The sequence below is a fragment of the Aetokthonos hydrillicola CCALA 1050 genome, assembly GCF_017591665.1.
GTDB lineage: Bacteria > Cyanobacteriota > Cyanobacteriia > Cyanobacteriales > Nostocaceae > Aetokthonos > Aetokthonos hydrillicola.
This window is the reverse complement of record NZ_JAAKGC010000050.1, coordinates 1-55,527: the sequence shown is the minus strand read 5'-3', so window position 1 is coordinate 55,527 and position 55,527 is coordinate 1. Positions and strand designations below refer to the sequence as shown.

Genomic DNA, 55,527 nt, shown 5'->3' with positions numbered 1-55,527 from the left:
TTCAACTGAAGATAAGCCTCAAACCGCTCCCGTAGCTGTTCGATTGTCAAATTCTGAGTCCAGAACTCTATCAAAGCATGACCAAATGCCCAAGCGTTGCGATCAGGTGTAGAGGAGTTTTCCAGTAACAACGGCCACAGAGATTGCAGATCAAAGTTAAGCTTATTTATATTCTCTGCACTTAATAATGAGAATATCTCGTACGCCATCTGGAGTTTGCCAATAACAACAGGCAATTGTTCTACAGGAATTTTCTCTGCTAGTAAATATGCTAGGTTTGGCGAACCTGTTGATAAAGTTGAAATGAACTGGAGGATGGGATTTTTAAGCAGTGCCGCTAGTCCCTGCGTTGTCGTCATCTGGAAAGTATAATGATCAATGATCTTTGCCGCAGCAGTTGAACGTGCTTCCAAGTTACGTAAAAAGCGGGCAAGACGTAGCTGTTTTGAAGGTGCGATCGCTTCCATCAATCTCAAAGATAAAGCTTCCACTCCCCAAGCGGCTCGATTAGTTTTAACGTCAGCAGTGACAATAGGTACCACAAAATCACAAAAGTCGCCTAGCTGCTCAATTCGGTATTCAGTAGCTTCACGGATAGAAACTTCCTTTGGGCGATCGCCCCATTGCCAATCGTAAGGAGGTGCCCACTCGCGTATAGGACGTAGACGATCAACCTGTGTAACCACAGCAATCACAGGCAAATCTGTAACTGCTTCTTTCATAGCTTTGAGAAATTCTACATCCATTAAAAGAGCAGGATCAAGAGCAGGGGTGACTAGTAGTAGCAGATCCGCCTTTGTTGCATAGTCAAGTACCGTCTCCCGTAAATCAGCACGGTTAACTTGCTCATAGCCTGGAGTGTCGCAAAGTGAAAGAGTTTCGTGGGTTTCGGCTTGCCATAAGTAATTCTGAATTTGATCTGTACTAGGCAAAACATCGACGGCGGCTTTTTCTGCCTGAAACAGTGTGTTAATTAAGCTACTTTTTCCTGAACCAGTACGACCTACAAGCATAATGTTGACAGATTTTTGCTCAACTGCTTCAACGGGTTGTGCTTGAGCTAAGATTTCTTGCAGGGTTTGGGTTTTTGCTTTGGCTAGGGTTGGTGTGGAAACCGAGGAATCTAAAACTGGTGGTGTACTACCACTGTAGAGTGCGATCGCCTGCCTACATAAGTTTGTTAAAGCAGCCTCTCGGATCTGCTGGCTCAAATTCACTAGCAACTGCTGATTTGCTTGCTCTTTGTAGCGCTGACTAGCAACTTTAGCCACTGCAACAACAGGGTTTAATAGCCACTGTGCCCAGTTCCATGCTCGCCAGAGTTTACGCGCGGATGGTTCTAGCTTACGGTAAACTTCGTATGCTTGGTAAACCTGCCCCACAGTAACCTGATTCAAAACAGGTGATAGCTTTTGCATCCACCGATCCAAATCGTCTACCGTTCCTCTAATTAGCATATAAGCTTGAGGAACATAAATGTTTAACAGAGGATACTTTACTTCTGGATGGTAGATGTGCGCGATCGCAACAACCAGATTTTGACATTGCTGCCAAAAACTTTGCCAGTCTTCCCAAATAGGTGGAGAGTTTTGTGTTTCTTGCAAGCTTTGTTGTAGGACTGTTTCTACACGCTTGGCAACATCATTACCAGTTGGTAGCGGCGTTGATTTATCTATAGCAGATTCTAATTCCGAGCGGATATCCGCCATGACAACTTCTATTTGGTTGACTACAGGGCGAGTCCATCTCACCAGTAACCACTGCCAAGCAACAAATATAAGAGTAAATACTCCCCAGATCCAACTCAGCCCCCATTGGTGAATCTGCAACCCGGCTGCTACTACCACGAAACCCACGATAGTCGCAATGGGTATTGCTAACACCAACCACTGCCATAATTTCAAGCGCACCATTGTCCCATACTCCCCTGGATCAGAGTTCTCTTACTATTTTTAGCACTTACAGCTAGTAACACTTTCAAAGTAAGCTGTCAGGTCGAGGAAAGGGCTAGGATGTAGCAATAATAGCTAAACTAAATGCCCCATTTTACCACTCTTATAATCGGCATAAACCTGCTGAATTTGTTCAGCAGAATTCATGACAAATGGACCTTGAGCATATATTGGCTCACTTAGAGGCAGACCTGCACATAATAGATACTGTACGCTTTGATCAGTTGTTTGAACCTGTAAGCCAGAATTTGTGCGTTCACACAGTCCTGCTTGGTGAACATGCAGCGATCGCCCTGGTACTCCAAACGATCCCTGTCCTTGAATCACTAACACAAAAGCATTTTGCTCAGCATCAATCTCGTGGATGATTGTGGTGTGAGCAGAAAGTGACACATCCAACAGCGTAACTGGGGTGAGAATCTCTGTGAGGGGAGAAGATAACCCAAAAGCACTACCTACAACAACCCGCACCCGTCCCTGTTCGGGAGTTGAAAATATTGGAATGTCTGCAGCATTAATATGAAAGGCTTGAGGAAAGGTAAACTTATTCGCAGCCGACAAATTCACGAATATCTGTACCCCATGACAAAGCTGACCAGGTTTTGTTGGAGTTTCCTCGTGGATGATACCTCGTCCTGCCTGAGTCCAATGCAAATCGCCGGGATGAATCAGCGAAGAATCTCCCTGGCTATCTCGATTGAAAAATGAACCTTCAGAATCTTCAAACAAATAGGTGACAGCGGAAAACCCGGCGTGAGGATGGGCGGGAAAGGTGGGCTGTTTCATGAAGAAGTGATCCAACTGAAGGAAAGGATCAATGTCAGATCCAAGGTTTTGGTCATTGATGCTAAACGCTGTAAAAGCATCATTGCGGGACATAGGATGTGCCTGAGCAATGCGAATAATTTGTCGAGCAGCCATGATGTTTATAGTCCAAAATCGAAGTGCTTCGTAGTTTCGAGAATGAGAGTGCTTTAAGTCAAAGCAGCAAGTAAATCTTTATGAACTTCCCTAGAGTTAGCCACTATGAGCCCAGGCAACTTATAGTCAACACAAGTATGCAACGGTGGCAAGTCATAACCCTCTAGAGTTGTCACAATAAAACCAGCCTCTCTTGCTAGAAAAGCAAGGGCACCACCATCAATAAAGTTACCTGATCTTGTCACTGCTCCACAAAAATCGCCAGTAAGAAGATTGTTGAGATTCGGTGTTTGGAAGTTGTTTGAGTAATCGGTATCTATACTAATGACTTCATATTGCCCTTTTAGTGGTGGTGCTAAGTGACTCATTTTGAATCCCAAAAATACTCTTTTGCCGTGAGGTTTTATTTGCAAAGGAGTACAATCTTTTAAATTCATCTCCAGCGAGCCACTAAAAGCACCTTCACCTCTCAAAGCATAAAAATAAATGTTTTCAGCAGGGGAGATAGCAAGCACTGCTTCATAATCATCTGTATTGAGTACAGTAAGAATAATTTGATAATTCGAGTGTCCATCCAGATAAAACCTCGTCCCATCTATAGGATCAAGTGTGACTAAGTAATCATCATGTGAACCGAGTTCAATAGAACGAAAATATTTAGTGTTGCGAGATTGTTCGTGTTCTTCCCCATAAAACCGAATTTCGGGAAAAGTTCCCAGTAGTACCACTTCTACTAAATTTTGAATAGCAAGATCCGCATCAGTTAAAGCAGTTGCAAAAACGTTATCTCCACCTGCTTTGTCCGGAAGTGCTGTAAGACGAGATTGAATTTGACGGGCATAACCCGCTGCCACTTTTAGATGTGGAAGCAAAGTTTCTAGAATCACACGAGGGGTTGGTGTTGTTGACATTTAACTAGTAGATCCACAAAACTAATAGCAAAGAACAATAATAACTTAGACGTATGACAGATAACGAACGTATCGATCATACCAGTTCAATGTAAATAAGTATTATCTTTCATAGAGGTAAAACCCAAAATCTTCAATTCCGCTTAGCGATCGCTGGTAATTACGTACTAACAATGACTCGGCAATGTGGGAGAAATTTATTTCCTGGGGAAAATGTTTCGATAAAATCCTACTGAGATATTCTAAAAATAGATTTGGATGGTAAAGTAAAAAGTTTGTACATTCATATTTTACCCATGAATTATTGGTTGATGAAATCAGAACCAGAAGTTTACAGTATAACTAACCTTCAAGAGCAGGGTGAGACTGTCTGGGATGGTGTGCGTAATTACCAAGCTCGCAATTATCTTCGTCAAATGCTGGTTGGAGATTTAGCTTTTTTCTATCACTCTAATACAGAGTTTCCTGGTATTGTGGGATTAATGCGCGTAGTAAAAACAGGTATTGCTGATCCAACTCAATTTGAGCTAACTAGTAAATACTATGACCCAAAATCAACCCTTGAATCACCACGTTGGCAAACAGTTGTAGCAGAGTTTGTTGAAAAGTTTGACAAACCTATCTTACTATCAACGCTTAAAGAGAAATTTAGCCCAGAAGAACTAACAGTTGTTAGAACAGGAAATCGGTTATCAGTGATGCCTGTCAGTGAAGCAGTAGCTCAGAAAATTTTAGCTATGAAAACTGATTAAGCACCGTGTGTTAGTAGCTAAAAATTCGCTAAACTCAAGAAAATACTGGACAATCTTTAGATGCTGTAAAAGAGTTTCAAGCAAGAATCCTTACACTGACTCTATAACAAAACACGACTGTCCTCAAGATTGCTTACTATGTGAATCAGACGTATTTTCAACTTCAGAGTAGCCAATGGCTTCCCACTCAATCATCCCTAGACTAACTACTATCAAAATGCCAGCAAGTGCAGCTAGGGGAATCTGTGATGCTAAAGGTGCTAAAGTTAACAAGGGACTACAACACAGCTAGTTAATATTTGTCAACCAGCTAGTGGTAGTTGCTTTCAAAAAGCAGAATTTGAGATAGTAGCTGGTAAACTGCTCACAAAACATGAGTACCGAAGACTGATAGCTCAATATGATAAATCTGGATCATTTGCCATGTTAATTTCTGAAGTTTTTAAGCCACAACATTAAATTATAGGATTTCCCTCTCAACTGAGGTACGCTTAAATCTATCGGTTATAGCTAATAACTAGCAACTTGACTCAATATTTGCTCTGCTGCTTGTTGTCCGCTGCGAATAGCTCCTTCCATATAGCCACAATATTCAATAGGAGCAGTATGTTCTCCTGCAAAAATGACTCGCCCAGCAGAGTATGATAAGTCAGAGTGCCAAGTTTTCAAATCTTGAGGAGCAAAGTAGCAGTAAGCTCCCTTCGCCCAAGGATCAGCACCCCAGTCATGAGTTGCTGTGGCGATCGCTTGCGGAGCATTCGGGTAAAGTCCGGATACTGTTTGTTGCGCTAACTCAATGGAACGCCCTACAACATTTTGCCTTGGTGTTCCACTACTGGTACAAGCAAGAATTCCTGCTTCACCTTCCTGAGTTAAGGTAGATTCCCAAATTGTTTGATAAGGTGTATCTCCGACAACTAGCCCGAAACTGGATTGCTGCCAAAAACGGTTGGGGTACTGAAGTAAAGTTTTAATAGATACCCCATAAGGTAACTGAGCGATCGCTTCTCGTTGTACCTGTGTAAGCGGAGCTTCTATGGGCAAATCTCGCAAGACACTCCAGGGAATTGTGACAATAATCCAGTCACTCAATGCTTCAACCTGCCCCTGAATAGTTTTTATACTCGCAGCAACGGTTTGTTCTTGCTGCTGAATCCTCACGACTGGCGTGTTTAGATGAATGCGCTCACCTAAAAAGTGAGCAAACGCGATCGCCAGTTGACTACTACCACCGCCAATTCGCAAATTGCGATCGCCGGAAGTAGCGCTGTAAGTAAAGAAACCAACTCCTATCGACTCCGGATCAGCAGCATACAATCCATAGGATTGCTGACAGATAACTTTGCTAGCAAAGGGAGAAGCTGAGTGTATATTCAGCCACTCGGCTAACGTTTCAGCAGGATCAGCTTTCTGCTCAAATAATTTGTCCAACTGGTAATACAAATCATTAAAGGAAGCTCGCTGTTGAGTACTCAGCGTCTTTTGAGTATAGAATTTGCCATCAATGTAATAGCAGAGGTTATCTGGATACTTATAGGCAGGTTCAAGCTTGAGGTTGAATTGAGTGGCATAGGATATTAATGCTGTATGGTTATCATCGACAAACTCTGCACCTAGTTCACCATGCTGTTGTGTTCCTAAAGAGGCTGTTTTGACTCGCCCTCCAACTTGCTCGCGAGCCTCAAACACTTGCACATCAAAGCCAGCACGAGTGAGTTCATAAGCCGCCGTCAATCCTGCCAAACCAGCGCCAACTACAATTACTCGTTTGCTCATGGCTGATCATTATCCTACGTTTTCCCTACACCCTACACCCTACACCCTACACCCTGTTCAACACAAGCCTTTTGATCCCCTACGGATTTCTACGGTAAAGCGTAAGATATGGGTAAATCATATAGTTCAGTAGTATTCCTCGGCACATTCAAAATCAGAGATGGTTAATATATAGCATTAATTTATATTTTTAGTTAGAGGAACAAAGAATGAATACCTCTGAATTTTTGAATTATAATAACCTTATTGATGAATTTAAAACCTGTTGTCGAGTCCAATTTAATGGGACACTAGACATAAAAACACCAAAAGGAGATTGGAGCTTTTATTATCGCTTAGGTCGCATTGTTTGGGCAACAGGAGGGAGTCACACTTTTCGACGGTTACGTAGACATCTAGAGCAGTTTTGCCCCCATATATCTCTTGAAAATATTAAGTTATGTAACTCAGACTTAACAATTCAACATTGGGATTATCAACTATTGAGGAAATTACATCACGACAAACAAATCAGCCGGGAACAAATTAATATTACTGCTGAGCATACAATATTAGAACTATTGTTTGACCTAATTCAACAAGCAAATTCTACTTCTATTAGCTGCGAGCGCAATCATGAAGTTATTTTAGATACAGCAATTAGCTTCACGAGTGCAGATATATCTCTCAAAGAAACGTACGAGTCATTAAAGAATTGGGCTGAAGCAGGCTTAGCAAATATTTCTCCTAACTTAGCACCAGTTTTGCGAAAGCCAGAACAACTCCAAGCATTAGTAAGTGAAAGAGTTTACAATAACTTTTTGAATATAATCAACGGCAAATACACTCTACGAGAGTTAGCCATTAGAGTTAAGCAAGATTCACTAGTGCTCTGTCGCTCTTTGCTACCTTATATCCGTAAAGGAATTATTGAATTGGTAGAGGTTGCTGACTTACCATTACCACTTAGTCACCCTCAAACCGCGCCTAAGCTAGATAAAGCAGTTATCGAAACTGGTTCATTAATAGCTTGTGTAGATGATAGTCCTCAAACAAATGAAATTTTAAAAAAGATTCTTACTTCACAAGGGTTGAGGTTTATAGGTATTCAAGATTCTGTACAAGCAATACCAATACTTATTGAACGTAAGCCAGATCTAATATTTCTGGATTTGATTATGCCTATCGCCAATGGTTACGAAGTCTGCGCCCAGTTGCGAAGAATTTCTCTACTTGCCAACACACCTATAGTTATTTTAACTGGTAGTGATGGACTTGTTGATAGAGTTCGGGCTAAGATCGTTGGTGCTACAGACTTTTTAAGCAAGCCTGTGGTTGCTGATAAAGTCATCGCAACAGTCAACAAGCACCTTAAGAAAGAACCAACTACGGCTAATCTTCAGGTATGCGTGACTTGAAACCGACAAAGTAGAACTCCCTTTCCGAAAGCGATAAACTCTTCCAATTATACGTGGTTTCACTCTCACGGATTCTATAAGCAATCAAGCAAAATTAGATACCAAGAAAAATTTACATCTTTACTGGCTTCTTTACGGATGTGATTTCTCATTATTGAAATTAAAGGGTGGGTACTTACCATGAACACTGTTTTAGTGGTAGAAGATGGTTTGGCAGATCGAGAGATTATCAGTCAGTACTTGCAACAAGCAGGCTATTTTGTAATTAGCGCTAAGAGTGGTGAAGAAGCTGAAGAAAAATTACAAAAAAACAAGCCTAATGTGATATTTTTGGATGTAATTTTACCTGGTCAAAGTGGGTTTGAGATGTGCAGAGAATTGAAGAAAAATCCTCAAACTAGCAAAATACCTATAGTTATTTGTTCCACTAAAAATAGTGATGCTGATAAAATGTGGGGGAAGATGTTGGGAGCGGATGCATATCTTTCTAAACCCATAAATCAAACAGAGTTAATTAGTACATTAAACCAAATAATTAAATAGATATAAATCTATCCAGTTCAGGGATAACCAAGATGGAGGAATTAGTATTTTATCAAATGACTCCTTTTTATCATGCATCTCTAATTTCCAAAAGCCAAAATTTGTATGGTATCGATAACAAAACAAAAATTTTTAAGTTTTCAGTTAGGTGAAAAAGACACAGCTGTAATTCCATTGGAGCAAATTACAGAAGTTTTGCCCATATCTTTGGGTGAAATATGTCGTGTTCCTCAAATGCATTCTTGTGTATTGGGTATCTACAACTGGCGCAGCGAGATGCTTTGGTTAGTTGATTTAGATGAAATGTTTGGTTATCAACCAACATTTGTCGCTAGAAGCTCAGGAGCTACAACTATGGCAGTTGTTGTAGAAAAACAAGATAAATATTTAGGATTAATAGTGCATAAGTTGCTTGATATTGAATTGCTGGATACTACACATATAAATCCACCTGACCATGCGTTATTTAATTCACAAGTATCTCGTATTATACAAGGATACTTTATTAACGATTCGCAAGAAATGGTACTCGCATTGGATACTAGTGAAATTTTTCAATCCTCTTTGTTGGTAATCCACAATTCATAACAAGGGGAACTCTCAATACTGCACGGGGTTTTGGAAAATGGTAGGTTGGGTAGAGCGCATAAGCGTTACCCAACAAACCCTTATAAATGTTGGGTTTCGTTCCTCAACCCAACCTACATTAAATTTAAGTTTTTGGCAAAACCCGTGCAGTATTGGGGGAACTCTGGTATTGCAAGTTAAATATTTAATACTTTAATAAGGTAGGTATTATGGTAAGTTTGTATAAATCCACTGAAAAAAATGGACATCATGATCTGCAAATAGATAATACAGTTCAACAACAATTAAAAAGACTGCGACAGCAGTGGAGCGCTATTAGCAAAGTTATACACCAATCCCCAGATATAGATACACTATTCCAAACAACAGTCACAGAAGTTCGAGAAAAAATTGGCAGCGATCGCGCGCTCATATATTGCTTCAGTTCACCATCTTCGGGTACTGTCGTAGCAGAATCTAGAACCGTAGGCTGGACACCGGCTGTAGGTGAAACTATTGCGACTACAATATTCGGATTCGAGAAAAGAGAAGACTATTTAGAACAGCAAGTCGTAAGCTTTGACGATATTAGTACTGCAAAATTTACTCCCTATCAATCACAATTGCTTGATAAGTTCCAAATCAAAGCTACTCTAAGTATACCAATTTTACTAAGAACTGATAAATTCTTAACTTCCTCCAGTAAATCCAACACTGATGTATGGGGTTTACTTGTAGTAATCAATTGCTCTGAAGCTCGTCAGTGGTTGGAGGAGGAAATCATATTATTATCTCAAGTTGCTTGTGAACTCTCTCAAGCTTTACAAGGATCTCAATTTCGTGCAGTACTTGAAGAGCAAGAACAAGAACAGCAATCAATAGCAAAACTTATCGACAAAATTCGACTGTCAACGGAAGTTGATTATCTTTTTAAGATAACGACTCAAGAAATACGTCAATTGCTGCAGTGCGATCGCGTTGCAATCTATCGCTTTAACCCAGACTGGAGTGGGGAGTTTGTCGCTGAATCCGTCGCTGGTGGTTGGGTGCAATTGGTAGAACCCGACGTTAAAACTATTTGGGAAGATACTCACTTGCAACAAACCCAAGGTGGACGCTATCGTAACCATGAAACTTCTGTCGTTCATGACATTTATCAAGCAAATTATACCCCTTGCCATATCGAACTTCTAGAGCAGTTCGAGGCTAAAGCTTACGTAATTGCTCCCATATTTGTCAAACAAAAACTATGGGGTTTGCTAGCAGCCTATCAAAACTCACGTTCTCGCCAATGGCAAAATTCAGAAGTTAGGTTATTGACTAAGATTAGCAATCAGTTTGGTATAGCCGTATATCAGGCAGAATATCTACAACAACTGCAGATCAAATCTGAGCAATTAAGCCAAATAGCAGAACAAGAGAAAGCTTTAACAAAAGTGGTTAATCGTATCCGTGAGTCTTTAGATATAAATGCCATTTTTAAAATAACGACTCAAGAAATACGACACTTGCTGCAATGCGATCGCGTCGCTGTCTTTCGCTTCAATTCTGACTGGAGCGGCGAATTTGTTGCTGAATCTGTTGCTAGCGGTTGGCTGCGACTGGTAGCACCTGATATAAAAACTGTTTGGGAAGATACTTATCTACAAGAAACTCAAGGTGGACGCTATGCTAAAGGTGAAACCTTTACTGTTGATGACATTTACCAAGTAAATCATACTCGCTGCCATCTTGACCGCTTAGAAGAGTTTGAAGTCAAGGCTTATATTATCGTTCCTGTATTTGCTGGTCAAAAACTGTGGGGATTACTAGCAGCTTATCAGAACAAGAGTTCTCGTCACTGGCACAGTTGGGAAGTCAACTTGCTGGCTCAGATTGGTACGCAATTTGGTCTAGCCTTACAGCAGGCGGAATATCTACAGCAACTAGAAGCAAAGTCAGCACAACTAGTAACAGTATCTCAACGAGAAAAAGCAGCCAAAGAGTTACTTGAACAAGAAGCAATTCAGTTGCTAGCATCAGTTAGACCTGCACTTGATGGAGATTTGACAGTACGTGCGCCGGTAACAGAAGACATATTGGGTACAATTGCTGATGCATATAACAACACTCTACAATCACTCCGTAAAATTGTCACCCAACTGCAAACAGCTTCTCAACAAGTAGCGCAAACTTCTAGCAGTAGTGATGCTTCGCTAGAAGATCTCGCAAAGTTAGCACAGCGACAATCTCAACAAGTTACCTCAGCTTTAAACGAAATTCGACGTATGGAGGAATCAACTGAAAATGTTGTAGCTAACGCCGAGCTAGTACAAGCCGCCGTACGCCAAGCAAACAAAACCATTGAGTCAGGAGATGCAGCGATGGATCGAACTGTAGAAGCAATTCAGACAATTCGAGAAACCGTAGCTCAAACTAGTAAAAAGATCAAACGACTCAGTGAATCCTCACAAAAAATCTCGAAAGTTATCAATCTCATCAGTAATTTTGCTACCCAAACCAACGTACTCGCTTTGAACGCTGCTATTGAAGCAACCCGTGCTGGTGAATATGGTAAAGGCTTTGCAGTTGTAGCTGATGAGGTGCGTTCTTTGTCTCGTCAATCAGCAGCAGCGACTGTAGAAATAGAGAAATTAGTCCAAGAAATTCAAACTGAAACTGGAGAAGTTGCAGTTGCGATGGAAACAGGGATTCAGCAGGTAGTAGAAGGTACAAATATGGTGAATGAAACTCGCCAAAATTTGAATGCAATTGTGACTTCAACTGCTGAAATTAGCAACCTCATTCAGCAAATTAGCAATTCTACTCAAGTACAGATGTCTCAATCTGTATTGGTTACGAATTCTATGCAGGATGTGGCTAAAATATCTGACGAAACTTCTACTGAATTTGACAAAATTGCTGCTGTTTTCCAAGAATTATCAGAAATGGCACAAAATCTACTGACAAGTGCAAGCCAATTCAAAGTGAACTAAGCTGAAATGCAAGAATACAGGAGTCAGAAGTCAGGAGTCAGAATAAATGAGACAACCAGCTAGAACATTTCAAGATCTGATAGTTTGGCAAAAAGCTCATCAGTTTGTATTATCTGTTTATGAATTTACAAGTCATTTTCCTAAGACAGAAATTTATGGACTTACATCTCAATTTAGACGGGCAACAATTTCGATTGCTGCAAATATAGCTGAAGGATTCAAAAAGAAAGGAGTAGCAGATAAAGTAAGACTTATGAACATTGCACAAGGCTCATTAGAAGAATGTCGTTACTATTTAATTCTTTCTAACGATCTTAAATATGGTGGTACATCAGAACTAATGCTTCAACTTGAGGAAGTCAGTAGATTACTAACAAGCTATGCTAATTCCATTCTGACTCCTGACTCCTGACTCCTGAGTTCTTACTTATGATTACTGACACTTCAATTCGCGAACAAGGCTATCTTTATTTTCTAGCCGAAGCCCCAGAATTATTACAAGCTATTGAGCAAGAATTATTCAATTTATCAGAAGCTTATAGCACTGCCAAGGTGCATAACTTAATGCGGGCAACTCATACAATTAAAGGAGGAGCCGCTAATGTAGGACTAGAATTGATTCAATCGATTGCTCATTCTTTAGAAGATGCTTTTAAGGCTCTTTATAACCCAGACTTGGTCATTGATAGCGAGCTACAAGCATTACTAATTGAAGCTTACGAGTGTCTGCGTCTCCCCTTAACATCAGAACTTTCGTCATGTTCTGTTTCTATTAATCAAGAAGACGTTAAACAACGAGCAGCTTCCATATTTGCACAGTTGCAAGAAAAATTAGGTGATGCTTTTGGTACTGATACTTATATTCCCACTTCTATAGAATTGGGTTTTGATATTGTGCAATCAGTCTTTGAAATGGGAGTTAAGCAACGCTTAGAAAGTATTGATCTAGAAATCAAAACTCAGCAGAATACTGCTGAACTAGATAGTTTTTTACGTTCTCAGCTTGAGGTGTTTATCGGCTTAGCAGAATCTTTGAATTTACCTGGATTTGGTGCGATCGCTCAAACGACTCTGACTGCGCTACAAGCTAACCCAGCCCATGTACATCAAATTGCAGAAATCGCATTAGCTGACTTTGTTCAAGGACGAGAAGTTATATTAGCAGGCGATCGCCAATCTGGTGGAAAACCTTCACTCGCTTTACAAAATTTTACTAATGTTGTCACGCATGTAGATCAACCCTCTACCCTCCAAAATGAAATCTCTCAATTTTGCAAATTTTTAACTCAGATATATGGAGGCAAAAAAGAACCCTTAAAATCAAAAATCATTAATTCTAATCTCAAGATTATTCGTTATACTTTAGGTTGGTTCAATCATAGGCTTGGAATAGCTTATAAAGATTTGAGTTTATCTCAAATTATTCCTGATATAGATTCTGAGAATTCACGAGAAATAGAAAATAAATTAAATTTTATTCAAGATTGGTTGAAGGAATTTATTGAATTTATAGAGGAAAAACAAGATAGTGAAAGTCTTTGTATTTGTAGAAAACGCTTAATCATAGCAACTCTTTCATTAGTTGCTCAATTTAAATACAATAATCATGAAAACTCGATTACACAAACTTTGCAAAAACAAATTTCAGAATTAACAAGAGAGTATCAAAAACTTCCTCCTATTGCCTCTCACGAGAAAAATTGGCTTGATAGACCAAAATTACAAAACCTATTAATTATCAAAGAAACTCCTTCATCTAATGCCAATGAACCTAATGAACCTATAGATACAAGCTTAGATGCAATATGGGGAGGAGAAATCACCACAGACCGTTCAACTGAAGCTATAACAGTTCTTCGAGAATCAGAAGAAAAAAGTCATAATTTAGCTGTAGATAATCAAACTATATCTGTTAAAGCTGAGATAGTATCAGATAATTCTGATAAACAAGAAAATATTTCTTCAAGAGAAGCTGAAAATAATTCAGAGCAAGCTCACAAGAATCGACAACATCAATTTGTGCGGGTTGATGTAGCAGAACTAGAACGCCTTAACTATCTAACAGGAGAGTTGCTGACTTATCAAAAGCGGCGGAGTTTGCAGGATCAACATCTAAAAGAAATAGTAGAGCAATTAGTCCAGCAAATTTATAGAAGCCAAACAACTTTAAATCGATTGCGAGATCTACCACCACAACAACAAAATTTTGGCTCACAAGATAGACAAAATTTTGGAGCGGTGAATTTTGAGCCTCTCGAAATGGATCAATACACAGAATTTCATCTAACATTACACCAAGCACTGGATGAGATACTGCAATTACAAGAAACTACAGAATCCCTCTCTTTACTTCTTCAGCAATCTACTCAGACTGGCGAAAAAAAACATGCTTTGTTGCTGAATATAATCGATAATTTAGTCAACGCGAGGATGTTACCTTTATCAAATATCTTAAATCGCTTTCCACAGATGGTACACAATCTGGCAAATGTCTATGGCAAACGTGTAGAAATGAAATTAAATGGTACAAATGTACTTATAGATAAAGCGATCGCAGAAAAGTTACATGATCCATTGTTGCATTTAGTCCGCAATGCATTTGACCACGGTATAGAATCACCTGAAGTTCGGAGCAACCTTGGTAAACCTGAACAAGGTTTAATCGAAATCAGCGCGTATCATCAAGGTAATCAAACTGTAATAGAAGTTAGAGACGATGGTCAAGGGTTAAACTTCGAGAAAATTTACCGCCAAGCCATACAACTGAATCTTATATCAGGTGCCGATAACGCAAACGGCTATCTTTCTTCTTCAACAGAATCCCAACTGTTAGAGGTTTTATTTGAACCAGGATTTTCTACTGCTGCTAAAGTTAGCGAAATTTCTGGACGCGGTATAGGCTTAGATATTGTGCGTTCTCAGTTGCAAGCACTCCAAGGTAAAGTCACCGTGAAATCTGTACCCCAGCAGGGAACTACATTTATACTCAAAATTCCTTTTTCTATGACAACTGATAAATTAATGCTTGTCCAAGCAGGCGGAACCGTTTATGCCTTACTATTGGATAGTCTTGTCAAAATTTTGCTTCCTGACTCTGAGCAAATCAAAGAATTTGAAGGCAAGAGAGTTTTACATTGGAACACAGGCAAAGATGAACGTATGGTGAGCCTGCGTAAACTATCAAACTTAATCTACTATAACAGTTCTTTTTACAGTCATCATATTCAAAATTATTCCACAACACTGGATGAAGTAGGAAAAAAGATTCCACCTGTGCTTCTGGTGCGCCGCAATCAAGAATTTGTGGGTTTAGAAGTTGACCAAATTATAGGAGAACAAGAATTAGTTATCAGACCATTGGGAAATGCGCTCGCATCTCCAAAATATGTCTATGGTTGCAGCAGTTTAGCGAATGGTACCCTTATTTTGGTGGTTGATACCGCTGTATTGATTGACTCTATAGAAATACCCGTGGGAAATAACATCAATATGTTATCAACATCCTATTTATTTAATAAACAACCATTACTTGTCTCATCGACAGAATCTCAGGAATCACTACAGCGCTGATTTTGCCAGTTTTATTCTTATAAATTGTGATTTCTCAAAAACTGTAAAATATGTTGAGATACAAAGCGTAAGCGATCGCCTCTGAGTCTTTGAGTTGATTAACTTGTGATGGAAGAAAAGTGGGGAACATTATCTTGAACCATAAAAACTTATCAACCCACATTGCGCACTTCAAAATGAATTATCCCCCTTTTCAAGAAAAATTCTTAATAATGGTCAAACTGTTAAGTATTAATATTTAAATCCATTCGAGATTTATGTTCTTCATTTAACCATGCTAGTGAATTTTTGGAAATCTACGCGTATTACATGGTGAAGTGCGCAATCTGGGTTATCAACACGCGAGCTAGAGATTTACGCGATCGCTCAAATCAAAGATCACAGCGCCACTATCTACTGAATTTCTTTTGTTGCAAATTTCTAAGGGTAGGCATTACCCACCCTCCGAAGATATTGAAAACTATATCAAATTGGCGTGATTGAAAAACTCAACCAGAGATAGATGCCAAAGTTTTTGACTTCCTTGATCGTTGACCTTTAACAACCATTTGAATAGGGTGAGCAGGTGCTGTAACCAAACCACGACGTTTAGGGTGCACATCGCGGTTATCTACTAGTGCCAATTCTAGTTGCAAAAGAATTTTTGCCAGTACCACTTTCATTTCATACTGGGCAAATGCCATACCAATGCAGCGTCTTGCACCACCGCCAAAAGGTAAAAACTCATAAGCTGAAAATTGGCGTTCTAAAAAGCGTTCTGGCTTAAACTGCTTGGGTTGCGGGTATAAATCTTCACGCTGATGAGTGAGATAAATTGAACCGAGCAAGACTGTACCGGGTTCGAGTTCGCAGCCACATAGAGATACAGGTGTTTTTACCACTCGTGGAAAGGTAAGCATCCCAACTGGGTAAATCCGCAACGCTTCGCAGCAAACAGCGTTTAAATAAGGTAATTTAAAAAGGGTGTTCGGATCTGGGTTATCGCCCAGGCTATCGAGTTCCTCGAGTAACTTTTGGCGCACTTCTGGCAGTTTATGAATCCAATATAATGCCCAAGTTAAAGCTGTTGCCGTGGTTTCGTGACCTGCAGTTAACAAAGTTATCAATTCATCACGTAATTCGACATCCGTCATTGATTGTCCTGCTTCATCAGTTGCTGTCATTAGCAAGCTGAGAATATCTGTGCGAGATGGATCTGGATGCTCTCGATATTGCTGAATTTGTGCGTATAAAAGTTGGTTAACTTGCTCCCGACGGCGGAGAAAGGTTCCCCAAGAAGTTAAAGGGCCTAAATCTCGTTGTAGAGCCGGAAAATAAAGTATGACTACTTGTAAGGGAGACCGATTTTCCAACATGGCAACCAAAAGTTTCTCTAGCTCTTGAGCGCGTGAACCCTCATATAGCCCAAACACTGCCTGCATTATTACCCGCAGTGTAATTGCTTGCATCCCAGAGCGGACATCAAAAGGCTTACCTAGCTGCCACTGGTTGATGATTTGCTGTGTGATATCGCCAATGACATTTCCATAGGTTCGCATTCGATCTCCGTGAAGGGGAGGTAATAACAACTGCCGTTGACGACGATGGGCTTCACCACTGAGGGTGATCACAGAATGCTTCCCCAGCATTGGTTCAAACGTAGTATTCCAATCACTGGGAGCCTCAAATTCCTTAGTGTCGCTGCTCAAAATCTGCTGCAACGCTGAGGGGTCACTAACGAAAACCACAGGACGATTTAACTGCAATGTGAAAATGTCCCCATAGCGCTTGGCACAGCTTTCCATAAACGACATGGGGCTAACAATCCACTGTAGCATCTGTATTATCCCTGGGGTTTGCGGACCATTTGGTAGTTTCATAGGCTCTTTTTGCAGATTTTATTCCCTTTTACAAATCAAACTAACTTTAAATAATTAATTCTATTTAATTTGATATTTTAACTACTGATTTTACCTTCATTTTTTGAAAATTCATATTTTATTACTGCCAGTTTTTAAGCTTTTAGTTCTAGAAAATACTCCGTATTTGTAAAATTTATTTTTTGTAGTTAAATAGTGTGGTTAAATCCCTAACTGTGAACCAAATCATCCCAAAACTTTATGTCTCACCCACCAATTGAACAACAGATTACTTTCTTATACACTCGTAACCAAGCTGCCTCAACAGAGTTCTATGAAGATAAGCTAGGGTTGAGCTTATGGCTTGACCAAGGAAGTTGTCGAATTTACGCTGTCAGTAACTCTGGGTACTTAGGCATATGTCAAGCAAGTGAAACTGCTACTCCTCCAGATGGTAAACCAACAGGTGTCATTTTCACCCTCGTAACTCAGCAAGTCGATGAATGGTATGAGTACCTTAAAGAGCGTGGGGTTAAATTTGAAAAGCCACCTGCATTTAACCAAAAGTATAAAATATATCATTGTTTTCTCCGCGATCCTGATGGTTACTTGATTGAAATTCAACGTTTTGAGAATGATTGAGTTTCGTAGTAGCGAGATTTTCTTCTAAAGTAACTATTTTGACTTTTAAGTTTTGAATCGGGACACAGCAACTGACGCGCTTGGTAAGCTTGAGTAGAATGGCATTTTTCTTAACGAGCAAAGGCTCGGAGACTTTTTAATGGCAATTAACTTTAAGCAAAGACTGAACCAGAAAGAAACTCTGATTGGTTCTGTAATCACACTCCCATGCACAGAAACGGCTGAAGCTTTGTCCCAACTTGGATTTGACTGGTTTTGGATAGATATGGAACATAGTCCCCTCAGTTTAGAAAAAGTTCAGTTAATTATGCAAGCAACTGGTGGGCGCTGCGCAAATTTAATTCGGGTACCTTGGAATGACAGCGTTTGGATCAAAAGAGTACTAGATACAGGATGTGATGGGATAATTCTGCCTCAAATCAAAACCCCTCAAGAAGTCAAATATGCCCTTGAAGCTTGCTTATATCCCCCACAAGGAAGTCGAAGTCTTGGGGTTGCTAGAGCACAAAACTATGGGATGAGTCTTCCAGAGTACTTCAAAACAGCAAACGAAAACATAGTCATTGTTCTACAAATTGAACACATTGATGCAGTAAAGAATCTTGAATCTATAATTGATGTTCCTGGTTTTGATGCTATAGTTATTGGCCCATTTGACCTTTCGGGTAGTATGGGATTGACTGGTCAAGTTAATCATCCTGATGTAGTCAAGGTAATTGCTTCTGTTAAAGAAACCTGTTTGAACAAAGGTATACCAGTAGGCATTTTTACTACAGATTCTCAAGGTGCTATATCGGCAAAAGAAGCAGGATATAGCTTGATTGCGGTAGGTGTTGACTCAATGTATCTCTGGAAATTAGCAAAACAAACTCTTGAAGAGATTAACTGACATCTTGCACCATTCTGAATTAGCCCGATATCCCGCCCAGAACTTAAGTTCCGGGCTAATAGCGCGCATTCCATTGAAATGGACTGAAATCCTGGATCAGTCCTCTTGAGAGGACTTTAGCTATCAGAAGCGCGATTTAAATCGCTGGCTGGCTGACAGCCCAGATGCAAGATATCAGTTAATTGAATCTAGCTTCTCACATTGGAGAGCAACCTCTGCTCTCCAGGAATTGGTGACGGCGTGTCCGCAAGACTCAGGGTACGGCGTATGTCCAGGGTAAGATTTTTGACGTGTAGCAATATTTAAAAAAATTGGGATTATAATAGGAAATAGGTTAATAAAATAAAATATACTCGGCACAAAAGAGCGAAAAAATAGAAAAACAGATTGTTAATAGTGAGGGTTCATTAAGAAGCCAGTTTAACTAAACTGCATTCCCATCTTAGAAGAGTTTGCTGAATCATTGGAATTTATTGTGTTTCAGTAAAATCTTCGCATTGGGTGCAACGTAAGCTTAGTTGATCAATGCGAACAGAAACACGCAAAATTCTGATTGGCTCAAATCTTGACTAGAAGCTAATCGCTATCTGAACTCGTTCGGAAGTTATAGAGCCCAATTGCTAGAGTGCTGGCAATTACAGATAGTTTTATTAAAAGGAGTCAGGAGACAGAATTCAGGAGCCAGAATACGCTACCCGTAAAGGGATAGTGTTTTAGCAAAAGTTTCAACCCCTGTGTTGGTAACGAGTAGACGAGGTTTTAAACCAAAAACTTCATTCTGACTCCTGGCGACTGACGCATGTATTCTTCTTCATAAATGACTAGAGAATTGCCTGAACGATCTGAAGTAGATCAAGCCACAGGAGGCAATTATGATGCTGACATCTTTGACCAAACAAAACTTCAATTGTATTACCGACTACGCTATAGAAACACTAAATTCTGTCAATTTAGATAGGCTAAAGAGCTATTTTGATAATCTTCCTATCGATCCTTACTTAGAAGACAACTACCGGTTAAGGCGCTTCTCTCACTTTAGAGTGACTTCTGATCAAGTGATGAAATTGTCACATGGACGCTTTTTTCAAAGTAAAGAATATAATCCGCTCTTAGGAGACGTTATTAGAGAATATCCAGAAATAGATGATACATTGATAGAGTTAGAAGATTTTCAAAAAATTGTCCGGGAGTTCTTCGAGTTTTGTAAACTGTGTTCCACCTTTGACGAGATCGGCGTTCATCAAATTAGAACTACCACTTCAGATCAAAAAATTGGTAACCCAGCCCCTGAGGGCATTCATAGAGATGGAGTAGACTTGGTAGGGATATTCTGTGTGAATCGAGAAAACATTGAAGGCGGAGAAACTCATCTGTACAAATTTAAAGATGAACCCCCAGTTTTCACACAGATTCTCAACAAAGGTGATTTTTTGATATTTAACGATCGCCAATTTCTCCACTATACTTCTGCGATCAAAGTCAAAAACTCTAAGAGTGGTATCCGTGATGTATTCGTTTTTACCTGCCCAGGATTAATTGCAATGAAGAGCAAACCCTAACCTAGAGTTTCTCCGCCTTAGTTTGTAAGTGCAACACCCTGCGATTTATCTCAGTCAATAGCTAACTACTTCTTTTGGTGCTTGATGAGTGGCTGCTGTACTCTGCGATAGGGTTTAAGGCATTAGCTTTGCGATCGCCTATTGTCTGCGCGATTAGAGCAGAACTTCCAATAAAAAACATCCCGCCTCCTATAACATAGGCTGTTTTTTTACCCACTACTTGAGTACCAAAGTAACTGATGAGCAAACAGATTAGGGACGTGCTTGAGATAATAATAAACTTTTTCATGGCTGATAGCTAACTCCGGGAATCATTAACAAACTTAGACTTGGTTAAGAAGCCAAAATAATAAATCTGTATTATGCTTTGGTGGACTTGATAAATTTCCCAACAAAGTACAATTAGTTGAAGCAAAGAGCAGGTTATGCAGTTGTGTAAGTTCTCTCACTCAATTTTTCATAGGGACTTTACAACCCAAAATATATTAACTTTCGTTAAGCAATTCGAGTAACGCCTCTGTTGAGATTTTGCCACTGAGCTCAGTACCTTCGAGCAAGCTGTCTGCTAAATCTCGCTTATGGTGATGCAACTCCACAATTTTATCTTCAATAGTGTCCTTAGCTACTAAGCGATAAATAGTAACTGGGCGTTGTTGTCCTATACGATGAGCACGATCTGAAGCTTGATCTTCCACAGCGGGATTCCACCAAGGATCCATATGAATGACGTAATCAGCAGCAGTAAGATTAAGACCAGTACCACCAGCCTTAAGGCTGATTAAAAATACATCTCCTATCCCAGCCTGGAAAGCATCTACCCGTTTTTTACGCTCTGGAGCGGGGGTACTGCCATCCAAGTATTGATAATTAATACCTTTCTCATCCAAATAATTGCGTATAATGTGTAAATGATCAACAAACTGACTAAACACAAGGGCTTTATGGTGATTCTCCAGCAGTTCAGACAGCACCTCACCAAAAAGTTGCAGTTTCGAGCTAGATAGTTTAGTATCAGACATCACCAAACTAGGATGACAGCAAGCTCGGCGGAGTTTCATAATTTCTGCTAGTACTTGCAAATGCTTGTGACCAGCAGTTGCGTCAGTTTCGGTTAGTTTAGATATAGCCTCGCGACGCAACGCTTCATAAAAAGCCATTTCCTCCCGACTCAACTCCACATGCAACAAAATTTCAGTACGCGAGGGTAATTCTTCCAGTACCTGATTTTTCGTGCGACGCAACAGAAATGGTTGAATGAGTTTTTTCAATTTGTTGCGTAAGAGTTTATCCTGAAATTTCTCAATTGGGATAGCAAAGCGTTGATTGAAGCTTTCAAATGAACCTAGAAGCCCAGGATTGATAAAGCGGAACAAATTCCACAGTTCGCCAAGGTGGTTTTCAATCGGAGTCCCAGTGGTAATCAGTTTGAAACCACCTTTAAGGTTCATCGCCGCCTGAGAGCGTTTAGTACTCATATTTTTGATTGCTTGAGCTTCATCTAGCACAATCGTTTGCCATTGCACCTGAGAAAGCATTTGGGATATTTCTTCCTGCTGCAACAAACCATAACTACATACCAACATATCAAACGGTTGTAGCTTATCGAGTAATTTTTGGCGATCGCCACTGGTAAATTGAACTACATTAATAGTAGGAGCAAACCTGCCTGCTTCACTCACCCAATTCATACATACAGAAGTAGGTGCAACAATTAAAGTCGGTCCCTCACTGGCTCGCATGAGGATGACAGCTAACGCCTGCACCGTCTTACCCAGTCCCATTTGATCTGCTAAGCAAGCTCCAACACCCCAATGAGCCAGACGCGCCAACCAAGTCAAACCCTCCATCTGGTAATCGCGCAATTGAGCTTGGAACGTAGAAGGGAGTTCTGGTTGCAATTTCTGCGCCTCCTCTAAGCGCTGGATATGAGCCTTCCAATATTTGTCTGTTTTTACCTTACCCGCCTCATCTACCAAATCCTTTAAGCCTAATGTTGCTAGTGGGTGAAAGCGTATACCTTTGCTATGTTTTTCGGAAAAAGCCCGCAATTCGTCAAGGCGTTTGCGAAATGTTTGGGTTAAAGCCAAAAATTGCCCATCACCAAGAGGGATAAAACGACTTGGGGTTTTATCCAATAGTTCTAGTAGTTGCTGCATATCCAGCACTAGATCTTTATCTAATACTAAGTTTCCAGTAGCACCAAACCAATCATGTTCACGTTGAATGGTCATCTGGAAATCTTTGAGATCTGCTTGGTGTTTGACACGCAGTTTTTCTCCTTCAGGCCATTCTATCACTACGGTTTCCTTGAGTGCTTGCAGTTCTAGCAGCAGTTCCAAACAATCTTCTGGCTCTTCTATTAACCATTCACCATCTTGTTCCTCAGCCCTGTTTAAGGTTGGACAAGCTGCTATAGCAGTATTGGCAAGTTGCTTTTCTTCATGCAGATTTCGTCTGGTTTGTAAACGCTTACTGTCAATCTCTGCAATCACAGTTTCCCCACCCGTACCAGGACGATAGTAAGAACCACCTTGGGCAAAGGGGCGAGATAGCAAGCATACTTTCAATCCAGTATTAGCAGGTAATAAGTGAATATGGGGTATACTCTGGGCTGGTACTTCTTCGGTTCCTGACAAACCCCCGCCAATATCAGAATGTACGGTTACAATTCCAGAGACAGCATTGATGGCTTCTAAGACTTGCGTCTCCCCAATAGCAGGCACTTCTAACAGATTCTCTTTACCGATAATCTCTGCTATGCGTCGGTGTTCGGCATTAATTTCAATAACTTTTATACGGGTTGGGGTTTCTTTAAGAGCTAGAATGTTCTCCGACTCTATCAGTTTTGGGACAAATTCCAAAGTTAAGCGACCGTTTTTCCGTTTTTTTACCAGTAATTCTGGCTCGCCCTTAACAATTTCTACGCGGATGGTTGGTGCATCTTCCCAGAAAACCAACGGGTGTCCAACCAATGCTAATATTGCCTTTGCATTAAATGTGTACTCGGTTTTGTTGTGATATCCATATTGGTAAGTAGAAAATGTTTCAATGCACCGGCATACCCGAATATCCTGCGGCGTGAGATAATCAAACTCACCCAAATCCGTGCTTAGACGCTTGATAGCGATGGGGCGACCTTTACCCCACTCCCCTTTGGCGTTAATTTTTTGTTCGCGAGGTTGCAATATACATTTGCTGGGGTAGAAAGTAATAAACCATGCTAAGCGTAATTCTGCGTCATCTTTTACAGGTTCATCTGGTTGTTTGTGTAGATTTGCCAGTGCTTTTAAACAAAGCTGCCAAGGTTCTTGAGGTTGGATTAGGTTAACTATACTGTAACTGTTTTTATCTTGACGTAATATTGCTGCTTGGGTATCGTAGGTGCTGCGGGGTTTAAGTCGAGACAGCAGTTCTGCTGTTTCCATTGCTAGCCAGTAGTAACCAGATGTTACTGCTCGCTGATATAACGGTTCTAATAACCTCGGCAAGCGCTTTTTTGCCTTGTCAAGATCTACCCAATATAAACACAAGGCACAGAAGAGAGTCTCTAAGCTGTGATTTTCTTCTATGTGAGGAACTTGAACGCTGAGTATAAATTCTTTTTGGGCGATATCACCTTGCTGGACTTGTGCCACTATTTTTAATCTCCCATAAATAGTCTTCAGCCAATGCTCTGGCTGCTGGGAAATCAAACCTGCGTACTCTTCAGCTTGTCGAAGGTGATTAGGCGAACCATCTTTTAAAAGAGCCAAGATAAAAAACAAGCCACCCATCGTACTAAAATATATTTTTTGCTTGCCCTTGGCTTTTTTAAGGGCTTTAAGACCAATGGTGTAATACTTAATTGCTTGGTCGTTTTCACCCCGCAGAAAATTCAGCCACCCCCACAATACGGCAGCATTATCTTGATATTTGTCAGATAGACCCTCTAAAGTCTGTTGCGCTTCTTGTATACAACCTCGTAGAAGCAGTTGTTCTGTTAAAATTAGCTTGAGATAATCTGAGCAGTTTCCTCCGGGGGTCTCGCATTCTTCTTTGAGTAGTTCAAACGGCTCTTCTGCGGGAGAACATTGTAGAGATGAATTCGCTAAGATGCTAGAAATACCGCTCTCGTATAGGTTTTGTGGTAAAGTTCTAAACCAATCAGCATCAAATGGGTTATTACAGACCTCCTCGAAGATATCATCTCCATAGATCTTATCTTGGCGACTATATTTGTTGTAGTCTTCGATATATTTATTAATGGCATTAAGGTCTTGGCGATAAAGACCAATACGAACTTCCCGGAAAAATTGGCGTTTACTCTTAAAATGCCAGGGTCCATTTGTGTAATAAGTAGATATTGGTAAAATTTTTGACACACAGGTTGCTAGTAGTTCAAAACTACCTGCTTTTACCGCATCACGAGTAGCAATCTCTGCCAGTAGTGGATGACATTGAGGACCTTGTCCACTTTCCTGAACTAGCAACCCTGCTGACAACAATTTATCAATATGGCGACTTAAAGTTTTGTTAACAAAAGGTTTATTGTTTTCGTCTAACGCACCGATTTGGTTAATGCAATTCTGGAACAAAATTCTGTTTATCGGTTCATAAATTACCGAAAATAATTGTACAATTTTCCGGTCTACGTCTGATAGCTGGCGGTAGTCTTGAGCAAGTTGGGTTTGTAGGATTGGGATATCAGTTTCAGAATCTATCATGGTAGTCATCTCAACGCCATTGTTAGGCACTTCAGTAGAACTTGTTACCAGAGTTGCCGCAATCTGAGATATAAGACTACCAGAATTTTAGAAGAAAGAATACAGGAGTCAGGAGTCAGGAGTCAGAAGTCAGGAGTCAGAATTGAATTTTGTGGGAATTGAATCATGGTGAAATAATACCATTTATCCTACAGATACCTAGAGTATGCCATTCGCCCCTACAAGTCTGAAACAACTATAGGTATTTATTACGACTCCTGATTCCTCACCCATTCCCTAATTGCCTGTCGGAAAACTCGTCTTCCTGCCATGCGGTATTTTTCAATTAGTGATGGAATCTCTCGAATATTCAGATTAGGAAACACTAAACTGGCTTCTCTTTCGACATATTCTTCACCTTGCAACTGGTAAATTTTTATTTCTCCAGAGTCGTAAGACCAAATTTCAGGTACGCCTAACCGCGCATAGATTGGAAAGCGATCTAAAGATTTACTGGTGACATCAATTTCTAAAGCTAAATCAGGAGGTGGATCTTGATTTAAATCAAACTTGAGCTTACCTCTAATTAAAGCTTCATTTTGGAAATAAAAACAGTTATCAGATTCGAGCCCAGCCTTTTTGAACTCTCTCTTCCAGGTAGTTGAGCCATAACATTCATAATCTATCTCTAATACTTCAGCCGTATCTTTGATGATGTCACCAATTATTTCTTTGTAATATTCGTGTTCTGGTAATGGTGTCATAATTTCTAACATACCATCATCGTAAGCTATTCTAGCTGCACGACTTTCACCTAAGTCTACTATTAAATTCTCGAATTGTTGCCAGGTGATATTGTGGAGAACCACTCGATCAGCGCGACTTTCTGTTAGCAGCATAATTCCTCGCAGAATCAGTAATCGGCTTAGTATAAAAATGTTGTGAAGGTAGGCAATTGGGAATAGGCAATGGATTTTTTCTGGTGAAAAACATTGAAATTTCTTCTATTCTATTGTATTTTAGGTAGTTATGTATTTCTAAAACTCTAACAGCTTTTCCCCGATACAAGTTTCAATGGGAAGCGATCGCAACACTCGTTAAGAGTAAACGCGCCCCCTGCAAGCACCTACAAGATCAGGAAAACCCACAAGAGCGATCGCGCAAAGTAAAAACGCCAATTCTCGTGAGCAGATAATGTAAAGAGGGGATTTTAGTGTTTGTTTTTAGGTGATCGCTAAAAATCTGACCCTGACATTTTACCGAAAATAGCCATTTTATCCCATCACACATACTTTAGATTTTGTCAATATATATTAGTGGACCAGCGCTCTAGGTCATCAAGAAGGCGATCGCGCTACGTCTCAGTTTCTCAAATCCCTCAGCATTTCTAAGTGCTGCTTTACACTTGCAATAGAATTCGCAACCATCATCCCACTAGCGGCGACTGCTGGTAGACCAATACCAGGGAACGTCGAATCTCCACAGCACAGCAACCCTGATAGGGGTGTTTTTGGACCGGGAAAGACACCAGAACCAGCTCGAATGGCAGGACCATATGAACCGCGATGGCGTCGTAAAAAGTACTCATGCGTTAGGGGTGTACCAACTAAAGTCACTTCGCAACGTGAGCGAATATCTGGAATAATCCGCTCTAAGGCTTGCCACATGACTTCTGCACGTATCTGCTTTTGTTGTAGATACTCTTGACTTCCCCGTTTCATTCCCATCCAGAGATCGTATGGCTCATTCCCAGGTGTATAAACATGAATCACGTGTTTTCCTGGTGGTGCGAGTGATGGATCGAGAATTGACGGAATTGAAATTAACACAACGTTTTGAGGAGCCATTACACCCTTGACCCAGTCATTAACTACAATATAGTGACACGCTAAGTCTGAGCGTAATGCTTGTGCGTTAATCCCAAGATGGAGATGCATAAAGCTATCACACTCAGGTGTAGCCTGTCGCTTTGCCCGAAATTGATTTGGCAGGGCTTTCTCTGGAATTAGCTTTAAAGTATCCCATACTGATGCAGCTACGACAACTGCCCGACTTGCCCTGATCTCTTTGCCATTATCTAGACGTACACCAACTGCACGGTTTCCTTCTACAAGAACTTGGTCAACATGAGATCTAAGCATTAACTCACCCCCATGTCGCTTGAGTCCACGAACCAGTGCGTCAACTAAAGCACCACTACCACCAATAGGATAGTCTAGCACCACATTTGGTCGATACCAATCGGCAAACATGAACGCCATCTCTGCTGCACTGGTTCCATCTGCTGGTAGTCCAGAAAGCAGAAAACAAAGTAAGTTGAGCCAGTTGCGGGTGAAAGGTTCATTAACAACCTCGTCCATGATCCGCGAGAAAGATCCTGTCAGCTTAACGATATTTGGAATATGCTTTACTATAGATCGACCATATTTGCTTAGTGTTATAGCTGCACCTAAGTCAAAGCGTACCGCAGCTACTGGTAGCGCGATCGCTGCTTTACTAAACGGCTCCATCACATGTTGAAGCTTTTGCCACTCAACACAAGCAGCTTCACCACATAGCTTTGTCAAAGTCTCACAAAATTCTTGCGTCCCAACCGACGTATCAAAATCGCCTTCTGGGAGACAACAACCCCATTTATTGTAAGTCACCCATGGAACATCTTCGCCTATTGCGTCTAGCACTTGTCGCAAAGGGTTGGGGGAAGGACTATAGGACAGTCCAGAGTAAAGTGAAGGTCCTGAGTCAAACTTGAATCCCTGACGTTCAAAAGCATGAGCAGCACCACCTGGAATTGAATGGCTCTCGCAGACTATAACATTAAAACCATAACGAGCGAGCAATGCAGCACAGCTTAAGCCACTAACCCCGCTACCAACGACAACTATATCTACAGTCGATCCTGTCATAAGAATTTTTGTATGGAATTCGCTATTAAACTAGCTTCCTACTTTTTCTTTGCTGAAACAAGCCCGATATCCCGCCCAGAACTTAAGTTCTGGGCTAATAGCTTAAGTCCATTTCAATGGACTGAAATCTTTGAGCAGTCCTCTTGAGAGGACTTTAGCTATCAGCCAGCGATTTAAATCGCTGGCTAGCTGACAGTCCAGGTGCAAGATATCAGAAAACCGAAACAGGGATCTGCGCTTTGCCCAGCAGTGAAGCGATCGCCAAAGGTGAAAGTGTCAGAATTTGCTCACATAAATGGTTGACTATTTTTCAACTATATTGATACTGTTTCCTTTGTATAGTTAAGAACATTACCTGCCGAGAAAAAAGTTTAGGGTGATTTCAGCATTGCAGTTCAGAGAAAGTTGGCTCCTAATCAAGTAAAAACTATCAATTATTAAAAGTATTAATACCTAATCCTACTTCGTTTTATGTTAAAAACAAAGTCCTCTCAAAAATTATTAGTTGTTATTTTCGGTCTAGCGTTAGCTGCTTTTGCTACTGCTAAACCTTCAAGAGCATCCGTTTTGACTTATCAAGGTGATACAACAAATCAAGCAATTTGGCGGCGTGTAGCACCAGGTAATCCGCCCACTCTCTTATCTGGGGAAAAAGATGGTAACTTGGGAATGAGTGTTCCGTACAGTGTGTTCGATTTTACAGTAACTCAGTCTGGCTCATACACCATAAGTGGTGTGTCTGAAGCTACTCCACCGCAAAACACACCGTGGGATATCTTTTTAGCTTTATATCAGGACAGTTTCAACCCAGCGCAACAATTAACCAATGTTTTGATCGCAGATACTACTAATAATGCTGAAACGGTCACATTCAACCAACCACTGACTGCTGGGAGAGATTACTTTTTAGTCACAACAGGTCGTCGAGTCAGTGATTTTGGTGTTTTTACTAATACAATCAGTGGTGCGGGTCGAATTGTACCAGTTCCTGAATCAGATTCTATACCTGCGATGTTAGTTGCTGTTGGTCTATTGGTAACGGTGGGGAACAAAAGGCGAGTGCTAAAATAATTGCGTCTATTTATTCCCACATACTCGACAAGCGCGATCGCGATATGAATGGCGCTTAGCAAATTCCATCCGGGTTAAGTTCATTGTCAGTAGTTGTGACAATAGGGGTTGCTCAAACCCGGTAATTACCTTAATAGCCTCTAAAGCTGTCAAACATGCGAGTGTTCCACTAACCGCTCCTATCACCGCAAAACCACGTTGATCCCAATCAGGCTTTTCTGGAAACAAGCAAGACAAACACGGCGTTACACCCGGAATAATAGTGGTCAGGTAAGCCTCCATCCCATCCATTGCTGCTTCTATCATTGGCTTACCCCAGCGTACACAAGCCTCATTTAACAAATCGCGCTCCCTAAAGTTGTGGGGACAGTCAAGAGCGATATCAGCCGACTTTACCAAAGAGTCCACATTCTCAGGGGTAATGTAATCATTAACTGCTTCCACCTGAACGTCGGGATTGATCGCGTGGAGAGTTTCTTTTGCTTTGAAAACCCTGGGCTTACCTACCCAATCATCTGTCATCAAAATTTGACGATTCATGTCATCAAGCCGCAGATCCCCTCCTCTGACTAGGATCAGCTTGCCAACACCTGCTACCAAGAGGTATAGTGCTGCTGTACCACCTAATCCTCCGACACCTGTTACTAGAACTGTTGCTGACTTAAGGCGCTTCTGTGCTTCTAAGCCAAAATTCGGGAGCATCATTTGGCGATGATATCGTTCTAACTCTTTCGGCGTCAGAGTGGTCACTTTTTACCTCCGTTTTCTTCGTGAAGACTAGCACTGTTGAAGTGAGTCAAACTGTAGCAGATTCTACGATTTACCAAAAAAATAGGTAAACTTTCTTCTTAGAATCAAAAAGTTCATTCAGCATAGTATTTGTTTTCGTGATAGTTTTTTGTTGAAGTCCTGTAATGAAAGGTATAATTGGTCAACACGCTTATGACACCCATCGGGAGAAAGCTCAATGATAGCCCTAACCGGAGTTGCCATCGAAAGTAAAATCTATGAAAGTTCGGCATCTCTAGTATACCGTGGCATCAGAGTACGAGATAATCTGCCAATTATCGTCAAAATGCTAAAGCAAGATTATCCCTCATCTCAAGAATTAACTCGCTACAAACAAGAATATGAAATGACCCGCTCCCTGAACATAGAAGGCGTGGTCAAGGCACACAGCCAGCAGGAGTATCAACGTACACTCGTTATTTTTTTAGAAGATTTTGGCGGAGAATCCCTAGAGCGATGGATGCAAAAACGTCCAGATTTCTTACCCATGCCCTTATCTGCTTTTTTGCCTCTTGCCATCAACCTAACAGATATTCTGGGCAAAATCCATGCAGCTAATGTCATTCATAAGGATATCAACCCTGGCAACATTGTTTTAAATCTAGATACTGGTGCAGTCAAAATCATTGATTTCGGGATAGCCACACGATTTAATCACACGAATCCCACCTTCAAAAGCCCTCACGTTTTAGAAGGGACACTCGCCTACGTGTCTCCCGAGCAAACAGGGCGGATGAACCGTCTGCTCGATTACCGCACTGATTTTTACTCGCTCGGTGTAACGTTTTACGAACTGCTCACCGGACAGCTACCGTTTCCCACAACGGACGTGCTTGAACTAGTCCATTGTCATATTGCCAAACAGCCGCCTCCGCCTCATGAGTTGAATGCAACGATTCCCAAAGTCGTTTCAGATATTGTTTTGAAACTGATGATGAAAAATGCAGAAGATCGCTATCAAAGTGCTTGGGGAGTCAAAGCGGACTTAGAAATGTGTGCTAACCAATTAGAGGAAGTCCGTTACATTAACAGTATTCAACTGGGTTTGCAAGACGTTTCGGGACAATTTCAAATTCCGCAAAAACTGTATGGACGAGAAGCAGAGATTGGCGCATTACTAGCAGCGTTTGAAAGATTAGTCACCTCAGAGGATAATTGCAACGCTGTTTTACAGGACAATGCACAAACGACTAGGGAGAGCGAACAAACAGGTAACTTAACATTTAAAGTTGAAATGATGTTGGTTTCTGGTTACGCCGGAATTGGGAAATCAGTGTTAGTGCAAGAACTGTATAAACCCATTACGGCAAAGCGCGGTTATTTTATCTGGGGGAAATTCGACCAATTTCAGCGTAACATTCCCTACAGTGCCATTGTGGATGCTCTACAAAAGTTGGTACGGCAACTACTGGGTGAACCAGAAAATCAATTGCAACAGTGGCGATCGCGCCTTTTAGCGGTATTGGGAAGTAACGGACAAATCATCATAGATGTGATCCCTGAAGTGGAGTTAATTATTGGCAAGCAGCCACCCGTACCGTCCGTTGGTGCAACGGAAGCACAAAATCGCTTTAATCGAGTCTTTGGGCAGTTTGTGCAGGTGTTTTGTTCAAAGAAACATCCGCTTGTGATTTTCTTAGATGATTTGCAGTGGATCGATTCAGCTACGCTAAAGTTAATCGAGCTGATGCTGCTAGATGAGCAAACCCAATCCCTACTTTTGATTGGAGCTTATCGGGATAATGAAGTGAATCCAACGCATCCACTAGTATTCATGCTAGAGAGACTGCGACAGCAAGGTGCAGTGTTTCAGGAGATTAATCTTTCACCTTTAGGGCTGGAGCCGTTAAGCCAGTTAATTGCTGAAACGCTACATCACAATAAAGATACTGTTCGGACTTTAGCGAAGTTAGTGTTGCATAAAACAGAGGGCAATCCCTTCTTCGTCAATGAATTTTTGCGATTATTGTATAGCGAAAATTGGTTGACCTTTGCAACTGAGCAACAAAACTGGCAGTGGAACATTGCTCAGATTGAAACTCAAAACATCACCAACAATGTGGTGGAGTTGCTGTTGAGCAAGTTAAAGAAACTACCAGAAGTGACGCAGCAGCTTCTTCAACTAGCCGCCTGCATTGGGGCTGAATTTGATTTAAAAACGCTAGCGATCGTGGATGAGCGATCGCCTAAAACAGTTTTTCAGGATTTATTAACAGCAGTACAAGCTGATCTGATTCGACCTGTTTCTGAATTAGATGAAGATCTGTTAGTGCAAAACTATAAGTTCTTGCACGATCGCGTCCAGCAAGCTGCTTATGCCCTAATCGATGAATCGCACAAACAGGTGGTTCATCTTCAAATCGGTCGCAATCTGCTTGAAAAAACGTTGCCAGAGGAGTTATCAGAGCGGCTGTTTGAAATTGTGGATCATCTTAATTTAGCGATTGATCTCGTCGTTTCTGGGCAGGAACGAAACAGCATTGCCAGACTCAACTTAATGGCAGCCCAAAAAGCTAAAGCGGCTACTGCCTATAGTGCAGCTTTCAAGTATGCGATCGCAGGCATCGAGTTACTCGCAACTGATAGTTGGCAACACCAGTATGACCTCAGTTTGGTTCTTTATGAAGAAGCTGCAGAAACTGCCTATCTATCTGGTGACTTTCTGGCGATGGAGCAATGTGTTGCTATTGTTCTGCAAGAAGCCAAAACCATTTTAGATGAAGTGAAAGTTCATGAGGTCATAATCAAAACCTATGTAGCACAAACTCACAAGTTAGACGCGATTAAAGTCGGGTTGCAAGTGTTGGCAAAACTAGGGCTGAACCTGCCAGAATCACCTACAGAATTGCAGATTCAACAAGCACTTTCAGAAACAGAAGAAGTTCTCCTAGGAAGGGATATTCAAGATTTGGCGCATTTACCTTTAATGACAGATGCCAGTAGGTTGGCAGCCATGCGGACTATTTCAAATATCGCTTCTCCTGCCTTTCAGGCTGTACCTGCACTGTTTTGGCTGATGGCATGTGAGCAAGTCAAGTTATCGATTCAGTATGGCAATGCACCCACTTCTCCGGTTGCCTATTCTTGTTATGGAGTCGTTATCACCGCAGCAACTCAGGATGTAGAGAAAGCTCATCAGTTGGGTCAACTCGCCCTAAACCTTGTGGAACGGCTGAATGCCCAAGAACTTAAATGCAAAACCTTTCTAATTGTAGCGGAAGGTATCAGCTTTGGAAAGTCCCATTTTAGGGAGATTGTATCCCTATTGCAGGAAAGTTACTCTAGCGGAGTAGAAACCGGAGATTTCGGATTTGCAGGTTTAGCGGCTTACCAAAAATGTGAGTATTTATATTTCAGTGGATTAGAACTGACAGAATTAGAAAAGGAGATGGAGAATTATAGCCATGCCATCACCCAATTGAAGCAGGAAACTTGCTTGAATTACCATCAAATTTTTTGGCAGGCAGTGCTTAACTTACAAGGACAGGTTAATAATCCCTGCTCTTTACAAGGCGTTGCTTACAATGAGCAACAGGGATTGAACCGCTATTTAGCAAACAATGATTCTCTTGGATTTCAATATTTCTACATCAACAAGCTAATCCTCTGCTATTTATTTGGGCAGTTTACGCAAGCGTTAAACAATGCAAATGCGGCTGAGGGGTATCTCAAAGGTGCGCCAGGGCAAGTAACCATGCCACTGTTCTGCTTTTACGACTCTTTGGTGCGACTAACAATTTATTCACATGTCCCTGATTCAGAACAAAAAGTATTGTTCCTTAACGTGAGCAGCAACCAGGAAAAAATGCACAAATGGGCGCATCATGCGCCTATGAATTTTCTGCATAAATATCATTTAGTCGAGGCAGAAAAAGCGCGAGTTTTAGGTCAGTTGCTTGAGGCAGAAAAATTATACGAACAAGCGATTCAGGACGCTAGAGAAAACGGATATATTCAGGAAGAAGCCTTAGCTTACGAATTAGCTGCTAAACATTATCTGGCGCGAGGTTTGGAAAAATTTGCCCAGATATATATGAAGGAAGCTCACTACTGCTATGAACGGTGGGGTGCGACGGCAAAGGTGAGGAATTTGGAGGCTCACTATCCTCAGTTTTTTCCTCAATCAACAAGTGTGAATTCCATGCCAATCCACACTGCTACTGGAACTACCTCTAATACCTCACATGTTGCTCTCGATTTAGCAACAATAATGAAAGCATCCCAAACGATTTCCAGCGAGATTGAACTGGAACGACTGCTTCACGCCTTAATGCAGATCCTCATTGAGAATGCTGGAGCACAAACCGGATCTTTACTTTTAGAAAACGCAGGAGAATGGATGATCGAAGCGACCTGTGAATTCATTGAAGGTACACAGACCTGTGCAACCAAAGTGCTACAATCGACTTTGATCTCAAATCGTTTACCTGAATCGATCATTCATTATGTGATTCGGACTCATGAGTCGGTCATTCTCAATGATGCTACTCGTGAAGGTAATTTTATTAATGATCCCTATATTCAACACCACCAAAGTCAATCAGTCTTTTGTTTACCGCTGCTCAATCAAAGCAAGCTCATCGGTGTGTTGTATCTAGAAAATCAGTTGGCAACTGGGGCATTTACACCGGAGCAATCGCAAATTCTTAGCCTACTTTCTACGCAGGCAGCGATCTCTATTGAAAATGCCAAACTCTATGCAAAGCTTCGGGCAAGCGAAAGCAGGATGACTCAATTTCTAGAAGCAGTTCCGGTAGGAATTGGCATCATTGATGCAACTGGTCGTCCTTACTATGCCAACCAGCGAGCCATTCAACTTATGGGTAAGGGAATTGATCCTGCCGTGCTGCCGGAGCAAATCTCAGAGGCTTATCAGTTTTATGAGACGGGAACGGATCAAATCTATCCCACTGAAAAACTGCCAGCTATTCGGGCATTGGGCGGCGCTCGCACCACTGTTGATGACATAGAAATTCGCCAAAATAGCGCCACCATTCCCATTCAGGTGTGGGGCACTCCAGTTTTTGACGAACAGGGCAAGGTAGCTTATGCTATTGTAGCCTTTGAAGATATCACTGAGCGCAAACAAGCAGAGAAACTTCTAGCCGACTACAACCAAACGTTAGAACAGCAAATTACTGAGCGGACTTTGCGCCTTTCGCAGGAGATTGAAGAGCGCCAACGTGTGGAGAATGCCTTGCGACAAAGTGAAGAGCAACGCAGGCTGACGATGGACTTCACGTACATAGGTAGTTGGAGCTGGAATATCACGGAGAACACAGTAGATTGGAACGACAATTTTGCTCGATTGCTGGGGTTAGTTCCCGGTGAGGTTGAGAGCAGCTATCAGGCATGGCGCGATCGCGTTTATCCAGAAGACATTTATCGGGTTGAGCAAGCTATTACAACAGCTCTAGCAACTCATACTGATTTTGAAGCTGAGTACCGAGTCATTCATCCAGATGGCAGTATTCATTGGTTGGTAGGTCGAGGTCGAGGCATTTATGACACAGCCGGACAGCCTGTACGGATGCTAGGAATAATTCTTGACATCAGCGAACAGCGAAACGCTGCACTGCGCGAACGCGAACGCGCCCAGCAAGCTTCGATTCTGGAAGAACGCAACCGAATGGCGCGAGAAATTCATGATACACTGGCTCAATCCTTCACAGGTATTCTACTTCAGGTTGGAGCAGCAACACAAGTGCTGGCGCATGACCCGGAAGCAACCCAACTACATCTGGAAATGATTGAAGAACTAGCACGCGCTGGGCTAGCAGGGGCACGGCGATCTGTATCAGCACTCCGTCCGCAGCTACTAGAAGAAGGTAATTTAGAGAGTGCCCTGCATCGTATAGTGGCTCAAATGCGCTCGAAGACCGACACGGCTCTGATTTGCGAAATTCAGGGTACAGCATATTTCTTACCAACCGAAGTGGAGAATAACTTACTTAGAATTGGGCAGGAAGCATTAACCAACGCAATTAAATACGCTTATGCCAGCGAAATTAGGGTTGAGTTAGTGTATAAGGAGACACACTGTGTCTTACGGGTTAAAGACAATGGCAGGGGCTTTGGAGTAGGTAGCACTCCTTTGATGGGTGGGTTTGGCTTATTAGGAATGAGCGAACGGGCAGAGCACATTGGCGCACAACTAACGATTCAAAGCCAGCCTGGACGAGGAACAGAAATTATCGTCACTATCAATAGAGAGTGAGAATGACAATGAGCCAATCCACTACAATTCGGGTGCTGATTGTTGACGACCATGCCATAGTCAGAAACGGTCTAGCAACCATCATTAACCGCGATCCAGAAATGACAGTGATCGCTCAAGCTGAAGATGGGCAGCAAGCGATCGACGCGTTTCGAGAATACCAACCTGATGTGACACTAATGGATTTACGAATGCCCAAAATGGGAGGTGTTGAAGCCATAATGGCGATTTGTGCTGAATTTAAGCAGGCTCGGATCGCGGTACTCACAACCTATGATGGTGATGAAGATATCTATCGCGGTTTACAAGCGGGTGCTCAAGGCTATTTGCTTAAGGATTCTAAACTTGGCGAGCTTTTGAATGCCATTCGCGCCATTCATAATGGTCAAAAATACATTCCGCCAGAAGTGGGCGCAAAATTATTGCAGCGAATGAGCAATCCAGAACTGAGTGAACGAGAGTTGGAAGTGCTGCATTTGATGGCACAAGGAATGGGTAATCAGGAAATTGGGACTGCTTTGAGTATTGGTGAAAGCACTGTCAAATCGCATGTGAATCGCATTTTGAGCAAATTAGGAGTGAGCGATCGCACAAAAGCCGTGATTACTGCAGTTAAGCGTGGGATTGTCAGTTTGTAAGTGGGGGAAAGGGAGTGAGCCTTTTCCTTTTCGCCTTTAGGGCTCATCTAGCGGTTGGGGGAGGGGGTAAGTGAAGAAAGTTTCAGGCATGAGATAATTAAGTAATTATGCTCAAACACAAACTCTAGTGACCAAAGCGGAATTAACAAAACTAAACTTCTTCTAAGGAAATTACGCTCAAAGTCGAGGCTCAAGCCAGGGTTTGTGGGACAATAGCCCAATCCAATTGCTTCAAACGTGTCTGTTCAATCATCCGGAAATGCTACCCTGATTTTGTTGACTACAAGCGGCATTCTGGACTTTTACTTACACAACTTTTTGTACCAAAAACCGCCAATTCCAACCAGACAACTTCAGCTACCTAATTACTGGCAATCCGGGGTGAACCAACACACAAGGAGTTTGTCCGATATGTAGCGGGTTCATCCCAACCCTGACACATTTTGTCGCCATGCATCGTCTAAAAATCTTACGAGACACTAACATCAGAGGATAACAGCAATTAATACGGAGTGCTAGTACCTTCGATGAACTCAGGGGGTAACACCTCACTAAACAATAATTGCTGTAACTTGATGCCTTCGGGGCGGCTCCAATCCTGAACCAGCTCAGCAATCAAAGTGATCGTAGCAGTTAGGACAACCCCAGCATCACGCATCCGCTGCCGTGCCAAATCTTCCGACAGATGGAATGGTGAACCAGAAGCATCCATGACTGCTTGAACACTATAGCCATCGCGCACTGCACTGATAGCTGGATAAACCAGGCAAACATCGGTGGTGATACCAGCCATGATTAAATTAGTGCGATTTGTGTCTTTGACTGCTTTGACAAAGTTCTCATCGTCCCAAGCATTTACGATGCCTGCACGTTTGACTCTTGCCTCATAGGCTTCGGGCAGGCTTTGTGCTAGTGCAGTCATTAACGAACCTTGAAAACGCTCCTCCTGGCTACTTGTCAAAACCACAGGTATATTGAGTACCTTTGCCACTTTTGCAAGTGCAAGAGTGTTTTTCTCTACCTCGCTCAGAGGCAAGTTTTTGATCAGCTTCATGGTGCTATTCCAAACACAATCTTAACTTGCTTCCATATAGTAGGAGCAAGCGATCATCTGACTGACCATTATCTGTGAATCCCGCGTATTAAATTAACTTTACAAACCTTGTGGTGCGCCTGAAGTTGCGCTCTAGCCGTTCGGCAGATCGCCCTTCACCAAGACTTTGAATACAAACATTGTTTTTTGACCAACTTCCATAATCGCTCTATGAGATTTAAATTTCGCGGGCAGTTGTTCACGCACCTGATCTCAGCCCCAGCGATACCCGTTTTTACGTCTTAGGATATAAGTTTGTTTAATTTTGAGATATTAGATTGAAAAATTAATCTCAGATAGAAACTTATGACAACCGAGCAAGAACTTCAATCTCTTTTTAATACCTTAGATGGCGATCAAAATGGCAAAGTCTCCATTAATGAGCTTTTTTTAAGTCCTGGCTTAAGTGCAATTATCTCATCACAAACAAATACCAGTAGCCCCCAGGAGTTACTAGCACGGTATGGTTTAGACTCTGACGGTAGTATTACCTTTTCTGAGTTAAAGCAAGCAGTTGAAAAAGCAGGTAATTTAACGTAGCACTCAAAAAACCCAACACCAAAGACCAAATACCCACGGCACATTATAAACCAGCGCTTCATTTGGACGCACTAGTAGAGTGCGATCGCTACTAGTTTACGGGGTGATATGTGCTGACCTTTTTTGTGAAGAAACAGAAAGATTTCTTCGGTATAGAAAATCAATAGGTATGATACTGTTGTGAAAATTATCCTTCCAGTCAGACACAACGTATTAAATTTGACTCTAAAGTTAATATTTTGTTACATACCTATGAATTTCCACGCCGACTTACTTATGCTTTTGTAACACTTTCGCTAACAATGTCGGTATCTCAGTGAACAAGAATCTCGATTGGCTTTGAACACGTCATAACTCACATTAACTTCTGATGAATACTGAAAATTTGTCTACAGCCAAGGAAAATAACTCTTTTCGTCGAAATGTGTTGATTGTCGGAGGAGGGCCAGCAGGATTTGCTACTGCATTAATACTTGCTAAACGTGGTTGGACAAATATCACAATCTTAGAAAAACGTCCTGCTGTTGATTACTATGAACCGGACAAATCATTCAATTATTTAATTGATGGCCGTGGTCAAAAATTGACCGATTTTTTAGGATTAACTTCCAAGCTCTCAGAAATTAGTGTTCCCAACACAGAATTTTATTTAACAACAATTCAACCAAATAGAAAACGAAAAACACTTAAATTGCCAACGGTAGATCCAAATCGAAAAACGGCTTACTGGCTACCACGAAGAGCATTTGTACTTCTCTTATATCAAGAAATTGAGCGGAATTGGCAAAACTACATTAATATAATTTTTAAATCAAATTGTGTTCAAATTAACAAAATAAATATACACGATGGCTCAGAGTATAAAATAGAAGTCATTGCCCAACAAGAGAACAGCAATACTATCAAATTCGAGCCTAATCTTTTGATAGGTTGTGATGGTCTTTACTCTGTTGTCAGAAACACTCTGAAACAGTGGGATAAATCTACATCCGATAAATTTGAGATGAAGCTTTTTCCCTCACCCAGTTCAGGGCTTAAGTATAAAGTTTTAACCTTACCGCCAAAATTTATTCTTGACAAGAATGATAATGAACGTGCCGTAAGTAATATGGCATATTCAATTCGTGGAGTTTTAACTGGTTCTAAGCGTTCTGTCTCCCTTGGTTTATTGCCGCTTAAAAATTCAGATGAACCCCGTAGCGCCAATGTCATTAGATACCCAAATCATGAAATATGGAAGGTAAAAACGAAAGAGGGCATATACGATTTTTTTGAGCAAGCTTTCCCACAATTGCCCATACGTGAGATAGTTTTCCCAGAGGAAGCCGCTCGCTTTGCTAAAAGTGAAGGTGGTTACTTTCCAATCCCTCAATACTGTTCGGGATTACACTTTTTATTGAATTTAGAAAAAACCAGCAAACAAGTTGACAACAAATCTCCTGTAATTGGAATTGTACTCTTAGGAGATGCCATTCATTGCTTTCCTCCAGACATTGGACAAGGTGTAAACTCAGCCTTAGAAGATGTATGTGTCCTGAATGATGCACTTTCTAGAAGTGATGATGACATGAAAGTTGCCCTGCCTCTATATGAATCCTTGCGATTACCTGATGTCAAAGCCTTGGTACATCTAGCTCAAACTGCTTACCCTTGGCAATATAACCAAGATCCCCTCCGCAAGAATTTATGGAGCATCAACTTTTTTCTGAGACTAGTATTGAGTCGATTACTACCCTACGTATTTAGTCCTCCAGCCTTCCTTATGATCCAAAATCATCAACTTTCCTATCAGCAAATATGGAGCAAGGTTCAACATACTACCCAAATTCTGTATGTAATCGGTCTGATACTCATGTTTGGTTATTTAACTTTGGTATGGAAAGTAACTGTAATTCGATACTAGAAACTAATATTGTACCAGTAATTATCATACTATAGTGGTGGAAGGCTCGATCACAAAAAGTAGAGAGCCCGCTATGTTTGCCAGCATAAGTTACAAAAGTTAACATTTGCACATTCCCAAAGGGCGATCGCGCGGGTGTCGCGACAATGCCCCTACGTGGGTTCAAAAAGGCAATTTGTTACAGTGGTGAGTATAATTAACTTAAAAATGACTATATTTCTATTGCTGCAGGTGGAAAGAAAAGTCTGTGGATGTTAGAGTACGATGGCAGTGAGAAAAACAAGTGCTTACCGCATTTGATAAAGTTTCATGAGTAACCATCTCGATGTCGAAGATCCAGACTTTGGTTCCTCTATTCAGGAGAACCTAAAAGAGCTTTCCACTCAGTTAGGTTCTTCTATGGACGAAGCATCAGTCAAGAAAACATACCAGAATGCATGCGATTTACTCAGTCACGTTTGTCCATCACCTCTGACTCTTGCCCGCGTTGCAGGAACATTATTGGTCTATCAAGTTAAGGACACACAACCGGAAGAGATCGAGTGGTTTAACACTCAAGTGAAACAATGTCTCAACGAAGAAGAAGTTGAGGAGTTAATTGAATCCTTACATCGTACTGATGCTTTGTAAACTAATGTAAAGAATCTGTACATTAAAAAAAATTGTAAAATTTTCAAGTGCTGGAAAGCTTGATGGGAGCGTACTTATGGTCATTGTATGAAATTTTTTTTAAAGGCTAGATGAGACTAGTTGGTCGAGATTACTTCAGTTATCCTGCTGGGGCTCGATTCCTTGATCAATCCAAACATCAATGGCTGCTTTTACTTTTAATTGAGTTATGTCAGACCACTCTTTTTCGTTGATTATTGTCATAAATACGGATCTTTTACCATAACCAACTTTTTCTATTGTGTGTCCACGATATACATTTTTAGGCTGAATCATTTTTCTGTCAATTTTAATAACTATTATAACCAAACTCTCTTGGGAAGACCACCAGCAAATGTTAGTAAAGAACTCGCAGTTAATTACGGTAAGTTGGTGAGTGTCAGCGTAGACCCGCCTTTAGTTCAAGCTGCTTTCCGCGCGGGACTAGGCGCTAAGTGGGTATTTTTATGTGATGAGAAATTAGAACTCATCGAACGAATTAATATTTTGGACACTACAGAAGGGGAATATGCTTATCGTCCTCAACCTTATACCTTTATTCTACATCCCGACCTAACCATATACAAAATTTACGACGGCTGGTTCTTTGTTGGTAGACCTACCGTTGAAGAACTGCGACAAGACTTAAGGGCTGTGATGCAGCTAAGAGCAGATTACCAATTGCGTTGCTTATGATAGACCTGAAGTGAAACAAATTCGCATCCCACAACAAGAATGGATCAATGGTGCACCACCATTAGGAGCAAATGGAAAAGCTGTAGCCGAGGGGGTTGTACGTTGGTTCGATCTCAAAACAGGTAATGGGATGATTGCTAGAAATGATGGTGAAGAAGATGTCTTTTTCAACTTCACGGCCATTCCTGGAGAGGGATACCGTACCCTACAAGCTGGTACTCCCGTGAGGTTCGAACTTGTTGAAAGCCGCTTCGGTTTTACAGCTCGCAACATACACCAAACAGAATGACGAGTAGCCAGAAGTTAGAATTCACATTTACGCCTTGCTTGGGTCAATGGCCGCTTTGATCTCTTATTTCCTGATTCTACTTTCCCCTCCCCCAACCCCTAGATGCGCCCTCGCCTTTAGATTGGCTTTTGTCTCCAACTTTAGTTGGAGACAACCTTCCACTGCGAGATGGATAAACTTGTCCATCACTCGATTGTACAAAAATGTCAACTTTGAGTGGACGACAACAGAGGGCTAATTGTCTATATTGAATTCATAGCAACGTTAGCGTAGTTGGGTTGAAAGGCTTAAGTTTGCTTAATACAAACCGAAACATGACTTACGACCGCGATAATTGTTCTCTATTGCTTTCGCCTTCAACCCACGATCATATCCAAGGTGTACTGAATGCTGCTGTAGTATTCGTCATGTATGGAGATTATGAATGTTTTCAAAGTGCCAATGTCTATCGATTGATTAAAGTCGCTCGACAGCAATTGAACGTTTCGTTTGGAGAAAAGAATTTAGGTTTCATCTTCCGTCATTTTCCTCAGGTACAAATTCATCCGCATGCTCAACGAGCAGCGGAAGCAGCAGAAGCCGCAGCGGCTCAAGGGAAGTTTTGGCAAATGCATGAGATATTGTTCATTCATCAACAAGAGTTAGAGAATGGCTATCTAGTAGAGTACGCCAATCGTTTAGGACTTAATATTTCTCAATTTTTGCAGGATTTATCCAGGGGAACGTATGTTGATCGTATCAATGCGGATATCGAAGGTGGACTGCAAAGTGGAGTGGAGGCTGCGCCCGTTTTGTTTATTAATGGAATTCGCTATCTTGATCGCTGGACTGTTGAGCAGATAATGGCAGCCATTGTTGCTGCAAATGATTAAGGTTTTTGATGCTTATCCCAACAAGTATTTCAGCAGGAAGTATTTCATAACTTCTATACGGACAAGAAGAACCAGAGATTTGAGCAATTTAGCAAGAATACAGAGGCGATCGCAATGATAGTTTTTACATGGAAAAAAGTTCAAAGATTGTTACTGTGGTTACTTGCATTAAGTGCTGTCGTTGGGATATTAATGTATCCAACATCAGCCACCGCCAAGGAATTACCTCAAGCCTCCAACTCTAAACCTGCGCTTGTTCTCGTTCATGGGGCTTTTGCTGACGGTGCATCAAAGTCATTTTGGCTTCTTAATAACTACCTTACCATCGTCGCCGATCACACCACAACTGATGGTAAATATGACCTGATTGAGGGCTATTTCCCTCCTGGTGCCAAGACTCCACCCCATCGCCATACGCGCTATTCAGAACAACTTTATGTGTTGGAAGGAGAGTTCACTGTCTGGGTTGGTAAGAATAAGGTTGTGCTAGGCGCAGGTGAAAGTGCCTTCATTCCGATAGGCACACCCCATGTTGTCGCTGCACTTAGTGACCAGCCAGCTAGAGGGTTAGTCGTTGCTTCGCCCAGTTCCTTTGCTCGCCTAATTGAAGCAACAGGGACTCAAAACCAGAATGAGGCACCTGACATGGAATTGTTGAATCGCATCTCTAGCGAAATTGGCGACGAAATTCTGGGTGCGCCCGGAGATATCCCTTAGAGGTGATACACCTAGATAGATCGTTCCATCAATCCGTTGCAGATAGCAAAGGAGAGTTTCATGATGCAATATGACTACATTGTAATTGGTGCAGGGTCGGCAGGTTGTGTGGTTGCCAATCGTCTAACCGAAGACAGTGACACAACCGTGTTACTCCTCGAAGCGGGTAACCCAGATACGAAACCAGAGATTTTCATACCAGCGGAGTGCGTCAATTTACTAGGCTCAGAGGTGGACTGGAGCTATTTCTCTCAACCAGAACCCTTCTTGAATAATCGCGAAATATTTTGTTCCCGTGGCAAAGTCTTGGGAGGCAGCAGTTCGATTAATTTCATGATCTATGTCCGAGGCAATCATCACGATTATGACCACTGGCAGGAGTTGGGAAATCCCGGTTGGAGTTACCACGATGTCTTGCCTTATTTCAAGAAATCTGAACACCAGCAACGCGGTGCCTCCGTATACCACGGAGTTGGTGGGGAGTTGAGCGTGACCAATCCCATTGCGCCTACTGCAACTTCTCAACGATTTGTAGAGGCATGTGTGGCAATGGGATTTGACTACAATCCTGATTTCAACGGCGCGCAGCAGGAAGGAGCAGGACTTTTTCAGCATACCATTAAGGAGGGTAAACGACATAGTGCTGCTACTGCGTTCCTTGTGCCCATTCTCCAGCGTCGCAATTTGACCATAACGACTGGGGCATTGGTCACTCGATTGTTGTTTGAGGAAACCCGCACTGTTGGGGTAGAATATCTGCACGAGGGAACGCTGCACCAAGTCAGGGTTGAGCAGGAAGTGATTTTAAGTGCAGGCGCGTTCGATTCACCCAAACTGCTGATGCTATCCGGCATTGGGGATGCTGCACACTTACAAACATTAGGGATTTCTGTTGTCGTTGATCTGCCAGGTGTTGGTCAAAACCTGCAAGACCACATTTTCTCTGCTGTGGTATACCAGGCAAATCAGGATTTACACTTTGCCAGCACCAGTAGTATCGGGGAAGCTGGATTATTTTTGCATAGCAAGTGGAATTCAGCGGTTGCACCCGATTTACAGTTTTTATTCGGTTCCATTCAGCTCTTACCCCCTGGCTATGCTCCAGCGACATTCGGATTTACGGGTGCAGTCGCTTTGACCCATCTGCAAAATATTGGCAGTGTCGGTTTGCGAACGCCTGATCCTAGAGACACACCGATGCTGCGGATGAACTATCTGGAAAATGAAACCGATGTAAAGAAACTGGTTGAGGCAATTAAATTAATGCGCCAATTGTTTCATAGCAACTTCTTTGATGAGTTTCGTGGTGCAGAAATTGCTCCGGGTGCTGAGGTTCAGAGTGATGAAGCACTCGTTGCTTATATCCGCAACAATTGCAACACACTGTGGCATCCAGTTGGCACCTGTAAAATGGGTACTGACCCAATGGCGGTGGTCGATCCTGAACTACGAGTACATGGAATAGAAGGGTTACGGGTTGTAGATGCCTCCATCATGCCCACCATCACGACCGGAAATACGAACGCACCCACCATCATGATTGGTGAGAAGGCAGCGGATTTAATTAAAGCAGGTCGCACAGCACGAACGGTTCTCAGCAAATCTAACGGCCAAAATCCGACGTATTCATCTATTTAGAAACGGGCGCTCTCTGTAAAGGAATACACAATGGCACTGATTACAACACCATTCGGACGACATTCCACCGCCGCCGAGGTTGTAGAAGGAATTGATCTTTCCGGCAAGCGGGCGATCGTTACGGGAGCCGCATCGGGCATCGGCGTAGAAACGGCGCGGGCACTGGCTCAAACTGGAGCGATCGTCACACTAGCTGTGCGTAATACCGATGCTGGAGCGCAAGTCGCGGCTGACATTATGGCTACTACTGGGAACCGGAATATTCATGTTGCTCCGCTTGATTTAAGCGATCGCAACTCAATTGCCAAGTTCATTGCTGCCTGGCGTGAGCCGCTGCACATCCTCGTTAATAATGCAGGGGTAATGGCACTGCCCGAACAGCGCACACCCGAAGACTGGGAGATGCAATTTGCCACTAACTATCTCGGACACTTTGCCCTAGCGCTTGGACTACACGACGCTCTCGCTGCAGAGGGTGCTGCCCGTATCGTGTCGGTTAGTTCTAGCGGGCACCTGATGTCGCCCATTGTGTTCGATGATATTCACTTCATGTTCCGTCCTTATGATCCGTGGTTGGCGTATGGACAGTCCAAGACCGCAAGTATGCTCTTTGCTGTGGGTGCTACTGCGCGCTGGTTCAAGGATGGCATTACCGCTAATGCCCTGATGCCTGGGGCGATCGCAACCAACCTCCAGCGTCATACAGGCGGTCTTAGAACCCCACCTGAGCGGCAGAAGACAATAGCGCAGGGTGCGGCAACTTCCGTTGTGTTAGCAACATCTCCGCTACTAAAGGGCGTTGGCGGACGCTATTTCGAGGACTGCAATGAAGCCACTCTCGTCACCAACGGGAACGGCTATATGAGCGGAGTTGCCCCCTATGCCCTGAACCCAGACAATGCCGATCGGCTCTGGAATGAATCTTTGCGCCTGCTCGCTTGACCTGGCAGTAACAGTGAGCTTCACGCTTTTGATGAACGAATTGCCGGTCGTAAGCCTGCCAGCCTTTCGTCCATGCAGGTCTCAAGCAGCATTCTTAAGCAGATCAATCAAAGGAGATGTAAGAAATGGCACTAAGTTAAAATACAGCCCTTGCCCCGGTAGCGGTGGGCTAACTAAGTTCAACCGGACTACCCAAAACCTTGAAAAACAACACTGGATTGATGCGGCTTGTGTTGGTAAATCGACTCCCACTCTCAATATTAAGGGTGTTAAACCTTTGTTGATTAAATCTGCTGGTCATGGCACTCGCCAATCATGCAGAACCAATAAATATGGGTTCCCTAATCGCCATTGTGCAAGGGAAAAATTTCACTTTGGTTTTCAGACTGGTGACATCGTTAAAGCCATTGTCACTAAAGGGAAGAAGCTAGGTGTTTATGTTGGTAGACTTGCTACTCGCGCAACTGGCAGCTTCAATATTTCAACCAAAAACGGGTTAATTGAAGGGATCTCCCACAAATATTGTAAAGCTATTCATCGAAAAGATGGGTATGGCTATGCATTTTAAATTGATTGTAAAGCCGTCCTTTTAGGACGGGGTTTCAGACCCAAGGATTTTGATGAAAAAACTAGAAAGAAAAATTGCTCTGATCACGGGTGGTAACAGTGGTATCGGTCTTGCCACAGCCAAACAGTTTGTTGCTGAAGGTGCCTATGTCTATATCACAGGTCGTCGCCAAGTCGAACTGGATGCTGCCGTAGAAGCCATTGGTAAAAATGTTACGGCTGTGCAGAGTGATGTTTCTAATCTCGCAGACCTAGATCGTCTGTTTGCCACCATTAAGCAAGAACAAAGACACCTCGATATCATCTTCGCTAATGCTGGCGTTGGACAAATTGCCCCACTAGGAGAAATCACAGAGGAACACTTTGACAAAACATTCAATATAAACGTCAAAGGTTTGCTGTTCACCGTACAAAAGGCACTGCCACTGTTGCCAGAGGGCGCTTCTATTATCCTGAATGCTTCGATTACTTCTATAAAAGGTACGCCAGCATTCAGTGTTTACAGTGCTACCAAAGCCGCCGTGCGATCGTTTGCTCGGAATTGGGTACTCGACCTTAAAGAGCGCAAGATTCGGGTGAATGCCATTAGCCCTGGTGTGGTTCCGACTCCTGGCTACAATCTCCTGGGACTTAGTGATGAGCAGATGCAGGAATTTGTGGATAGCCAAGCTGTTACTATTCCATTAGGGCGAGTCGGCACAACCGATGAGATTGCTAAAGCAGTTGTTTTTCTGGCTTCAGATGATAGCAGCTTTGTGAATGGCATCGAGTTGTTTGTTGATGGCGGTATGGCACAAATTTGAAGTTCAAAAGAAGTTAAGAATGAAGCTTATTTCTGTTAATGTTGGACTGCCGCGTGAAGTAACCTGGAAAGGAAAACCCGTCCGCACTGGAATTTTCAAAGAGCCAGTTAATTCGAGAGTGATGGTGCGTGAACTCAATTTAGATGGCGATCAACAGGCTGATCTAACCGTTCATGGTGGTTTAGACAAAGCAGTTTATGTATATCCCTTTGAGCATTACGATTACTGGCGAGATGAATTGCCTGACACAGAGTTAACGCCAGGAATCTTTGGTGAAAATTTCACAGTTACAGGATTTAAAGAAGAGGAAATTAATATCGGCGATCGCTTCAAAATTGGCAGTGTGGAACTAATGGTGACTCAACCGCGCTTACCCTGCTACAAACTAGGGATTCGCTTTGGGCGCTCGGATATGGTGAAACGATTTCTCGCCAGTCGTCGCACCGGATTTTACTTTCGGGTTTTGCAAGAGGGCGAAGTGGTCGCTGGAGACACTTTAGAGTTGATGAGTCGAGATCCCAACAATATTACTGTCGCTAATATCATTCAGCTTTATGTTCGCGAGCTAAACAATCCAGAGTTACTGCATCGTGCTGCTCAACTTGAAGCTTTACCCGAAAGCTGGCGGGACTACTTTCAGGAGCAGATCCTTCGTCAGGATATGAGATAGATCAACCTGTCGTAAAACACCATCATGTCACTTTGATCACTTACGAGGAGTAATCCCATGACTACATATCGCACAGTTTTGATCGATGGTTTAGATATCTTCTACCGTGAAGCTGGTTCTCGTAATAATCCGACGATTCTGCTATTGCACGGCTTTCCAACTTCCTCTCATATGTTCCGCAATATTATACCTGCCCTCGCTGATAAATTCCATCTTGTTGCTCCTGACTACCCTGGCTACGGCAACAGTTCGATGCCAACTGTAAATGAATTTGATTACACCTAAATAGATCGGGAAGTCTGGTAGCCCCGTTCGCGTAGCGTCTCCGTTAGGAGAAGAGAGAGTGTCAAGGAATAAAAGGAATTGACACTAAGAGCGGTATTTATATCGGGGCGGTTTTAGACACGGGCAACGCCACATGCTTCAAGTCGGCAAAGCCGCCCAACGCAGGGGCTCGGTTTAACTGCCGTGACGTTCTCTTATTTATTGTTCGATGTATTCACTTGCACTTATTTCTAGTGAATGTGCTTTTTCTTGAGCTAATTTCCAAGCCGTATCTGTTAGATAAATCCCTCGACACTTTTTGAACTCTTCATATAAAACAGGTCGATTTTTTGTTCTTTTTATTCCTTTTCCTGTTGACATTTTTAGAAGCACTAGCTAAACTAAATATAGTTTAACAAACAGACAGGAGGTGATGTCAAGTGGGTCGGAAAACAACTCCATCCTTCATTACAGAGATACAGTTAAAGGTTGACACTTCTCAAGAATCGGAACTGCTGTCAAGATTTCAAGCAGCTAGACAGCTTTACAATGCTTGTTTGAACGAAGCAACAATTAGAATGGAGTTGGTTCGTAATTCCGATACCTACAAGCAAGCCAAAAAGATATCTAGGGACGAGAAGAAGAAGCGGAGTGACGCATTCAGCGAAGCGAGAAAACTTTACAGATATTCTGATTATGATTTGCAGTCTTATGCAACATTAGTCAGCAATAAATCTGGTTGGATTGCCCAAAAGATTGACTCTAACACTCAACAGAAAATCGCTACTCGTGCTTTTAAAGCAAGTGAGAAAGTGATGTTTGGGCAAGCTAAGAAAGTCAGGTTTAAAGTACCAACACGCTTTAAATCTGTTGAAGGTAAGACAAACAAGCAGGGTTTACGCTGGAAAAATAATCAAGTAGTTTGGACTGGGTTAACAATAGACCCAATCATTGACCCAAACAACCCAGTTATTCAGCACGGGTTAAACTCTCCTATTAAGTATGTCCGCTTGCTCTGGAGAGAAATAAACGGTTACCGTCGCTGGTATGTTCAGTTAATTAATGAAGGACAACCCTACCAAAAACCGAAGAATTATGTTTCAGATGGGATTGTAGGGCTTGACTTGAATATTTCTAACATTGCCTATGTTGGAGACAGCCACGCTGGACTATTACCTTTTGCTGAATGTGTACCAACGATGGAGCGTGAAATTAGCGCAATTCAACGCAAAATGCAACGTTCTCAACGGGTTAACAATCCTGATAATTACCATCCTGACTTTGAGGGCAAGCGTGGTCGTAAAACCATCACCAAAAAAGGTAAGGTCAAAAAAGGTAAACGTCAATGGAAGAAGTCTGCTAATTATCGCAAGCTCGCCAACAAAAAACGCGAATTAGAACGCAAGAAAACAGCCTACGCTAAATCTCAAAATCGCAAAGTAGTTAATGAAATTTTGCGACATGGTAAAAACATAAAAACCGAGAATGTATCGGTTAAAGGATGGCAGAGACGTTACGGTAAAGCTATTTCTGCCAAGTCTCCAGGTTTTGTACAATCTGAATTGGCTCGCAAAGCTGAGAATGCTGGTGGACAATTCGTTAAGTTTTCTACCCAGAAAACAGCGTTATCCCAAACCCATTTAGACGGCACTCGTGTTAAAAAGTCACTATCTGAACGGGTTCACCATGATGTAACGGGTGTTACCATGCATCGGGATTTGTTTAGCGCTTATCTGGCTAGATACATTAATGAGGATCAGACGCTCTCATTGCAGGATGCTGCTTGTCAGTATTCGGGAATGGAACCGATCCTGTTAGAGGCTTGGGAGCGTTTCAAACAATCCGTGAATCAAGTAAGCGCGTCTGAACGTGGGAAGACTCATTCTCCCCTAGAACGGATCTCTAACAAGGTGGAAACTACTCAACCAGATAAACCAGTAGGGTTAAAAGTTGAGGGGTAATGTTTTACCAGAATCTCCGTACCGCGATAGTCGGAGAGGGGTTCAAGTTTGATCGCTTGGCTGAGATTGTAGAGAAATTCATTGCTGCGATCGCTCTCAAAAAGTACAGCCTTTATGTGATGGATTACGGTGCGCCGATAGGCTATCGGATTGCCGCTAAATATCCAGAGCGCGTACAATCCCTGATTGTTCAAAATGGCAATGCTTACGAGGAAGGTTTGCGCGAATTCTGGGAGCCGATTAAAGCATACTGGCAAGAGCGATCGCCTGAGAATGCTGAAAAGCTCACATATCTTGTCACTATAGAAGCAACCAAGTGGCAATATACTAATGGTGTTCGCAATCTAGAAGCGATCAGCCCTGATACCTGGACTATCGATCAACATTTCCTTGATCGCCCCGGTAACAGTGAGATTCAACTGGCACTGCTGTATAGCTACGGTACAAATCCACCGCTCTATCCCCAATGGCAGGAGTATTTTCGCTCCTATCAACCCCCTACCCTGATTGTTTGGGGCAAGAACGACTACATCTTTCCTGCTGACGGTGCTTATCCCTACCAGCGTGACTTGAAAGACGTTGAGTTTCATCTACTCGATACCGGACATTTTGCCCTGGAAGAAGATGGGGATGAGATTGCAAACTATATCGACCAATTTCTCACATCACGACTGCAATCCGTTCTCACCTGATCGGTAAAAACGATCCATTACCCCAGCATGGCTCATGCTTAGGTATAAACTTCTGAATAACAATACCTTCACCAAAAAAACAGTATGAACACAGAGGACTGATGTAGTAAAGATCAGCTGGAATCGTCAAAAAATGACCAAATAAAAAATACCTACCTTTGTAAGGGCTTTTATTGAAAAATTAAGGAATTAAGGAAGATTGGTCATGGCAGCAATCGATACAGCACCGTTAGAAAACAGCCTAGGATTTCTAGCTTTAGGAGCTTATATTCTCACCTTAATGCCCGCGAATCTCAAAATCATTTTTCCTAAAACTAAACAAGCAAAACTTCCGAAATGGCTGTTAAAATATCGACGAATTATCGGTATTCTGGCTTTCTGCTTGGCTTTGTTTCACGCTTTCCTCTTAGTGAAAAAGAGAGACCTTGATTTTTTAGATCCGAATACCTATTGGATTTATATTCAAGGTATATCTACCTTCATAATTTTTACTCTATTAGCAATTACTTCTAATGACTGGAGTGTCAAAAGACTGAAAAAAAATTGGAAGCGATTACATACCCTAACTTACTTAGCTATGTTCTTGCTCACTTGGCACGTTTGGGACAAAATGTTAGAGCATTGGAGCTATTTAACCCCGATTGGGCTAGTGGGGATTGTCACGACAACCGTTTTATTTCTGATACGACGCTGGATTCAACATCGGAATAAATAACAAAAAGTGAAAGGAAAAGCGTTCTCATCTCAAATTCCAGGAAAAATCACTCCATAGTACCGCTAGTCTGCGACACTGTAACGCAGTGGGTGCAAGTTAGATTATTCCGCCACTCGCACAAGGAATGTCCTGTTATGAGATCGAAACAAATCACCTGGAAATCTTCAGCAGCATTGGCAATCAGCACCTTAACGATCTTGGTTGGTAGTAGCAGTTGTGCTAGCCTATTGTCTTCCTTGCGAAACGCTAGTGTTGCTACTACCTCTGTTGCAACCATTCAACCCTTACGTTCTCTCCAAGGAAATTCAACTTGGGTTTATGCGATCGCAATCAGCCCTGATGGGCGCTTCCTCGCCAGTGGCAGTTACGATAAAAAAATTAAAATTTGGGATCTGCTTAGTAACACCTTACTCTATACTTTAGAAGGACACGGCGATGCAGTGGTAAGCCTTGCCATCAGTCCAGATAGCAAGCTGCTCGCTAGTGGCAGTTGGGATAAGCGTATTAAACTCTGGAATTTAGAGACAGGGCAACTGCTTCGTACCCTAGATGGTCATACAGACGATGTAGAAGCCGTTGCCATCAGCCCCAACGGAAAGTGGTTAGCCAGCGGTAGTGCTGACACAACCATCCGCATCTGGAACGTGCAAACTGGCGTACAAGTTCATCAGTTATCGGATGGAAAGTGGGTAAGAACTGTTGCTTTTAGTCCGGATGGGCAGACCTTAGCTAGTGGCAATGAGGGTGGTACACTCAAAATTTGGCGGCTCATGGATGGTGGTGTTCTAAAAACCCTAAATGCTCATTCACAAGCCTTGCGCTCAGTGACTTTTAGCCCTGATGGACGGCAGATCGCGAGTGGCAGCGCTGATAGGACAGTCAAACTCTGGCAAATGCCCACTGGTAAATTGTTGCACTCCCTAATTGGACATTCAGGAGTTGTGTGGTCAGTGGCTTTCAGTCCCGATGGCAAGAGATTAGCTAGTGGTAGCAATGATAACACTATCAAGTTATGGGGGTTGCCTGAAGGCAAACTCTTGGAGAATTTGATAGGGCATGAGCGAGGCGTGCGGTCAGTAGTTTTCAGACCGCATGGAAACATGATAGCCAGCAGCAGTACCGACAAAACCATCAAACTCTGGTCTCTTCCTAAAGAGTGACAAGAAGCTTTCAGAAAAAAGATAAACTATTTCTGATTCTGTTGAACGATTTGAATTGAAAAGAGTAAAGGCATGACCACTTATCGCACAGTATCGATCGATGGTTTAGATATCTTCTAACTTAACATCTCAACAGGTTGTTTACAATTTATTAAAGGAGAATGTCATGGTTGCTCAAGAAAACTCGCAAGCAGCAAAAATTCTGGAAGTTGCGGATGATCCACGTCTTTCCAAAGGAACGAAGGAATTTTTGAAAGTGCTGAATTCAGGGGGTGTGGCGCTGGAGAAACTCGCTCCACTCGAAGCACGTCAAGTTCTTGTGGATGCACAGGCTTCTGTTTCAGTAGACCTTTCAGGCATTGAAGAGTCTCAAAAGAAGATTACTGCTGAGGGTTATTCAATTACCCTTAATATTGTACGACCTGAAGGAATCAAAGGCACATTGCCTGTTTTCATCTTTATTCATGGTGGTGGTTGGGTGCTGGGTGATTACCCAACACACAAGCGCATGGTTCGCGATCTGGTTGTGCTGTCAGGGTTTGCAGGTGTCTTTGTCAACTATACTCGCACACCAGATGCTCAGTACCCACAGGCAATCAATGAGATTTATGCTGCAACTAAATGGGTTGCCGAGCATGGCGACGAGATTGGCGTGGATGGCAAGAATTTGGCAGTCGTTGGCAACAGTGTCGGCGGTAACATGACAACTGTCACTGCTTTGAAGGCGAAAGAAAAAGGAGGGCCACACATCAAGCTGCAAATCCTGATGTGGCCTATTGTAGATGCTGATTTTGAAACGAATTCTTATCACCAATTTGGCGATCAGCGTTTTCTGACTGCACCAGCGATGAAGTGGATGTATGATATGTACATCGCTGACCCAGAAAAGCGCAAAGACATCTATGCTTCTCCGCTACAGGCGACGATTGAGCAACTCAAAGGCTTGCCTCCGGCGTTAATTGTGGTTGCAGAAAGCGATATCTTGCATGACGAGGGCACAGCCTATGGACGCAAGCTCGATGAAGCTGGGGTGCAGGTAACAACTGTCCAGTACAACGGTATGATTCATGACTTTGGACTACTGAATGGTTTAGCAGAGTTGCCAGAAACCCGTTCTCTGTTTGTTCAAGCTGCTGCCCAATTGAAGAAATATCTGCAATAGGATGCGATCAAACCCAAAGGATATGGAAGTGGACACTCAACACTATGATGACATTATTATCGGCGGCGGCAAAGCGGGTAAAACACTTGCACCGGCGTTAGTCGCTGACGGACGTAAAACCGCTCTTGTTGAACGCAGCTTAAATATGATTGGTGGCGGGTGCATTAATATTGCCTGCATTCCTACTAAAACTATGGTAGCGAGTGCCAATGTAGCAAATACAGTGCGAAACAGTGCGGCTTATGGGGTTCAAAGCAACACACCCACCGTTAATTTAGCAGAGGTGATCCAACGAAAACGATCAGTTGTGCAATCTGCGCGTGAAATGAACTTGCACAATTTAGAAACGGCTCTCGATAGCAACTTGATCATTGGCGAAGCAAGGTTTGTTGCTCCCAAAACGATCGCAGTAACGACGACTGAGGGGAACAATCGCTTACTTACCGCCGAACGGTTATTTATTAATACAGGCACACGACCGTTAATTCCATCCATCCCCGGACTCACGGAAGTTAAGTTTTTAACGAGTGAGTCAATTATGGAGCTAGAAGACTTGCCTGAACACCTGATTGTTCTCGGTAGTGGCTATATTGGTTTGGAGTTTGCCCAGATGTTCCGGCGCTTTGGCTGTCGCGTCACTGTTATTGGGCAAAGTGAGCAAATTCTGTCACAGCAAGATCTAGATATAGCGATCGCAGTTCAAAAATTACTGGAACAAGATGGTATTGAATTCTTGCTGAAGGCAAAGGTGCTGAGGGTTGTTCGCGAAGCGTCTCCTTTGGAGAATCGCACTGGTAATAAAACCCTCCTTCAAATCCAAGTTGCCGATCATGAAATCACCCTCCAAGGGTCGCATTTGCTCGTCGCTGTTGGTCGTGCGCCCAATACCGATAGCTTAAATTTAGCTGCTGCTGGTGTGGCAACCGATACACGCGGATATATTCAAGTCAATGATCGCTTAGAAACGAACATTCCGGGGATTTGGGCGTTAGGCGACATCAACGGCGGCCCGCAATACACTCATATATCGCTCGATGATTATCGCATTATCAAAGCTAATTTAATTGATGGGGGCAACCGTAGTACAGGGGATCGATTGGTTCCATCCTGTCTGTTCATCGATCCAGAACTGGCTCATGTGGGTTTGACTGAAACTGAAGCGCAGCAACAAGGATATGCTATTCGCGTGGCGAAGGTGGATGCGTCAGCCGTTCCAAGAGCGAAAACACTCGGTCAAACTGATGGACTTCTCAAGGCGATCGTGGATACAGGTACAGGTCGTATTCTAGGGTGTTCCTTGCTGTGTCATGAAGCAGGTGAAGTGATTTCAACAGTGCAGATGGTGATGCAAGCTCAGATGCCCTACACCGTTCTGCGCGATGGTATTTTGACTCATCCCACGATGACCGAAGGGTTAAATATCTTGTTTTCCAAGTTGTAAGGAGATAGCAATTGTAGACCCAAAGATTTACCAACTGGAGTTTGGACTAATCCGGTTTCGACCAGCAGTTAACAAGCAAGGGCAGGACAGAGGGACTCAACTTCAAATTTGAAGCTGAGTCAAGCGGCAGGATCAAGAAATTAGCCGAAACTAAGCAGC

Annotated in this window: 44 protein-coding genes and 1 pseudogene; 32 read left to right on the top strand and 13 right to left on the bottom strand. The window is 42.2% G+C overall.

The features are described 5' to 3' along the window. The 3 genes from G4P69_RS22700 to G4P69_RS22690 form a co-directional block, all read right to left on the bottom strand. On the bottom strand, nt 1-1,913 hold a 1,913-nt coding region (locus tag G4P69_RS22700), incomplete at its 3' end, for a GTPase family protein (RefSeq protein ID WP_208351320.1). Nucleotides 1,914-2,027: 114 nt separating this feature from the next. After that, on the bottom strand, nt 2,028-2,873 hold the full coding sequence (locus tag G4P69_RS22695; protein ID WP_208351317.1) for a pirin family protein: 846 nt from the start codon (nt 2,871-2,873) through the stop codon (nt 2,028-2,030). Between the two features lie 53 nt (nt 2,874-2,926). Then, nucleotides 2,927-3,784 carry an inositol monophosphatase family protein gene (locus G4P69_RS22690; protein WP_208345320.1) on the bottom strand — a complete coding sequence of 286 codons (858 nt, stop codon included), beginning with the start codon at nt 3,782-3,784 and terminating at the stop codon, nt 2,927-2,929. A gap of 296 nt (nt 3,785-4,080) precedes the next feature. Between G4P69_RS22690 and G4P69_RS22685 the strand changes: the two genes are divergently transcribed. Then, nucleotides 4,081-4,536: an EVE domain-containing protein gene (locus tag G4P69_RS22685; RefSeq protein WP_279605461.1), complete on the top strand. Its 456-nt coding sequence runs from the start codon at nt 4,081-4,083 to the stop codon at nt 4,534-4,536. A gap of 510 nt (nt 4,537-5,046) precedes the next feature. On the opposite strand, the gene G4P69_RS22675 is transcribed toward G4P69_RS22685, so the two are convergent. Further along, the gene (locus tag G4P69_RS22675) at nt 5,047-6,312 is read right to left on the bottom strand and encodes a flavin monoamine oxidase family protein (RefSeq protein WP_208345322.1); all 1,266 of its coding nucleotides are present in this window, start codon (nt 6,310-6,312) and stop codon (nt 5,047-5,049) included. Nucleotides 6,313-6,521: 209 nt separating this feature from the next. Between G4P69_RS22675 and G4P69_RS22670 the strand changes: the two genes are divergently transcribed. From G4P69_RS22670 to G4P69_RS22645, 6 genes are all read left to right on the top strand, one after another. Continuing rightward, nucleotides 6,522-7,709, top strand: a complete 1,188-nt coding sequence (locus tag G4P69_RS22670; protein ID WP_208351314.1) for a response regulator — start codon at nt 6,522-6,524, stop codon at nt 7,707-7,709. 180 nt (nt 7,710-7,889) lie between these two features. Further along, entirely contained in the window at nt 7,890-8,252 is a 363-nt protein-coding gene (locus G4P69_RS22665; protein ID WP_208351308.1) for a response regulator transcription factor, read from the top strand. A gap of 105 nt (nt 8,253-8,357) precedes the next feature. Continuing rightward, nucleotides 8,358-8,840: a chemotaxis protein CheW gene (locus G4P69_RS22660; protein WP_208345087.1), complete on the top strand. Its 483-nt coding sequence runs from the start codon at nt 8,358-8,360 to the stop codon at nt 8,838-8,840. Between the two features lie 209 nt (nt 8,841-9,049). Next, nucleotides 9,050-11,794 (top strand): GAF domain-containing protein, encoded by a 2,745-nt coding sequence (locus tag G4P69_RS22655; RefSeq protein ID WP_208351300.1) that lies wholly within the window; start codon nt 9,050-9,052, stop codon nt 11,792-11,794. Nucleotides 11,795-11,840: 46 nt separating this feature from the next. Beyond that, nucleotides 11,841-12,206, top strand: a complete 366-nt coding sequence (locus G4P69_RS22650) for a four helix bundle protein (RefSeq protein WP_208345089.1) — start codon at nt 11,841-11,843, stop codon at nt 12,204-12,206. 17 nt (nt 12,207-12,223) lie between these two features. Next, entirely contained in the window at nt 12,224-15,364 is a 3,141-nt protein-coding gene (locus tag G4P69_RS22645; RefSeq protein WP_208345090.1) for a chemotaxis protein CheA, read from the top strand. Between the two features lie 488 nt (nt 15,365-15,852). Here the strand turns inward: G4P69_RS22645 and G4P69_RS22640 are convergent, their stop codons facing one another. After that, a complete protein-coding gene (locus G4P69_RS22640) occupies nt 15,853-17,223 on the bottom strand; it encodes a cytochrome P450 (protein WP_208341712.1) in 1,371 nt (456 codons plus the stop codon). A 240-nt stretch (nt 17,224-17,463) separates the two neighbouring features. On the opposite strand from G4P69_RS22640, the gene G4P69_RS22635 reads away from it, so the two are divergent. From G4P69_RS22635 to G4P69_RS22625, 3 genes are all read left to right on the top strand, one after another. Then, the gene (locus tag G4P69_RS22635; RefSeq protein ID WP_208341711.1) at nt 17,464-17,844 is read left to right on the top strand and encodes a VOC family protein; all 381 of its coding nucleotides are present in this window, start codon (nt 17,464-17,466) and stop codon (nt 17,842-17,844) included. Nucleotides 17,845-17,983: 139 nt separating this feature from the next. After that, complete coding sequence (locus tag G4P69_RS22630) at nt 17,984-18,733, top strand: HpcH/HpaI aldolase family protein (protein ID WP_208341710.1); 750 nt, start codon at nt 17,984-17,986, stop codon at nt 18,731-18,733. An 875-nt stretch (nt 18,734-19,608) separates the two neighbouring features. After that, nucleotides 19,609-20,292: a 2OG-Fe dioxygenase family protein gene (locus G4P69_RS22625; RefSeq protein WP_208341714.1), complete on the top strand. Its 684-nt coding sequence runs from the start codon at nt 19,609-19,611 to the stop codon at nt 20,290-20,292. 61 nt (nt 20,293-20,353) lie between these two features. Here G4P69_RS22625 and G4P69_RS22620 read toward each other — a convergent pair whose 3' ends face one another. The 4 genes from G4P69_RS22620 to G4P69_RS22605 all read right to left on the bottom strand — a co-directional run bounded on the left by G4P69_RS22620 (nt 20,354) and on the right by G4P69_RS22605 (nt 27,880). Next, nucleotides 20,354-20,581 (bottom strand): hypothetical protein, encoded by a 228-nt coding sequence (locus tag G4P69_RS22620; RefSeq protein ID WP_208351294.1) that lies wholly within the window; start codon nt 20,579-20,581, stop codon nt 20,354-20,356. Between the two features lie 196 nt (nt 20,582-20,777). After that, entirely contained in the window at nt 20,778-25,004 is a 4,227-nt protein-coding gene (locus G4P69_RS22615; protein WP_208341709.1) for a DEAD/DEAH box helicase, read from the bottom strand. A gap of 239 nt (nt 25,005-25,243) precedes the next feature. Beyond that, nucleotides 25,244-25,873 (bottom strand): Uma2 family endonuclease, encoded by a 630-nt coding sequence (locus G4P69_RS22610; RefSeq protein ID WP_208341708.1) that lies wholly within the window; start codon nt 25,871-25,873, stop codon nt 25,244-25,246. Nucleotides 25,874-26,335: 462 nt separating this feature from the next. Beyond that, nucleotides 26,336-27,880: a phytoene desaturase family protein gene (locus G4P69_RS22605; RefSeq protein ID WP_208351292.1), complete on the bottom strand. Its 1,545-nt coding sequence runs from the start codon at nt 27,878-27,880 to the stop codon at nt 26,336-26,338. A 471-nt stretch (nt 27,881-28,351) separates the two neighbouring features. Here G4P69_RS22605 and G4P69_RS22600 point away from each other — a divergent pair, with 471 nt between their 5' ends. Further along, nucleotides 28,352-28,951: a PEP-CTERM sorting domain-containing protein gene (locus G4P69_RS22600; RefSeq protein WP_208341707.1), complete on the top strand. Its 600-nt coding sequence runs from the start codon at nt 28,352-28,354 to the stop codon at nt 28,949-28,951. Nucleotides 28,952-28,957: 6 nt separating this feature from the next. Here the strand turns inward: G4P69_RS22600 and G4P69_RS22595 are convergent, their stop codons facing one another. Next, a complete protein-coding gene (locus G4P69_RS22595; RefSeq protein WP_208341706.1) occupies nt 28,958-29,701 on the bottom strand; it encodes a HesA/MoeB/ThiF family protein in 744 nt (247 codons plus the stop codon). A 217-nt stretch (nt 29,702-29,918) separates the two neighbouring features. On the opposite strand from G4P69_RS22595, the gene G4P69_RS22590 reads away from it, so the two are divergent. Together G4P69_RS22590 and G4P69_RS22585 are read left to right on the top strand one after the other, a co-directional pair. Continuing rightward, nucleotides 29,919-35,957: an AAA family ATPase gene (locus G4P69_RS22590; RefSeq protein WP_208341705.1), complete on the top strand. Its 6,039-nt coding sequence runs from the start codon at nt 29,919-29,921 to the stop codon at nt 35,955-35,957. 8 nt (nt 35,958-35,965) lie between these two features. Next, the gene (locus tag G4P69_RS22585; RefSeq protein WP_208341704.1) at nt 35,966-36,595 is read left to right on the top strand and encodes a response regulator transcription factor; all 630 of its coding nucleotides are present in this window, start codon (nt 35,966-35,968) and stop codon (nt 36,593-36,595) included. A gap of 502 nt (nt 36,596-37,097) precedes the next feature. Here G4P69_RS22585 and G4P69_RS22580 read toward each other — a convergent pair. After that, entirely contained in the window at nt 37,098-37,649 is a 552-nt protein-coding gene (locus G4P69_RS22580; RefSeq protein ID WP_208341703.1) for an isochorismatase family protein, read from the bottom strand. Nucleotides 37,650-37,994: 345 nt separating this feature from the next. On the opposite strand from G4P69_RS22580, the gene G4P69_RS22575 reads away from it, so the two are divergent. The 3 genes from G4P69_RS22575 to G4P69_RS22565 all read left to right on the top strand — a co-directional run bounded on the left by G4P69_RS22575 (nt 37,995) and on the right by G4P69_RS22565 (nt 40,761). Further along, the gene (locus G4P69_RS22575) at nt 37,995-38,228 is read left to right on the top strand and encodes an EF-hand domain-containing protein (RefSeq protein ID WP_208341702.1); all 234 of its coding nucleotides are present in this window, start codon (nt 37,995-37,997) and stop codon (nt 38,226-38,228) included. 370 nt (nt 38,229-38,598) lie between these two features. Then, on the top strand, nt 38,599-40,131 hold the full coding sequence (locus G4P69_RS22570) for an FAD-dependent oxidoreductase (RefSeq protein WP_208341701.1): 1,533 nt from the start codon (nt 38,599-38,601) through the stop codon (nt 40,129-40,131). A gap of 309 nt (nt 40,132-40,440) precedes the next feature. Continuing rightward, nucleotides 40,441-40,761, top strand: coding sequence for a hypothetical protein (locus G4P69_RS22565; protein ID WP_208341700.1), 321 nt, complete (start codon nt 40,441-40,443; stop codon nt 40,759-40,761). Nucleotides 40,762-40,896: 135 nt separating this feature from the next. Here the strand turns inward: G4P69_RS22565 and G4P69_RS22560 are convergent, their stop codons facing one another. Further along, on the bottom strand, nt 40,897-41,076 hold the full coding sequence (locus G4P69_RS22560; RefSeq protein ID WP_208341699.1) for a hypothetical protein: 180 nt from the start codon (nt 41,074-41,076) through the stop codon (nt 40,897-40,899). A 39-nt stretch (nt 41,077-41,115) separates the two neighbouring features. Here G4P69_RS22560 and G4P69_RS22555 point away from each other — a divergent pair, with 39 nt between their 5' ends. The 10 genes and pseudogenes from G4P69_RS22555 to G4P69_RS22510 all read left to right on the top strand — a co-directional run bounded on the left by G4P69_RS22555 (nt 41,116) and on the right by G4P69_RS22510 (nt 48,258). Continuing rightward, nucleotides 41,116-41,475 (top strand): hypothetical protein, encoded by a 360-nt coding sequence (locus G4P69_RS22555; RefSeq protein WP_208341716.1) that lies wholly within the window; start codon nt 41,116-41,118, stop codon nt 41,473-41,475. Nucleotides 41,476-41,485: 10 nt separating this feature from the next. Next, nucleotides 41,486-41,764 (top strand): cold-shock protein, encoded by a 279-nt coding sequence (locus tag G4P69_RS40280; protein ID WP_208341715.1) that lies wholly within the window; start codon nt 41,486-41,488, stop codon nt 41,762-41,764. Nucleotides 41,765-42,078: 314 nt separating this feature from the next. Further along, nucleotides 42,079-42,636, top strand: a complete 558-nt coding sequence (locus G4P69_RS22545) for a DsbA family protein (RefSeq protein ID WP_208341698.1) — start codon at nt 42,079-42,081, stop codon at nt 42,634-42,636. Between the two features lie 114 nt (nt 42,637-42,750). After that, the gene (locus tag G4P69_RS22540) at nt 42,751-43,353 is read left to right on the top strand and encodes a cupin domain-containing protein (RefSeq protein ID WP_208341697.1); all 603 of its coding nucleotides are present in this window, start codon (nt 42,751-42,753) and stop codon (nt 43,351-43,353) included. 60 nt (nt 43,354-43,413) lie between these two features. Continuing rightward, nucleotides 43,414-44,991, top strand: a complete 1,578-nt coding sequence (locus tag G4P69_RS22535) for a GMC family oxidoreductase (RefSeq protein ID WP_208341696.1) — start codon at nt 43,414-43,416, stop codon at nt 44,989-44,991. 30 nt (nt 44,992-45,021) lie between these two features. Next, nucleotides 45,022-45,933 carry an SDR family NAD(P)-dependent oxidoreductase gene (locus tag G4P69_RS22530; RefSeq protein WP_208341695.1) on the top strand — a complete coding sequence of 304 codons (912 nt, stop codon included), beginning with the start codon at nt 45,022-45,024 and terminating at the stop codon, nt 45,931-45,933. A gap of 157 nt (nt 45,934-46,090) precedes the next feature. Further along, a pseudogene (locus G4P69_RS22525) lies at nt 46,091-46,501 on the top strand (RNA-guided endonuclease IscB); the annotation flags it as partial. Between the two features lie 52 nt (nt 46,502-46,553). Continuing rightward, complete coding sequence (locus tag G4P69_RS22520; RefSeq protein ID WP_208341694.1) at nt 46,554-47,303, top strand: SDR family oxidoreductase; 750 nt, start codon at nt 46,554-46,556, stop codon at nt 47,301-47,303. A 19-nt stretch (nt 47,304-47,322) separates the two neighbouring features. Next, nucleotides 47,323-47,973, top strand: coding sequence for an MOSC domain-containing protein (locus G4P69_RS22515; protein ID WP_208341693.1), 651 nt, complete (start codon nt 47,323-47,325; stop codon nt 47,971-47,973). Nucleotides 47,974-48,030: 57 nt separating this feature from the next. After that, nucleotides 48,031-48,258 carry an alpha/beta fold hydrolase gene (locus tag G4P69_RS22510; RefSeq protein WP_243902389.1) on the top strand — a complete coding sequence of 76 codons (228 nt, stop codon included), beginning with the start codon at nt 48,031-48,033 and terminating at the stop codon, nt 48,256-48,258. A gap of 198 nt (nt 48,259-48,456) precedes the next feature. Here G4P69_RS22510 and G4P69_RS22505 read toward each other — a convergent pair whose 3' ends face one another. Beyond that, nucleotides 48,457-48,618: a hypothetical protein gene (locus tag G4P69_RS22505; RefSeq protein ID WP_208351289.1), complete on the bottom strand. Its 162-nt coding sequence runs from the start codon at nt 48,616-48,618 to the stop codon at nt 48,457-48,459. Nucleotides 48,619-48,677: 59 nt separating this feature from the next. Here G4P69_RS22505 and G4P69_RS22500 point away from each other — a divergent pair, with 59 nt between their 5' ends. From G4P69_RS22500 to G4P69_RS22475, 6 genes are all read left to right on the top strand, one after another. Next, a complete protein-coding gene (locus tag G4P69_RS22500) occupies nt 48,678-50,198 on the top strand; it encodes a transposase (protein WP_208341691.1) in 1,521 nt (506 codons plus the stop codon). Next, nucleotides 50,198-50,890 (top strand): alpha/beta fold hydrolase, encoded by a 693-nt coding sequence (locus G4P69_RS22495; protein WP_243902388.1) that lies wholly within the window; start codon nt 50,198-50,200, stop codon nt 50,888-50,890. The genes G4P69_RS22500 and G4P69_RS22495 overlap by 1 nt, the downstream gene beginning before the upstream one ends. Before the next feature lie 205 nt (nt 50,891-51,095). Beyond that, nucleotides 51,096-51,605 carry a ferric reductase-like transmembrane domain-containing protein gene (locus G4P69_RS22490; RefSeq protein ID WP_208341690.1) on the top strand — a complete coding sequence of 170 codons (510 nt, stop codon included), beginning with the start codon at nt 51,096-51,098 and terminating at the stop codon, nt 51,603-51,605. A 134-nt stretch (nt 51,606-51,739) separates the two neighbouring features. After that, a complete protein-coding gene (locus G4P69_RS22485) occupies nt 51,740-52,765 on the top strand; it encodes a WD40 repeat domain-containing protein (RefSeq protein WP_208341689.1) in 1,026 nt (341 codons plus the stop codon). A gap of 166 nt (nt 52,766-52,931) precedes the next feature. Then, nucleotides 52,932-53,927 (top strand): alpha/beta hydrolase, encoded by a 996-nt coding sequence (locus G4P69_RS22480; RefSeq protein WP_208341688.1) that lies wholly within the window; start codon nt 52,932-52,934, stop codon nt 53,925-53,927. A 22-nt stretch (nt 53,928-53,949) separates the two neighbouring features. Continuing rightward, on the top strand, nt 53,950-55,368 hold the full coding sequence (locus tag G4P69_RS22475) for a mercuric reductase (protein WP_208341713.1): 1,419 nt from the start codon (nt 53,950-53,952) through the stop codon (nt 55,366-55,368). The last annotated feature ends 159 nt before the right edge of the window (nt 55,369-55,527 follow it).

What these genes read in the sequence shown, in the direction of transcription:
- G4P69_RS22695 (WP_208351317.1), bottom strand. Translation starts at nt 2,873, where the DNA reads ATGGCTGCTCGACAAATTATTCGCATTGCTCAGGCACATCCTATGTCC.
- G4P69_RS22690 (WP_208345320.1), bottom strand. Translation starts at nt 3,784, where the DNA reads ATGTCAACAACACCAACCCCTCGTGTGATTCTAGAAACTTTGCTTCCA.
- G4P69_RS22685 (WP_279605461.1), top strand. Translation starts at nt 4,081, where the DNA reads ATGAATTATTGGTTGATGAAATCAGAACCAGAAGTTTACAGTATAACT.
- G4P69_RS22675 (WP_208345322.1), bottom strand. Translation starts at nt 6,312, where the DNA reads ATGAGCAAACGAGTAATTGTAGTTGGCGCTGGTTTGGCAGGATTGACG.
- G4P69_RS22670 (WP_208351314.1), top strand. Translation starts at nt 6,522, where the DNA reads ATGAATACCTCTGAATTTTTGAATTATAATAACCTTATTGATGAATTT.
- G4P69_RS22665 (WP_208351308.1), top strand. Translation starts at nt 7,890, where the DNA reads ATGAACACTGTTTTAGTGGTAGAAGATGGTTTGGCAGATCGAGAGATT.
- G4P69_RS22660 (WP_208345087.1), top strand. Translation starts at nt 8,358, where the DNA reads ATGGTATCGATAACAAAACAAAAATTTTTAAGTTTTCAGTTAGGTGAA.
- G4P69_RS22655 (WP_208351300.1), top strand. Translation starts at nt 9,050, where the DNA reads ATGGTAAGTTTGTATAAATCCACTGAAAAAAATGGACATCATGATCTG.
- G4P69_RS22650 (WP_208345089.1), top strand. Translation starts at nt 11,841, where the DNA reads ATGAGACAACCAGCTAGAACATTTCAAGATCTGATAGTTTGGCAAAAA.
- G4P69_RS22645 (WP_208345090.1), top strand. Translation starts at nt 12,224, where the DNA reads ATGATTACTGACACTTCAATTCGCGAACAAGGCTATCTTTATTTTCTA.
- G4P69_RS22640 (WP_208341712.1), bottom strand. Translation starts at nt 17,223, where the DNA reads ATGAAACTACCAAATGGTCCGCAAACCCCAGGGATAATACAGATGCTA.
- G4P69_RS22635 (WP_208341711.1), top strand. Translation starts at nt 17,464, where the DNA reads ATGTCTCACCCACCAATTGAACAACAGATTACTTTCTTATACACTCGT.
- G4P69_RS22630 (WP_208341710.1), top strand. Translation starts at nt 17,984, where the DNA reads ATGGCAATTAACTTTAAGCAAAGACTGAACCAGAAAGAAACTCTGATT.
- G4P69_RS22625 (WP_208341714.1), top strand. Translation starts at nt 19,609, where the DNA reads ATGCTGACATCTTTGACCAAACAAAACTTCAATTGTATTACCGACTAC.
- G4P69_RS22620 (WP_208351294.1), bottom strand. Translation starts at nt 20,581, where the DNA reads ATGAAAAAGTTTATTATTATCTCAAGCACGTCCCTAATCTGTTTGCTC.
- G4P69_RS22615 (WP_208341709.1), bottom strand. Translation starts at nt 25,004, where the DNA reads ATGACTACCATGATAGATTCTGAAACTGATATCCCAATCCTACAAACC.
- G4P69_RS22610 (WP_208341708.1), bottom strand. Translation starts at nt 25,873, where the DNA reads ATGCTGCTAACAGAAAGTCGCGCTGATCGAGTGGTTCTCCACAATATC.
- G4P69_RS22605 (WP_208351292.1), bottom strand. Translation starts at nt 27,880, where the DNA reads ATGACAGGATCGACTGTAGATATAGTTGTCGTTGGTAGCGGGGTTAGT.
- G4P69_RS22600 (WP_208341707.1), top strand. Translation starts at nt 28,352, where the DNA reads ATGTTAAAAACAAAGTCCTCTCAAAAATTATTAGTTGTTATTTTCGGT.
- G4P69_RS22590 (WP_208341705.1), top strand. Translation starts at nt 29,919, where the DNA reads ATGATAGCCCTAACCGGAGTTGCCATCGAAAGTAAAATCTATGAAAGT.
- G4P69_RS22585 (WP_208341704.1), top strand. Translation starts at nt 35,966, where the DNA reads ATGAGCCAATCCACTACAATTCGGGTGCTGATTGTTGACGACCATGCC.
- G4P69_RS22580 (WP_208341703.1), bottom strand. Translation starts at nt 37,649, where the DNA reads ATGAAGCTGATCAAAAACTTGCCTCTGAGCGAGGTAGAGAAAAACACT.
- G4P69_RS22575 (WP_208341702.1), top strand. Translation starts at nt 37,995, where the DNA reads ATGACAACCGAGCAAGAACTTCAATCTCTTTTTAATACCTTAGATGGC.
- G4P69_RS22570 (WP_208341701.1), top strand. Translation starts at nt 38,599, where the DNA reads ATGAATACTGAAAATTTGTCTACAGCCAAGGAAAATAACTCTTTTCGT.
- G4P69_RS22565 (WP_208341700.1), top strand. Translation starts at nt 40,441, where the DNA reads ATGAGTAACCATCTCGATGTCGAAGATCCAGACTTTGGTTCCTCTATT.
- G4P69_RS22560 (WP_208341699.1), bottom strand. Translation starts at nt 41,076, where the DNA reads ATGATTCAGCCTAAAAATGTATATCGTGGACACACAATAGAAAAAGTT.
- G4P69_RS22545 (WP_208341698.1), top strand. Translation starts at nt 42,079, where the DNA reads ATGACTTACGACCGCGATAATTGTTCTCTATTGCTTTCGCCTTCAACC.
- G4P69_RS22540 (WP_208341697.1), top strand. Translation starts at nt 42,751, where the DNA reads ATGATAGTTTTTACATGGAAAAAAGTTCAAAGATTGTTACTGTGGTTA.
- G4P69_RS22535 (WP_208341696.1), top strand. Translation starts at nt 43,414, where the DNA reads ATGATGCAATATGACTACATTGTAATTGGTGCAGGGTCGGCAGGTTGT.
- G4P69_RS22530 (WP_208341695.1), top strand. Translation starts at nt 45,022, where the DNA reads ATGGCACTGATTACAACACCATTCGGACGACATTCCACCGCCGCCGAG.
- G4P69_RS22520 (WP_208341694.1), top strand. Translation starts at nt 46,554, where the DNA reads ATGAAAAAACTAGAAAGAAAAATTGCTCTGATCACGGGTGGTAACAGT.
- G4P69_RS22515 (WP_208341693.1), top strand. Translation starts at nt 47,323, where the DNA reads ATGAAGCTTATTTCTGTTAATGTTGGACTGCCGCGTGAAGTAACCTGG.
- G4P69_RS22510 (WP_243902389.1), top strand. Translation starts at nt 48,031, where the DNA reads ATGACTACATATCGCACAGTTTTGATCGATGGTTTAGATATCTTCTAC.
- G4P69_RS22505 (WP_208351289.1), bottom strand. Translation starts at nt 48,618, where the DNA reads ATGTCAACAGGAAAAGGAATAAAAAGAACAAAAAATCGACCTGTTTTA.
- G4P69_RS22495 (WP_243902388.1), top strand. Translation starts at nt 50,198, where the DNA reads ATGTTTTACCAGAATCTCCGTACCGCGATAGTCGGAGAGGGGTTCAAG.
- G4P69_RS22490 (WP_208341690.1), top strand. Translation starts at nt 51,096, where the DNA reads ATGGCAGCAATCGATACAGCACCGTTAGAAAACAGCCTAGGATTTCTA.
- G4P69_RS22485 (WP_208341689.1), top strand. Translation starts at nt 51,740, where the DNA reads ATGAGATCGAAACAAATCACCTGGAAATCTTCAGCAGCATTGGCAATC.
- G4P69_RS22480 (WP_208341688.1), top strand. Translation starts at nt 52,932, where the DNA reads ATGGTTGCTCAAGAAAACTCGCAAGCAGCAAAAATTCTGGAAGTTGCG.
- G4P69_RS22475 (WP_208341713.1), top strand. Translation starts at nt 53,950, where the DNA reads ATGGAAGTGGACACTCAACACTATGATGACATTATTATCGGCGGCGGC.